Genomic DNA, 57,080 nt, shown 5'->3' with positions numbered 1-57,080 from the left:
GATCACGCTGGACAAGCCGCTCGAGTACGACCTGCCGGTCAACTCGACGTCGGATGGTTCGGCGCCGCTGAACGGTGAGGTGTTCCCGTCGAAGGTGTCGCCGATGGTCGACCTGGTCACCGGCGTCGGTATCGAGGACCTCGCCTTCACTCAGGTCATGCCCGGCCTGGACAAGGAGTCGGCCAAGCACAACTACGGCAACATGGATCCGGCCGCGGCGATGCACGGCATCGTGTTGAAGTGGGTCAACAACTCGTGGATCCGCAACGTGCACTCGGAGATGACCGGGTCGCACCCGATCGTCACCGAGGCCGCGGCGAACATCTCGGTGATTGACAACAAGCTCGAAGGCTCATGGAACAAGGGCAAGGGCGGCAACGGGTACTTCCGCGGCTCCCGCGTCTGGGATTCGGTCTACGCCGGCAACACAACCCGCGACCTGCGGCACTTCACCTTCCAGTGGTCGTCGAGCGGCAACGTCGCGATCGCGAACAGCTTCGACTCCGATCTCAACCTGCACGGTGGCTTCGAGCGGAACAACCTGTTCGAGCTGAACGAGGTCACCGTCCCGTACGAGCACAAGTCCTCGAACTGTCAGAGCAACTGTGGTGACGAGGGCGGCTCTGATCCAGACGATTCGGACTGGTATCCGATCTGGTGGGCGGCCGGGAAGAAGGCCGTCAAGTGGTCGGGGTCGTCGGGTGAGAACAACGTCTTCCACAACAACCATCTGCGCAAGCAACTCGGTGACGAGACGCAGCAGTTCACCGACTACCAGCTGTACTCGGATCGGTCGAAGCTGTACCGGTTCGGTTCCGACGGTGGCGAGTTCAAGCACCTGACCGCGGACGGTACGGCCATCGCCGACTGGGCGCACATGGAGGAGCGCGACTACACCGGGCACAACGGTGTCGACGCGGCCAAGTCCGACGGTGCCCGGTCGATCTTCTTGAAGTCCATCTCGCAAAGCGGCTACGGCGGTCCCAACCCGCAACCGCTGCGCCGTACGTGGGGCTGTTCATGCTGGGACGGCCGGGGCATGGTCAACACCCGCCTCGCCGCTGACCCGGTCAACACGGCTACTGGTTCGCTGACCGAGTACTTCACCGATCTCGCGGTAGCCGGCCCGGGACGCTCGCTCACCGGCACGAGGACCTACAACAGCCTCGACGACCATGTCGGATCGTTCGGCAAGGGCTGGACGTTCGGGTACGACGTGTCGCTGACCAAGAACGCCGACAACTCCCTCGACATCCGCAACGGGACCGGCGGCGTCACGAAGTACACGAAATCCGGCAGTGCCTACGTCACCCCCGACCCAGGCGTCACCGCGACGCTGACCGACAAGTCCGGCGGCGGCTGGGTACTGACCAACATCGCCGGCGACACGATGACGTTCGACGCGACCGGCCAGCTCATCGCCGACCGTGATCCCCAAGGCCGCGGCGTCTCGCTCGCCTATTCCGGCGGCAAGCTCGCCACGATCACCGACGACCTGACGCAGACGTTCACGATCACTTGGAACGGCCCCCTGATCAGCAAGATCACCGCCTCCACCGGCGACGTCACCGAATACGGCTACACCGGCGGACAGCTCACCTCGGTCAAGGGCATCGACGGCAAAACCACCACCTACGGCTACGACGCGACCGTCGGCCTCCTGAACAGCATCACCGACCCGACCGGCGCAGTCAGCGCACGCACCACCTATGACCCGACCACCAAGCGCGCCGTCTCCCAGATCGACGAGGCCGGCGGCACCTGGACCTTCGCTTGGGACGCAGCCAGCGAAACCGCGACCATCACAGACCCGGCCGGTGTTAAGACCCAAGACATCTACCAAGGCAACGTTTTGGTCTCCCACGTCGGCGGCGACGGACGCTCAGAAGACCTGTACTACGGGTCGAACAACCACGTCACCGCCACGACCAGCCCCGGCCAGGAACTGACCCGCAGCGAGTACGACACCCACGGCAACCTCCTCAAGCAATACCTACCGACCGGCACCACCGACGCGGCAGGCGCCTTCGAACAATGGACCTACGACGCCGGCAACCGCGTCACGTCCTACAAGGATGCCGCCGGCAACGAGACGACCTATGCCTACGACGGCAGCGGGCAACTGCTGAAGACGACCTACGCGGACGCTTCAACCACGTCGCAGACCTACACCGCGCTCGGCCAGGTCGCCACCAGCACCGACCAACTCGGCAAGGTCACCACCTTCACCTACAACGCCAAGGGCGACCCGATCAAGGTCACCAGCCCGGGCGGCGCCGTGGTCACCTCGACCTTCGACGCCAAACACCAGCGCCTGTCGCAGACCAGCCCCCTCGGGAACGTGGCCGGCGCGACTCCTGAGGTCGTCGAGGAGAACACCGAGCACTGGACGTACGACGCGTTCGGTCAGGTACTCACCCATACCGACCAGCTCGACCGGGTAACGACCAACACCTACGATGCGCTCGGCCAACTTCTCACCACCACCGACCCTGGTGGCGGGATCACGAAGTACGAATACAACGCCTCAGGCCAGGTCACCAAGACGACCGACCCCGAAGGCCGCGTGACGACGAGCGAGTACGACGACGCCGGGCGACTCATCAGCACCACCGCTCCGGGTGGTGCCAAGACCACCAATACCTACGACCCGGTTACCGGCGACCTGGCCTCGACGACCGGCCCCGAAGGCAACGTCGCAGGCGCCGATGCCGTGACTCGGGAGAAGTACACCGCGCGGTTCACCTATGACGCCGAAGGCCACCTGACGCACACGCTGGTGTCCGATCCGAACAACCTGGCCAAGAAGCTCGCCACCGTCACGACCTACGACGCCCAAGGGCGGCCGGTCAGGGTCACCAACCCGGACATGAGCACGACCAGCACCACGTACGACGTACTGGGCCGGGTTGCGGAGACGATCGACCCGACCGGTGTGAAGTCCTCGCAGACGTACGACAAGCTCGGCCGCGTCGTGACCCGCACCAACGCCGGAATCACCACGACGTTCACGTTCGACAAGGCCGGGCAGCAGACACGGGTCCAAAGCCAATCGGGCCGCGCGACTGTGACGTCGTACGACGACGACGGCCAGGTCACCTCGGTCACGGACCCATTGGGAAAGATCACCACCTACGAGTACGACGCCAACGGTCGGCAGACCAAATCGACCGACCCGCTGGGACGCTCAGCTCTCACCGCGTACGACGCTGCCGGACAGGTCGACTCTGTCACCGATCCGGCCGGCGGCAAGGTCGACTACACCTATGACGCGCTAGGCCAACTGAAGTCGGTCAAAACGCCCACAGGCGCGGTCACGGCCTACGACTACGACAAGACCGGCAACCTCACCAAGACCACCACGCCTCGCAACGGCGCCTACGTCAACACCTACGACGCGGCCGGCCGGCTCGCCACCAATGTCACGCCGACCGGGCGCGAGACCCAGATGGCCTACACGCCGTCCGGCGCACTCGCCTCGACCACCCTGCCTGCCGGATCGGTGTCCTACACCTACGACAACCTTGGCCACACGACAAAGGTCGACTACTCCGACAGCACACCGGATGTCACCTCGACCTACGACGCTGCCGGTCGCCCGAAGACCGTGACGGCAGGGGCGGCGTCAACGGCGTACAGCTACGACAAGGCAGGACGACTCACCGGTCTGACCCGAGGCTCCGCCGCCTTCGCCTACGGCCACGACGCACAAGGCAGGCTCTCCCAGCGCACGTACCCGGACGGCCGCTCACAAGCCTTCACCTACGACACCGACGGCCTGGTCGCGACCGCGACACTCAGCGGCGGCTCGATCAGCACGCCGATCGCGACCACCTACACCTACGACACCGCCGGGCACCTCAAGAAGACCGACGCAGGCGGCCTGGTCACCGACCGCACCTACGACGCCGCCGGTCAACTCACCAAGATCGAACACGGCCGCTCCGGCGCTGCCCTGATGTCCCAAACAGTCGCCTACGACGCGGCAGGCCGCCCCACCACAATCGACACCACCCGCGGGAGCACCGTCCAACGCAGCTTCTACGGCTACGACACAGCCGGACAACTCACGAACTTCTGCACGCCGTCGCCAACAGCAACTACCTGCGCCGGCGCGCCCGGCTCGCAGTACACCTACGACCCCAACGGCAACCGCAAGACCACCACCAAGATCACCCCAGGACAAGCCGATGTCGTCACCGCAACAGTCGTCGACGCCGACGACCGGATCCAAACCGAAACCACCGGCGCGACAGTCACCACCAGCACCTACGACGCCAACGGCTACCTGAAAAACCGCGGCTCCCCAACCGGCACTGAAGCCTTCACCTACCGCCTGGACGGCAACCTCGCCCAGGCAACCACCACCGCCGGCGCCGTCATCGACTACACCTACGACGAAGCCGGCAACCGTCTCACCTCCACCGCCGACGGCGCACTCCAATCCAAATGGACCTGGGACACCTCTGGCGCCCTTCCCATCCGCATCACCGAAGCCAACGGCACCGGCACGACCACCCACCAATGGACCAACGACCCCGTCAGCGGCCTCGGCGGCGCCTACATCGACACCGTCGGCACCACCCCAACCTGGCTGCTCGGCGACTACCAGGGCTCTATCACCGATACCACCAACACCGGCACAGCCCTCACCGGCTCCGCCACCTGGGACCCGTTCGGCACCGCCATCACCGCCACCACCGGCGCCATGGCCACCAACCCCCTGCGCTTCCACAACCAGTACCAAGACGCGAAGACAAGCCTCTACGACGTACGCCTCCGCGACTACGACACCGCCCAAGGCCGCTTCACCGGACCCGACCCAGCCCCGGCATCCCCACGCGACGGATACATCCAGTCCTACTCCTACGGCTACAACAACCCGCTCACCTACACCGACCCCTCCGGAGCCTGTTGGGTCTGTGGCGTGGTCGGAGCCGTCGGCGGCGCCATCATCGGCGGAATCTCAGGTGGCATCAGCGCCTACAAGAGCAGTGGTGGCGATTGGGGCGCGACGTGGGAAGGCGCAGGCAAGGGCGCAATCCAGGGCGGCCTCTCAGGAGGAGCCGCTGGCCTCTGCGCCGGTGGCGGCATCTACGCGATGGCGGCCTGCGCAGGCGCCGGGAACGCCGCCGGCGGCTACCTGAACTCCCTCATCTGGGGCGACGACTACAGCTGGAGCGACGCAGGCAAAGACTTCCTCTGGGGAGCCGGAACCACACTCGCCTTCGGGTTCGGCGCCAAGGGACTTGGAGCGCTCTTCGCCAAGACCAAAGCCGTCCAATGGGCCGAGCAGAACATCGTCCGCCACTTGCCGGCCAAACTTCGAGGCCAGTACAAGTGCGCTCTCGGTCAGAAGCCGACACCCACTGCACCAAAGGTCTGGACCTCGACCGATGCGCATGTCGGCTCAGCCGCGAACTACATCGAGAAGGCTATGCCGGGTAAGATTGTTGGTGTCAACAACATGATTAAGATGGCGAACGGAAATTCTCGCGAAGTAGACATCGATCTCGGCGATATCATCATTCAGGTCAAGCAGGGAGGCGCTCGAGGGATAGCGGCGCAGATGGTCAAGACGGCCTCAACGACTGGCCGTCGGGTGATCGGCTACGCGCCTGACATTCCGAACGGCTCGTGGGAGGATGCCGCCCGGAAAGGTATTCGGATAGCTCGAAACCTTAAGGAACTGGTGGCTATTATCAAGGAGATGGGATGAAGGGTGCGTTCTTGATGTCCGAGGACGTAGATCTGTTTGATCGAGTTAGTGAAGTCTTGCGTGACCGCGGTGCCGTCACGAGCCCGGACAAGGTCACTCAGCTAACGGATCATGAAGGCCGACTGCTGACAATTTATGGAGACCTGGATCCAGACCTTGACTGGGAATGGCGCGGAGGGAACATCGTCATGGTTGACGGCTCTGCGCCGCCTCCTTTGTCAGCCATGACGGCATGCCTTGTCGAGTGCCGTTGGGAGGATCTCTTTGCTTTGACCATGGCAACGATCGGTGTAGAACTTGCAGCGACTGCGTGGGTGCTTGATGGCGATGGCGTGCTCTGGCCCGCGCAGGAGGTTGATCCTGAAAGCGTGACTTTGTAGCAGCGATGAGGCGATGTGTACGGGGCGGACGGTCGCTAGGGCGTCGAGGGTGTAGTGGACCCTGATACCTGGCTGATCGCCGTTGCCGACGGCATCGAAGATGTCCTCGTACTGCGTCACGTGACCGCGCGGCGGCTCGGCGGCTCGGCGTGGACGGACTGGTCGTCTGTGGAGCCGTCCCCCACTCCGGGTAAGCTCGATGAGCCTGGCGCTCGCTTCACTGTGGATATGCGTATGACTGGACGGAAGGGACCGCTGTGGTCCGAACTGGCTGGATCCTTGCCAAGGGCTCCCATGTATCTCGACTCGCGACGGCCTTCGTCAGATGACTGGCCTGTTGAGGCCGCTCGACGTTGTTCGCATCCCCGCGGGGCTGCCTGAGGAGGGTGTGCCCGCTGGCTCCCGTGCCGTCATCCTCGATGTGTATGTGTCTCATTACTTTGCGTACGAGGTCGAGGTAGTTGATCGTGAAGGACGAACTTTGTTTACGGGAGCTGTCGAGCCGGAACGCATCGAGCTAGAAGTCGACTTGGACAAGAGTGACCGCTAGGCCGATGTCGTTGCTGGCGATGGTTCGGGAGGTTGTGGCGGTCGGTGCCGTTCCTGCTGATGCCGTCGACTATGGCCGGGATGGAAACCGCTGGGAAGCCGGCGATCTCACCTACCGGGCTCTGTTCTGGAAGGGCCAGGATGGCCGATTGGGCAATCACGAGCGCTCGAAGGTAGCGGATATACCGGACGCTGGGAGGTTCCGAATGCAGCCCAGGCGCGCCGGGCGGAGCGAATGTTCGACGGACTCGGAATTACCAATATCTCGGTTAAGGTCGTCCCGTGAGCACATTGATCGACATCGCGATAGAGCAGATCCTCTTCTTTGCCAACGCGTCGGACAAGGACGTTCATCCCGACGTGGCTGTCAGCCAACTCGAGTCGCTGGTTGCCGAATTGGTCGAGCTACCGGCAACGGAGCTGGCCTCGGTCCGCGCCAGCGTCCAAGAGCGACTGATGGAAGCGACCGGACCAGAGCGTCAGGCGCTGACAGAACTCGACTCGATGCTCGAGTAGCCCTTTTCTCTCAAATGCTCCGCAGAGCCCGAATCAGGCCGGGGGCAGCCGGATTCCGCGGCTGACGTCGACGTCGTCGTAGTGGCCTTCGAGGACGTCTAGGAATTTGATGGGGCGTTGGAGGGTGGAGGCGATGTAGACGGCTCGGACTGTGGCGAGGGCGGCTATGGCGTCGTGGACGGTGATGGCTGGTTGGTTGCTGGTGGTGATGGCGGTGAGGATGTCTTCGTACTGCGCTACGTGGCCGGATAGGCGGTCGGCGTCGAGGGGTTGGTCGTCGGGGGAGCCGTCGACGTTGAGGCGGCGGAGTTGGTCGTCTTCCAGTTCGGCGCCGCCTTCGGTGCCGTGGACGGAGACTCGGGTGCGGCCGCCGGGGAAGGCCGCGGTGGTGGCGTGGAGGGTGGCTACCGAGCCGTTCTCGAAGGTGAGGGTGGCTACGACCGTGTCCTCGACCTCGATGGCGTGGTGGGCGGCGCGGAGTGCTTGGGCCTGGATGTTGACCGGCCGGCCCATGAACCAGAGCAGCAGGTCGACGGTATGGACGCCCTGATTCATCAGGGCGCCGCCGCCGTCCTGGGCCCAGGTGCCGCGCCAGCCGGCTGAGGCGTAGTACTCGTCGCTGCGCCACCAAGCAACCGTCGCGACGGCTGAAGTGAGCTGGCCGAAGCGGCCGGCCTTGATCGCCTCGGCGACTTGCGCGCTGCCCGGGTCGAACCGGTGCTGGCTGATCACCGACGAGACGACCCCGTGGTTGGCCGCCCGGGTGGCCGCCGCGCCGAGACGGCGGGCCCGGGGGAGGTCGACGTCGAGCGGCTTCTCGATGACGACGTGCTTCTTCTCGCTCAGCGCCTGCTCGGCGAGCGCGGCGTGCGTACCGCTCGGCGTGCAGATCGCGACGAGCGAGATGTCCGAACCCGACAGGGCCGCCCCGAGATCGCCGTACACCTTCGGCTCCGGCTGTCCGGCCTCCTTCAGCCGGGCGGCCAGTGCTTCGGCGGCAGCGGTGTCGCCGTCGACCAGCGCGGTGACCGAGGCGTCCGGCCGGGCCGCGATGGTGTCGGCGTGGGTGCGGCCGATGATGCCGCAGCCCACGATGGCGACCTGGTGGTTGTTCGTCGAGTCAGACATCTGGCCCTTCCGGAGCTACGTAGCTGTGAAGTTCGCGGTCAGTACCTGGTCCGCACTCACGGTGAAGCTGTACGACGCCTCGGTCGAGACCACCACGCCATCCACGGTCCAGTTCTGGAAAACGCTATCCGACCCGGGCGTGGCTGTCACGGTCACCTGCGCGCCGATCTCGTACGTCCCCGGCTCGGACTCGTTCCCCGCGATCCGCGCCGTGCCGTTCCCAGCCACCGCGACCGAGACATGCCGCTGGACGACGTTGATCACCATCACGTTGTGCAGCGTCACAGGCCCGGTACTGGTCGCGCCGTTGTAGCGAGCCAGGTTGGTCGCCTCGACGTCGCCCTTGACGACCTTCACCGTGAAGCCGCCCTCACCGAGGTTGTCGGTGCCCAGGTTGAACGCGTCGACCTGACCGTCGTTCACGACCAGCCCGTCGTGGAAGCCGTACGCGAACACGTTGAAGAGCGTCAGGCCGAGAGCACCGTCGACGGTGACGATCTTGGCCGTCCTGCGCATGTACTTGTCGATCACCAGCTCGAAGATCTTGCCCTCGTCCATCCAGTTCGGCTGCTGGTACCCGACCCGGGTGACCGCGTTGCCGTTGGACAGCACGCCCTCGATCCGCCCGCCGGTACTGCGGCCGACGGCGATCGCATGGTCGAAGAAGGCGCCGGCGACCTTGCGGACCACGAACCCGTCGTTGCGGAAAGTCGTGAAGTCGACGCCGTTCCATGCGTTCGGGAACCCCGCGTTGATGACGTAGGTCGAGGCGCCCTTGCCGCGCACGGCGTACGGGTAGGGAGCGACTCCCTCGGCCTTGCCCGGGTTCTGCTCGGGATAGAAGACCCGCAGCCCGCGTACGCCGGATTTCTTGCCGTCCAGCGTCAAGAGAGCGGTTGCTGTGTCCGGAGCGGCCGTGGCCCGTCCCTCGAAGGCATGCAGGACCGTACCTCCGCTGTTCCCGCCCTGATCGCGGTTCGGGACAGCGGATGCGCCGCGCAGCTCGACCTTCGCGGGGATGGTGAGATGCGTGCTGATCCGGTACCAGCCGGCCGGGAGGTACACGATCCCGCCGCCCGCTCGACCGGCCTTGTCCAGCGTCTTCTGTACTGCGCTTGTCGCGTCCGCAGCCGGGAGGTAGCCGACCCCATGCGGTGCATCAGCGACATACAGGACATCCTCAGCCGGACTGGGCAACGGCCGTTGCGTATACGTTGGAGCAACTCCGGTCATCCGGTGCACGGTGCCTGCGACGGTTCCGTTGAGCGTGGTACCGGTGACCTTCACATAGCCGCGGGAGTCGTTCTGGATGGCCTGCTCGCCCTCCATCCGGCCACCGGCCAGGGTGAGACCCCACCGGTCGTCCATCACGTCCACCTTGAGCGCCGTCCCCGTGCGCTGGACATCGGGCTGCAGGAAGCTCCCGGTGAACTGCGCCCGCTGCCCGGCGACGACGTGGATCCCGACCTTGTAGTCGGAGAGCGTGATCTTGTGGAACTGGTCCCACTCGAGATCGCCGAGCACCAGACCGGTCCCGTTGGCCCGGGTCCACGCGTCGAGCGTGGTGCGCGCGGGCGGGTTGAATGAGCGCGCCGCCGCCCAGTACGAGTTGCTGAAGGTCACGTTCTCCCAGGTACCGACGTCGGCACCGTTGTAGGCACGGGCGCCCTCGAAGAGAGCGGTTCCCCGGACGTTGCGGATCGTCGTCGACTCGTGCACCTGGCCGGAGCTCGGCGCGTTGCCGTGGTCGTTGGGGAAGGTGCTGATCCCGATCCCGCGGTACGAGTTGAGCATCGTCACGTCGGAGACGGTCGACATCATGTAGTTCTCGTTGCCGATCCAGGCGCCGCCGGGGATCTCGAAGGTGTAGCCGTACGGGACCGGCGTCGTGGCGCTCTGGCGCGGGTAGTACGTCGTCACGCCGATCACGCCGGCCGAGCCGCCGATCCGGAACAACGCCGGGCCATCGTTGCCCGAGGCAAGGTCGGCGATGACGGTGGTGCCGTAGTCGCCGTGGTGGTTGCCCGGCTTGTCCGGATCGCGGCGGTCGCCACGGAGCGTGCAGAACGCGTGCACCTCGACGGTGTCGGTCACCCGGTACTTGCCCGCAGGCAGCCAGACAGTGCCGCCGCCCGCGTCGACGCAGGCGTAGATCGCGTTCTGGATCGCCTTCGTCGAGTCCTTGACGCCGGTACGGTCCGCGCCGAACTCAAGAGCGTCGAAGTCGGCGACGACCACGTCCTCGGTCGGGTTCTCGGTGTCGACCAGCTTGGGCTTGGGCACCACGACCGGCGACTCGCGCAGTTGCAGTTCCTTCACCGTGTAGTTGTTGGCACCAGTCAGGGCGACCCGGACATACCGAGCCGTCACGGTCGCGAAGCGGGTCTTGCTGAACTGGTTGGCACCGGGCGAACCAGTCCGGCCGACAGTCGTGAACGTAGAGCCGTCGTCCGACACCTGCACGGTGTAGTCGGGTGAGGAGACCGGACCCCACTCGACCCGGACGTCGTTGACCGCACGCTTCTGCCCCAGATCCAGCTGCAACCAGGAGTCCCCGGGACCGCTGGTCCAGGTGCTTTCGTGGTTGCCGTCGTTGGCGTTCCCCGGATCGGCGCCGCTGCTGGCGCTCGCGGTACCCAAGGATGCGAAGTTGGTGTCGACGATCGACGCGTTGAAGGCGTTGAGCTTCGCCTGCAGAGTCTGCAGCGCCGCCTTCACCTGTACGTCGGTGACGCCGGGCGTCGTCGCGACCGTCCGGGCGTCGTTGATCGCCTGCAGGAAGCTCGCGCGGCTGCCGACCGGGAACTGGCCGTCGCGCGACCCTTCCCGCGCCGCCTTCTGCACCCGGGCCGCCTCGTCGATCAGGTCGTTCAGCCCTTCGGTGACGTCGAGGACCGTGGCCACCTTCGCCACTCGCACCGCCGCGACCTTGAGGTCGACCGCACCGTCACCGATGTGGATCCGGAAGTCCGACCCGTTCGACCGGTTCGTCATCACGGCGTCGGTCAGCGCGAACGTGTAGGTCTTCCACGTCTTGGTGTTGCCGTAGCTGACGACCGGCGAGTTCTTGAACATCTCCGGGATCGTCGTGCCGGGGGAGTCGTAGTGCAGCCCGAACTGGCCGTTGCCCTCGTCGAAGTAGTCGATGCTGATCAGCACGAGGTTGCGGTTGTCGTAGAGGTACGTGTCGGACACGTTCATGTAGAAGAAGTTCATCCCCGGCGAAGGGGCCGTCCGGTCGGTCTGCCAGTACGACCGGCCGTCCTGGACGCCGGTGATCAAGTTCTCCCCACGGTCACCAGGCCGTGGGGAGATGCCGCTCTGGGCCGGCGACGCACCGAGGTCGACCGAGGCTCCCGCAGTACTGATCCGCAGGCCCGCGACGGTGATGTCCTCGCTGCCCTGCAACCGCAGGTCGCCACCACCGAGTCGGCTGGCGAACTCGATGTCGTTCAGCGCGAAGGTGCCGGTCTGCCAGGTGCCGGTGTTCTTCAGCTGGACGTCGTCGGCGTGCGCCGCGGGGTCGGCGGCCGCGTCGTACTGGAGCTGCAAGGTGCCCGTGCCGCTGTCGAGGTAGGTCACGGTGACCACGACGTCGTCGGTGTTCAGCTCGCTCACGTAGTCGCCGTCGACATCGAACGTGAAGTAGCTGGTGCCGGCGGCCTGGTTGGTACGCCAGAACGTGCGGCCTTGCTCCGTACCGGTCCGCAGACCGGCCGGATCCGCGCCGGCGGAAGGCTTCACGCCCAGCGTCGTGGGAGTCGCGCCCAGGTCGGCGCCGACACCGCTCGGGTACATGGTTGCCGCGTGTGCGGGGGGCGCGACAAGCGCTCCGCCCAGCAAGAGAGCGGGCAACAGACCCGCTAGCAGGCGTCTCGAAGACATGACAGGAACCTCCAGGTGGCGGGCCCAGGAGTAAGGGTGCGTGTAAGTTAAACCATGCGTGTTACTTATTCAAGAGTCCGTGACTCAGGTCGGCTGGATAGGCTTTTTCCGTGCCCAACGAAAGCTTCCCCGAGATCCAGCAGTGGCTGTCCGGTACTGCGCGCCCGCTGACGAGCCTGGTGCCGGGGTCTCCCGTCGAGGATCTGGCCCCATTGGGCGAGGCGCTGGGCGACGTGAGGGTGCTCGGCCTGGGGGAGGCCACCCACGGAACGCGCGAGTTCTTCCAACTGAAGCACCGCCTCTTCGAGTACCTGGTCACCGAGCTCGGATACTCCGTGCTGGCGATGGAGGCGAGCGAATCGGCCGCGCCGGCCGTCGATGCGTATGTGCGCGACGGGGTCGGCGATGCGGCGACTGTGGTGGCCGGGCTCGGTTTCTGGACCTGGCAGACCGAAGAGGTCGTGGCGCTGGTCGAGTGGATGCGCACCTACAACTCCGGGCGGCCGGCGGCTGAGCAGGTTCGCTTCGCGGGAATCGATCCGCAGCGGTGCTCAGCGTCCGTGGCGGCGGTACGGGAGTTTCTGGCCTCGTCGGTACCTGACCGGTTGGCGGCGTTCGACGAGGGCTTCGGGTATCTGGCCGAGGCACAGCCGGGGTCGGTGCCGGACAAGGACCAGGTGGTCGTGCGGGAGGCTCAGCAACTTATTCCGTTCCTTGAGGCCAAGGGCGCTGACGCCGACGTACTGAACCATGCGCGGATCCTCGAGCGGGCCGGCGATCTGGTGAGCCGGGCGAAGGAGCACAAGGATCCTGCGGAGACGCTGTTCGCCGTCCGCGACGCCTACATGGCCGAGGCGATCGGGCGGCTGGCCGACGAGGATCCGGAGCGGCGGATCGCGGTCTGGGCGCACAACGGTCATCTCGCGGCCAGCCGGCAATCGACTGAGCTGCGGCCGATGGGACAGCATTTGCGGGAGCGGTTCGGGGCGCAGTACTACGCATTGGCCTTGCTCTTCGGCTCCGGTGCGTTTCGCGCCCGCCGGCTGCGGCCCGGTCCGTGGCCGGGCCCGATGGACGGTCCGGTCGTTGCCAACAGCATCGATCGGGGTGGCTTCAACGCACTCGAAGGTCAGCTGGCGGCGGCGAGTCCGGGCGATCACTGGCTGAACCTGCGCGGCTCCGAGGACGCGCCGGAGCCGGTGAAGCGGTGGCTGGCCGAGCCGCAGATGTTCCGCAGCTTCGGCGCATACGTGCAGCGCTGGACGTACCGGATGCAGTTCACGCCGACGCTGCTGACCCGCGAGTACGACGGCCTGATCTACGTCGCGACCTCGACTCCGTCTGTCCCATTGCCCGAGACCGTGCCAGCGCAGTGACGAGGCAGGCATGGACCGTTCAAGGTGAGGACTCCGGACGCGCGGACGTCAGCGCGCTCATCCGCGACTACTTCGCCGAACTGACCATCAGGTACTTTCACCGGCCGACCGACGACGCCGAGATCGACCTCACCCTCGCCGAGTATCCCGCCACCGGCCTGGGTGTCTTCCTGGTACTCCGCGCCGACGGCGTCGCGGCCGGCCACCTCGGCGTCTACCCGACCGGCGAGCTCACCCGGTTCTTCGTCCATCCCGATCACCGTCGCGGCGGCGGAGGCCGAGCGCTCCTGGCCGCCGCCGAGGACTGGGCCCGCTCGCAACACCTGCGACGGCTCTTCCTCGACACCCGGCACGATCTCGTCGAGGCGCGTGCCTTCTATGCGTCCGCCGGCTTCACCGAGATCGCGCCGCCGACTGCGTCACCGGGCAAGTTCCAGGACCACTGGTTCGAGAAGGTGCTGTAGCCGGTCAGGCAGGCTCAGGCGACGCTGACGAGGGTGCGGGTGGGCTCCAGCAGCGGGAGCAGGGTGAAGAAGTGGGGGAGTGCGTCGGCCAGGCGAAGGCTGCCGGCCTCGTAGCCGGTCCAGCCGAACACCAGCTCGCCGTCGAGGACGTGCTCGGACAGCGGCTTCGCGAACGCGCTCAGGGTGACGCGGTCCGGGCCGGTCTGCGGGTGGTGGTCACCGCAGCCGCACTCGGCGGCGATCACGATCGACCTCAGCGCGTCGGGGGAGTAGTGCCGCAGCCGCAGCGTCGTACCGCGGGCGGTGAACCGCGCGATCGTTGCATCAGGCAACTGAACGAGCAGCTCGACGGGCACCGGGTGCGAGCCGGGCAGCAGTCGCAGACCGCGAGCGGCCAGGAGATCGGACAGAGCGGAGAGGTTCATCGCAGGAATCCTGTGTGGCTGGTGTCGGCGGGCGGGCCTGGGAAAAGGACAGGGCCTCGCGCGCCTCAGACGGCGCGCGTCAGCGACAACAACAGCAACAACACAGCGGGATTCGCATGCGGAGACTATGACAGACGCCACCTGGCCCTGCCAAACAACGCCCGCCATCTGAGACACCTGCCCACGTACGGTCTACCTGGGCGGCGTTCCGCAGTACCGGCTTCTACCTCAACTGAACGAACTGTGGCGCCGGCTCCCTGAACGGGATCGGCGCCACAGTTAGGTCGTACGGCTCAGTCAGCCTTCTTGCCGAACATGATCTCGTCCCAGCTCGGCACACTGGCCCGCTTCGACCCGCGCTTGGCCGGCTTCTTCTTCTCCTCAGCCGCAGGCGCAACCTCACCAGCCGGTTCGGCGGCCACAGCCGGCTGTTCGGCAACGGGCTCCGGCTGCCGCCGGGGATCCGCAGGCTTCGGAGCTGCAGGACGAGGCTCGGCCGGACGGGGATCGGACGGACGCGGATCGGCCGGCTTCGGCCGTACGTCGGCAGGCCGCGGGTCTGCGGGGCGAGCGGGCTCCTGCCGCGGCTGCTCCGGTCGCCGTGCCTCCTGCTCGCGTGGTGCGGGCTGGAACTGCTCGGGGCGACGGGGCTCCGGGGGTGGGGTGCGGCGTTCGGTGAAGCGGTTTTCGGGGGCGGCGGCTCGTTCTTCGGGTGGGGCTAGTGGCGGGGCCTCGACCGGGAGCTGGGCTGGGCGTTCTACTGCGCGGACGGCGGGGCGCAGGGTTGGTGGGGGCTCGATCGGTACGTCGATCAGGGTCGGCTCTTCGTCCGGGCTCGGCACGGAGTGCACCCGTCGTGGGCCGCGCTCGACATCGCGGGCGGTTCCGTACTCCGGGTCGCGCCCGAACCCACGCCCGGTGTCTCGGTTCGCGTCGCGATCCGCCTGCGCCGCGCGACCACGTGGCAGGCTGATCGTGTCCTCGAAGCCGGCCTCGTAGCTGTCCGCACCGTGATCTGGCGCCAGACTCAGGTCGAAGTCGGCCACCGCGGTGAGCCTGCGCTCCGACGTTGGCTGCGGCGCGATCACCTGCACCTGCTCACCGACCAGCCAGCGCGCCTCGTCGTCGTCTGGGACCGCAAAGCGCCCCGGAGCGTCGTAGGCGAACATGGCGACCTTCTCGTCGTGCTCTTCCACGAAGTAGGAGACCCGGACAGCCCAGCGGCCGTCGTCGCGGCGCCAGGCATCCCACTCGGCCGCAGCCGGGTCGACGCCACGGATCCGCAGCCGCTCGGTCACCCAGGCGCCGAGGTTGCGGGTCGGAGCGTCGCCACCACCACGACGGCGGACGGACGCGCGCTGGGCAAGGCTGGCGACGTGGTCGCGCTCGGCCAGTACAGGACCGGCGAACGCCATCACCCGCTCCATCGGCATCTGCGCGACGGCAGCCACCGCCTCGGGACTCTCGCCGGCCCGGATCCGGGCCTGGATGTCTCGTGGGCGGAGCGCGCTCTCCATTTGAATCTCCAGCTGGCCGAGTCGGGCACGGTCGCCGCGCAGGGCCGCACGCAACCGGTCGTCGACCGGGACGGCGAACTCCTCACCCGTCTCTGCCAGCGCCAGGATGAGCTGTTTGCCATCCTGGCTCAGACCGACGAGCCTCGCCTCGCGCATTGCCTATGTTCTCCTGTGCGGTTCTGAACAGTCTCTCCCGATACCTGCGCCTCGACCAAGACCGGCGCGCCGTGCCCGCCGATCAGTGTGGAGGTTGCGTCACAAATCCCCATTCTGCCTGCTCAGAAGGGTCCTTGTCGTCACATCAGTCACACTAGTCACAACCGCCAGTGATCACGACATCGCGGTGACGCAAACCGGTCGGTTCTCCGATCACCTGAGCGGGTAGGCGGCCCGTACGGCGAGCGCGCGCAGCAAATCGTCGTGGTGATCGCCGACAGCCCGCCGGATCCCGGCCGGAACGTCCTCGTCGGCGGCCAGTCCGGCCGCCAGAGCGGCGACCCGCTCGTCGATCGCATAGATCGGGAACGCCAGCAGCGCGGTCCGCGCGACCACCCACCCCGAGCGCAGCTTCTCGGTGCCCGCGATCTCCGCGAAGTACCGGTCCACGTACGGCGCCGTGAGCTCGACCTGGGAGTGGTGCCAGAACCCCTCGCACGCGGCGTACAGCTCGTAGTTTGCGATGTCGGCGTCGGTGCTGATCTGCGCCCAGGCCCGTTCCTTGGCCTCGGCCGTCGGCAGCGCGGCGCGGCACCGGGTGGCGTGCACGAGACCTTCCGACGACGCGTCCCGAGCCAGCTCCGCGTCGATCCCGGCATCGTCGACAGCACCGAGCGTCGCCAGTTGCAGAGTGATCACCCAGCGCAGGTCGGCATCGACTGCGAGCCCCTCCGGTACGCCGTCGCCCGCGAGCCACCCGGTCAGCAGCTCGACATCATCGGTCGCCGCGACCAGACGCCGAGCGACAGCGAGTTGCAGGCTGCTCCCCGCCGGTACGGACTGAAGACGGTCAGCCAGTACGGCGGTCAGCCGCGCGCGATACGGCTCGACCGGGAGGTACCGGCCCAGTACCGCGGTCGCCCAGCCCGCCATCGTGCTGAAGGCGATGTCGTTGGTCTCGGTCGGCAGCGCGGCGAGGACCACGTCGAAGCCGAGCCGTGGGTCGAGCTCGGCGTCGGCGATCGAGTCGCGCAGGCTGTTCAGGATGACCGCGCGAGTCACCCCGTCCTCGATCTTCGGCATCACCGCGGGCAGCTTGCCCAGGCTCTGCGCGTCGAACCGGATCTTGGCCCAGGTGTCGTCGGCCGCGTCCGGGACGACGACCGCGATCGACGGGTCCAGCGCGACCTCGACCTCGTCGGCGTCGAGCAGGACCGGGACGGACAGGCCGTGGCCGGACTCGTCGTACCCGCCGATGGTCAGCTGATGCGGACGGTCGGCCGGGTGAGCGGCCGGCGCCTTGCGGTGGAGCTTGATGCCGGTGGCGGTGCGCTCGGCGGTGATCGTGTCCATGCCCGGCGTACGGAGCCAGTTCTGTGCCCAGGCATCGAGGCCGACCGCGCCGGCCTCGGTCCACTTGGCGACCAGGTCGGCGAAGGTCGCGTTGCCGAACTCGTTGGCGTTGATGTGGGCCTTCACGCCGTTCAGGAACACCTCGTCGCCGAGGTAGGCGTTGAGCTGCTTCAGCACCGCCGCGCCCTTGGCGTAGGAGATGCCGTCGAAGTCGTCGAGCGAGGCGAGGGCGTCCTTGACCGCATCGGCGGCGACCGGGTGGCTCGACGCCCGCTGGTCGGCCTGCAGTCCCCACCACTTGCGCATGAACCCGAAGTCGATCCAGTTGTCCGTGTACCGCGTCGCGGCGGTCGACACCCGGTGGGCCATGTACTCCGCGAACGACTCGTTCAGCCACAGGTCGTTCCACCACCGCATCGTCACCGTGTCACCGAACCACTGGTGCGCCATCTCATGGACGACGGTCCGGGCCCGGTTGCTGCGCTCGCCCTCGGTCACCGCGGACCGGAACACCATCTGGTCGCGAAACGTCACGCAGCCCGGGTTCTCCATCGCGCCGGCGTTGAACTCGGGCACGAAGGCCTGGTGGTACTCGCCGAACGGATAGCGGTACCCGAACAGCCGGTGGAACTCGTCGAAGGCCTGCCCGGTCACCTCGAACAGGTCCTCGGCCTCCCGGTCGAGCGCCTCGGCCAGCGACTGCCGCGAGACCAGCCCGAGCGGGATGCCGTCGTGCTCACCGAGGATCTGGTGGTACGGCCCGGCCACCAGCGTCACGAAGTACGTCGAGAGCGGCTTCGTCTCCGCCAGCTCCCAGCGCCCCGGCGACACCTGGGTCGCGGCCCCGTTGCCGAGCACGATCCAGTCGGCCGGCGTGGTCACGGTCATCCGGTACGGCGCCTTGAGGTCGGGCTGGTCGAAACACGCGAAGAACCGGGGCGCGGCGTCCAGGAACGACATCGCGTAGAGATAGGTCAGCCCGTCGGCCGCGTCGACACTGCGGTGCAGGCCCTCGCCGTCGTTGGAGTAGAGCATCCTCGCCACCACGACGAGCTCGTTCTCCGCGCGCAACCCGGTCAGGCCGAGCCGGCCGTCGGTCAGTCCGGCCACGTCGACCGGCGTCCCGTTCAGCGTGACCGAGACCAGCTCGTCAGGTTTGACGTCGAGCCAGCTGGCCTGCTCGGCGGCAGAGAAGACGATCCTGGTGGTCGATCCGAACGTCCGCTCGCCCTGGGTGAGGTCGAGGTCGACGTCGTACGAATGAACGGAGAGCGCGGCAGCCCGGGTACGGGCGCCGGCGACGGTGAGGCTCGGCATGCCGTGCACTCTATGCGGTGATCCCAGCGTCCGGCAGTCGCCTCGATACAGTTCACTCATGACCGAGATGGAGTATCGCCAGCTGGGTGACTCCGGCCTCACCGTGAGTGTGGTCGGCCTGGGTTGCAACAACTTCGGCGGCCGGATCGACGCGGGCCAGGCCGAGGCTGTCGTCGGGGCCGCGCTGGATGCGGGGATCACCCTGTTCGACACCGCCGACGTGTACCGCGGCGAGCAGGGGTCGAGCGAGGAGATCCTCGGCAAGGCGCTCGGCGCCCGCCGCGACGACGTGGTGATCGCCACCAAGTTCGGCGGCGACATGAAGGGCGAGAACGGGCCCGACTGGGGGGTCCGCGGTTCCCGCCGGTACATCCGCAAGGCGGTCGAGTCGAGCCTGCGCCGGCTGGGCACCGACTGGATCGACCTCTACCAGTTGCACGTGCCGGACGAGGTCACGCCGATCGAGGAGACGCTCACGGCACTGTCCGAGCTGGTTGCCGAGGGCAAGGTTCGCTATCTGGGCAGCTCGCAGTTCGCCGGCTGGCAGGTGGTCGACGCCGACTGGGCCGCCCGGACGAACGGCTCGCAGCACTTCATCAGCGCGCAGAACCGGTACAACCTGCTCGAGCGTGAGGTCGAGGACGAGCTGATCCCGGCCTGCGAGCACCTCGGCATCGGCGTACTGCCGTTCTTCCCGCTCGCGTCCGGACTGTTGACGGGCAAGTACAAGCGTGGTGCGGAGCCGCCGGCCGGCACCCGCCTGGCCAAGCAGCCCGAGCGGCTGGCGCGCGCCGACTTCGACAAGATCGAGGCGCTCGAGACGTTCGCGGCCGAGCGCGATCTCACCTTGCTGGACGTCGCCATCGGCGGGCTCGCGGCGCAGCCGACCGTCGCGTCGGTGATCGCCGGCGCCACCCGGCCCGAGCAGATCGAGCAGAACGTCGCGGCCGGCCTGTGGGAGCCGACCTTCGAGGACCTCGCAACCCTGGACGAGCTGACCTGATGCTCATCCTGCTGCCACCGTCCGAGGGCAAGTCCGGCCGCTCGCGCGGCAACGCGGTCGATCTGCCCTCGCTGTCGTTCCCCGAGCTCAACGACGTCCGGGAGACCGTGCTGGAGTCGCTGGCCAAGGTGAGTTCGACCGAGGACGCGTACGGCGTACTGAACGTCGGCGCTTCGCTGGCGAACGAGGTCGAGCGGAACACCCGGTGGCGTTCCGAGCCGTCGGTGCCGGTGTCCGAGCTGTACTCGGGAGTCCTGTACGACGCGCTGGGCTACTCGACGCTGTCGCCTGGCACCAAGCGGCGGGCCAACACGCGGCTGCTGGTGATGTCGGCGGCGTGGGGTGCGTTGCGGATGGCGGACCGCGTACCGGCGTACCGGCTGTCGATGGGTACGACGCTGCCAGGGCTCGGGCCGCTGGCGTCGGTGTGGCGGGATCCGCTGGCCGCGACGCTCGAGGCGGTCGCCGGGAACTCGGTGATCGTCGACTGTCGTTCGTCGACGTACGCCGCCGCATGGAAGCCGTCCGGTGAGCAGGCGGCCAAGTGGGTGTCGGTGTCCGTCGTGCGGGAGCGCGGGGGAGTCCGCTCGGTCGTCTCGCACAACGCGAAGCACACGCGAGGGCTGGTCGCTCGCCATCTGCTGGAGTCGGGCAAGGACCCCGGTACGCCGAAGGCCTTGCACAAACTCATCTCCGACCGCTGGAACGCCGAGCTCGACCGGACCGGTCCGGCGTGGACCCTGACCGTGGTGGAGCACGACTAACGGTCATCAGGCATTAACCGCTGAGTAGTTTTCCCTGGAGCACCGGCGGGGAAGGGTTGAGGCATGCGTCGCCTACTTGCATGCTCGATCAGTGTTGTCGCTGCGACGACAGCCTGGATCGTCGGTACCCAACCAGCACTGGCCTATCCGCCGACCCCACCGTCCGCCAGCACTGCGCAGACCCAGCTGAACTCGCTGACTGTGAAGGCCGAAGGCTCCACCACCGGTTACAGCCGGGACCTGTTCCCGCATTGGCACACGGTCTCGGGGACCTGCGACACCCGCGACACCGTCCTCAAGCGCGACGGCACCGGCGTCACCGTCGACAGCAACTGCGAGCCGACCGCCGGCAAGTGGTACAGCGTGTACGACGCCGTCTACCTCACCGACGACTCGGCCGTCGACATCGACCACATCGTGCCGCTGGCCGAGGCGTGGAAGTCCGGCGCGAACACCTGGACCACCGCCAGGCGCGAGGAGTTCGCCAACAACCTGTCGATCGCGCAACTGATCGCGGTGTCGGCGTCGAGCAACCGCTCGAAGGGTGACAAGGACCCGGCGTCGTGGCAGCCCACCAACGCGTCGGTGCACTGCATCTACGCCCGCGAGTGGATCTGGGTGAAGTACACCTACGGCCTGTCGCTGCAGTCGGCCGAGAAGACCGCTCTGCAGCAGATGCTCTCGGCCTGCTGATTAATCGGCTACTCCCGGTCTACCCTGTTTGACCACAGCGTGACAGACCTGGGAGGCAGCATGAGTGACAGCGCCAGTGCACCCACCGTGACCGAGGACCGTCCCGAACTGAAACGCGTGATGGGCCCTGGACTGCTCCTGCTGTTCGTGGTCGGTGACATCCTCGGCACCGGCGTCTACGCGTTGACCGGCAAGGTGGCGGGCGAGGTCGGCGGTGCCGTCTGGCTGCCGTTCCTGTGCGCGTTCGTCGTCGCGATGCTGACCGCGACCAGCTACCTCGAACTCGTCACGAAATACCCGAAGGCCGGTGGCGCCGCGGTCTACACGCACAAGGCTTTCGGCATCCACTTCCTCACCTTCCTGCTCACCTTCGCGGTGATGTGCTCGGGGCTGACCTCGGCCTCGAGCGCGTCGAAGGCGTTCTCGGAGAACTTCTTCAAGGCCGTCAAGATCGACTCCTCGTACGGCTCGATCCTGATGATCACCGCGCTGTCGTTCATGGCGCTGATCGCGCTGGTCAACCTGCGCGGCGTCGGCGAGAGCGTCAAGGCGAACGTGGTGCTGACGCTGGTCGAGCTGTCCGGTCTGCTGATCGTGATCGGGATCGGCGCGTGGGCGCTGGCCAACGGAGACGGCGACACTTCGCGGCTGACCGACTTCAACACGCCGTCCGGTGAGTCGCCGTTCAGCGCGGTCACGGCAGCGACGGCGCTGGCGTTCTTCGCGATGGTCGGCTTCGAGGACTCGGTCAACATGGCCGAGGAGACCAAGGACCCGGTCAGGATCTTCCCCAAGATCATGCTGATCGGGCTCAGCATCACCGGCGTGATCTACGTTCTGGTCGCGATCTCGGCGGTCGCGCTGGTCTCTCCCGACGAGCTGAACAAGGGCGCCACCCCGTTGCTGAAGGTGATCCAGGCCGGCGCTCCGGGGTTCCCGCTCCAGATCTTCGCCTGGATCACGATGTTCGCGGTGGCGAACTCGGCGCTGATCAACATGCTGATGGCCAGCCGCCTGCTCTACGGCATGTCCCACGAGAAGGTCCTGCCCGGCCCGCTCGGCCGGGTCCTGCACAAGCGCCGCACGCCGTGGGTGGCGATCCTGTTCACCACCCTGCTCGCGTTCTTCCTGATCGGGTACGCCGATCTGGCCGCGCTCGGCGGCACCACCGCGTTCCTCCTGCTGTGCGTGTTCGCGGTCGTCAACGTCGCCGTCCTGGTACTGCGACGCGACCGCGTCGAGCACCGGCACTTCCACGCGCCGACGGCGTTGCCGGTGCTCGGCTTCATCCTGTGCGTCTACCTGGCCAGCCCGCTGTCGGGCCGCGCGAAGGACGACTACAAGATCGCCGGGTACCTGATGGTCGTCGGCGTCGGGCTGTGGGCGATCACCTGGCTGCTGAACAAGTACGTGTTCAAGCGCAAGTCAGACTTTGATCCGAGCCACCTCGACCCGAGCGGTCCGGTGAATTAGAGGTAGCAGCGCGGCGAGGACGACCGTGCCGAGCGCCGCGAGTCCGAGCGCGACCGCGAGCCAGCCGAGCGCTTCGTACCCGGCGCCGGCATCGATGGCCAGCCCGCCGATCCACGGGCCGATCGTGATGCCGACGTTGAACGACGAGAAGTTGACCGCCGTCGCCAGCGTCGGCGCGTCACCGGCCAGGCTGAACACCCGCGCGTTGAGCGCCGGGTTCACCGCGAACCCGAAGCCGCCGAGCAGGAAGATCGACGCGATCGCGAGCTGCGGAGTGCCCGCCCAGAGCGCGAGCGTCGCCGACATCGCGCACAGCCCGGTGATCCCGACCGCCAGGGTCCGGAAGGGCAGCGCATCGGAGTACCGGCCGCCGATCGTGATGCCGATCAGCGAGCCCACGCCGTACAGGGCGAGCACGGCCGGTACGGCGCTCGGGTGCAGGCCGGCCGTGTCGGTGAGCAGGGGAGCGAGGTAGCTGAAGACCACCAGGATCGCGGCGGTGACGAGCGCGGTCGTGGCGTAGGACAGCCACAGGCGGGGGTTTACCATCGCGCGCAGCTCGGTCGAGATCCGTGGGGTCCGGCTGGGGTCGGGGCGGCCGAGCGGGATGGTCGCCAGGATGCCGGCCATCGCGCAGACCGACATGATCGCGACGGTCCAGAACGCGGCCCGCCAGCCGAAGTGCTGACCGATGATCGTGCCGGCCGGCAGCCCGACGATGGTGGCGATCGTGAGGCCGCCGGTGACGACGCTCATCGCCCGGGCGCGAGACGTCACCGGCACGAGGCCGACGGCGGTCACGGCGGCGACGGCCCAGAACCCGGCGTACACGAAAGCACCGATCACGCGGGTGACCAGCAGGAACTCGTAGTTCGGGGTGAGCGCGCCGGCGACGTGGCTCAGCGCGAAGAGCGCGAGGAAGACCAGCAGCGCCGTACGCCGCGACCAGCGCAGCGTGACGACCGCGAGGACCGGGGCGCCGATCAGCATGCCGACCGCGAACGCCGAGATCAGCAGGCCCGCGTCCGGGATGGACACGCCGAGGTCGGCCGCCAGCTCCGGCAGCAGCCCGGCCAGCATCAGCTCGGACGTGCCCTGGGCGAAGATGGCCAGGCCCAGGATGTAGACGGCGATCGGCATCGCGGGGTGTTCCCTCCGGATTCTGGGTCGTACAGGGGCGGCTCAGAAACGGTCACCTCTGTCGCCCGTGGTGACGGCGAGTATCGGGACCGTGTCAACCAGTGTGACCGAGCGACTCCGATCACGCAGCGCCACGCCCAGACCCCGGACAGTTGTTGCAGCTTCCTGCAACCGGTACGCCCCGGCGTGTCGATGAATTCGCGGCGCGCGCCACGGCGTTCGGGTTTGGCCGGATCGGGCAGAGTTGGGACATGAGCTACCCGACCCCAGCGCGACGCACCCGCGGCGTCGTCGACGGCGCCAAGATCAGCAGTGGGCTCAAGCTGCTGGTCCTGCTCGTCGGGCTGATGTGGCTGAGTGAGACCGTCGACACCGCCCTCAACGGCCGGCTCGATCAGTACGGGATCATCGCCCGCGACCCCGACGGACTGTTCGGCATCCTCACCGCGCCGTTCCTGCACCTCGGGTTCGGGCATCTGATCTCCAACACGCTGCCGCTCGTCACCCTCGGCGCGCTGATCGCGATCAGTGGCGCCAAGCGGCTGTTCTCGGTGACGGCGATCGTGACGACGCTCAGCGGGTTCGGCACCTGGCTGATCTCGCCACCGCACACGATCACGATCGGCGCGAGCGGTCTGGTCTTCGGGTACGCCGCGTATCTGATCGCCCGTGGCATCTTCAACCGGCGGCTCGGCCAGGTCGCGGTCGGCGTGATCGTCATCGTCGTCTGGGGCAGCGCGCTGCTCAGCAGCCTGCTCCCGCAGGACGGCATCTCCTGGCAGGGCCATCTCTGCGGCGGCCTGGCCGGCATCTTCGCCGCCTGGGTCCTGTCCGACGACCGCCCGAAGGCCGTCACCGCAGCCCAGCGCCCGGTCATCTGACACCTCGCGAGCTGGCTTGACTCCCCGCGCGGTGCCGGGATTGGATGCGCCGGTGAGCCTCCGGATCGAGCACGTCACCGACGGGCCAGCGCTGGCCGACTGGCAGTTCGTGCACAACGAGATCATCCCGACGGACCCGCTGTCGCTCGACGTCATCCGGGGGCGGGCGCAGCGCCGACGCCTGACGGTCGCGTACGACGGCGACGTACCGGTCGGCTGCGCGACCGTGCGCCCGCCCGAGGACGAGACGCCGGCCGCCACGCTGATTGTCCGGGTACTGCCGGCCCACCGCAGGCAAGGCTTCGGCGAGCAGCTCTACCTGGCGGAGTTGCCGCACGCCCAGGCGCTCGCCGACTCGGTGGAGACGGTCGTGCTCGAGTCGAACCAGGACGGCCTGCGCTTCGCCCTCGCGCACGGCTTCGTCGAGACCGAGCGCTACCTGCTGCCCGGCGACACGATCCCCTTCATCACGCTGCGCTCAGCCGATTGTTGAGAGGTCGGTGTTGGCGCCGCAGATGACGGCTACGACTCGTTCTCCGGTGGCCGGCTGGTAGGCGCCGGTCTGCAGGGCCGCGTAGGTGACGGCGGCGCCGTGTTCGACGGCGAGCTGGTACTCGCGCCACAGTTCGTTGCGAGCGGCAACGATGGAGTCTTCGGTGACCAGGACCGACTTGACGTTGTTCGCCTGGACGGCTTCGAAGGCCAGGGCGCCGAAGCGGCGGGCACCGAGGGAATCGGCCGCCACGCCACCTACCTGTACGTCGACCAGCTCGCCCGCGGCCAGCGTTTTGTTGAGCGTGGGAGCGAGCTCCGGTTCGATACCGATGACCTGGGCGCGGTCTCCGAGGGCGGTTGCGATGCCACCGATCAAGCCGCCGCCACCGACAGCGACCAGCACGGTGTCGAAGTCGAGGTCCTCGAGCAGCTCCAGCCCGATCGTCCCCTGACCGGCCACGACCTCCGGCTGGTCATACGCGTGCAGCAGCAGCGCGCCCGACTTGCCGGCTTCGGCGACGGCGGCTTCGTAGGCCTCGGCATACTCGTTCCCGACCTGCACGACATCCGCGTCCAGGGTCCGCAGCCGCGCGACCTTGGCCGCCGGCGCCGTGGTGGGGACGAAGATGCGGGCCGGTACGCCGAGCTCGCGAGCGGCGTACGCGCCGGCCAGACCCGCGTTGCCACCCGAGGCGGTGACGATGCCCTGGCCGGTGAGCGCGCCTTGCTCCTTCGCGACGAGCAACCGATTGAACGCGCCGCGTGGCTTGAAGGAGCCGACGTGCTGGAGGAGTTCCAGCTTGAAGGTCAGCGTCGGGGACACCCGCAGTACCGGAGTACGGCGGAGGTGGCCGGCGATCCGGTAGGCGGCGAGCTGGATGTCGGCAGGGGTCACGGTCATGTGTCCCACCCTGCCACGCCGATCAGGACTACCGTGGTTCGAGCTTCACTCATGAGTTGGAGGGCGATCCGATGGGTGCGTACGAGGACAGCTACCGCCGCAGCCTGGCGGACCCGGAGTCGTTCTGGCTGGAGGCGGCTCGTGCGATCAGCTGGACCAAGCAACCCTCCCGAGCGCTCGACGACTCGGCGGCACCGATCTACCGCTGGTTCCCCGATGGCGAGCTCAACACGTCGTACAACGCGCTCGATCGCCATGTCGAGGCCGGGCTCGGCGACCGGACCGCTCTGATCTACGACTCACCCGTCACGGGCATCACCCGCAGCTACTCGTACGCCGAACTGCGCGACGAGGTCGCCCTCTTCGCCGGCGCCCTGCGCAGGCTCGGCGTCGAAGCCGGAGATCGCGTGATCGTGTATCTCCCGATGATCCCGGAAGCCGTGATCACGATGCTCGCCTGCGCCCGGCTCGGCGCGATCCACTCGGTGGTGTTCGGCGGGTTCGCCCCGAAGGAGCTCGCGGCCCGGATCGACGACGCGACGCCGAAGGTGATCGTCGCCGCCTCCTGCGGGATCGAGCCGGCCCGGGTGGTCGAGTACAAGCCGATCATCGACGCGGCGCTGGAGCTCTCGACCCATCAGCCCGATCGGACCGTGCTGCTGCAACGCGAGATCGCCCCCGGGAAACTCGGAGAGCGCGATCTCTCCTGGGAGGACGCCGTTTCTGGTGCGACTCCAGCCGATCCGGTGCCAGTGGCAGCGACCGACCCGCTGTACGTGCTCTACACGTCCGGTACGACCGGGAAGCCGAAGGGCGTCGTCCGCGACAACGGCGGGCATGCCGTCGCGCTCGCCTGGACGATGGGTGCCGTCTACGACATCAAGCCCGGCGACGTCTGGTGGACCGCCTCCGACGTCGGCTGGGTCGTCGGGCATTCGTACATCGTCTACGCGCCGCTGCTCATCGGCGCCACGACCGTGCTCTACGAGGGCAAGCCAGTCGGTACTCCGGACGCGGGTGCCTTCTGGCGGGTGATCTCCGACCACGGCGTGAAGGCCCTCTTCACGGCGCCGACCGCGTTGCGGGCGATCAAGAAGGTCGATCCCGAGGCGGCTGAGCTTGCGAAGTACCGGCTGGAGGCGTTCAGCACGCTGTTCCTGGCCGGCGAGCGGCTCGATCCGGAGACATACCACTGGGCTCACGACAAGCTCGGCGTACCAGTCGTCGATCACTGGTGGCAGACCGAGACCGGCTGGCCGATTGTCGCGAACCCGCGCGGACTCGAGCCGCTGCCGGTGAAGCCGGGGTCGGCGACCGTGCCGCTGCCCGGCTGGGACGTTCAGGTGCTCGATGCCGACGGCACCCAGTTGCCTCCGGGGGAGGAGGGGGCGATCGCCATCAAGCTGCCGCTGCCGCCGGGCGCGTTGCCGACGCTGTGGGGTGACGACCAGCGCTACATCGACAACTACCTGAGCCGGTTCGACGGGTACTACCTCACCGGCGACTCCGGGTACGTCGATGCCGACGGCTACGTCTTCGTGATGGGCCGGACCGACGACGTGATCAACGTGGCCGGGCACCGCCTTTCGACCGGGAGCATGGAGGCGGTCCTCGCGGCGCACCCCGCGGTGGCCGAGTGCGCGGTGATCGGTGTGCACGATGCGTTGAAGGGGCAACTGCCGCGCGGGCTGGTCGTCTTGAAGGCGGGCGCGACCATCTCGCCGGCTGTTCTGCAGGAGGAACTGGTGGCCGCCGTACGCCGGGACATCGGTCCGGTGGCGGCGTTCCGCGACGTGTCCGTGGTCGACGCGCTGCCGAAGACGCGCTCGGGCAAGATCCTGCGCAAGACGATGCGCGGGATCGCCGACGGCCGCGACGAACCGGTCCCGTCGACCATCGAGGACGCGAGCGTGCTCGATGCCCTCCGCCCGATCCTCCGGCACTAGCCTCAACTAGTCTCGGGGTATGCGAGTAGTCATAGCTGGGGGACATGGACAGATCGCGCTGCGGCTGACGAAGCTGCTCGCGGCGGACGGGCACTCGGTCGTCGGGCTGGTGCGCAACCCGGCGCACGAGGCCGACATCGCGGCGGCCGGCGGCGAGGCGGCGGTACTGGACCTCGAGTCGGCCGATGTCGAGTCGGTGGCGAAGGTGTTGGCCGGCGCGGACGTCGCGATCTTCTCGGCCGGCGCCGGTCCGGGCAGCGGCAACGACCGCAAGGACACCGTCGACCGTGGCGCGGCCCGGCTGCTCGCGGACGCGGCTGAGCAGGCCGGCGTACGGCGTCACCTCCAGGTCAGCTCGATGGGCGCGGACAGGTACGAGCAAATGGACCCGGCCGACTCCTTCACCATCTATCTGAAGGCCAAGAAGGCGGCCGAGGACGACCTGCGCGCCCGCGACGGACTGGACTGGACCGTCCTGCGCCCGGGTTCGCTGACCAACGACCCCGGTACCGGCCTGGTGCTGCTCGCGGACCAGACCGGTCGCGGCAGGATCACCCGCGACGACGTCGCGCTCGTCCTGGCCGGCCTGTGCGACACCCCGGCCTCGATCGGCCGGACCCTGGAACTGATCGGCGGCGACACCCCGGTCGCCGAGGCACTGGCCACTCTCTGACGTTGCTACCAGCAACAGATTGCGATCGACATGGCTGACGACAACCACCGGTCCGTGCACTTCGAGCGCACGGCCAACAGCAAGTACGAGGTCCGCAACGTCCGTGGCGGCAGCATGTCGGTCGGCTCCGGCGCCGACACCGACTTCACCCCGGTAGAGCTGCTGCTCGCGGCGATCGGCACCTGCTCGGCGATCGACGTCGACATCGTGACGAGCCGCCGCGCCGAGCCGACCGAGTTCCGCGCGACGGTCAGCGGCGACAAGGTCCGCGACACCGAACAAGGCAACCGCCTCGAGAACCTCGCGGTCGAGTTCACCATCACCTTCCCCGAAGGCGAGGACGGCGACCAGGCCCGCGAGGCGCTGCCCCGTGCAGTCAAGATGTCCCACGACCGCCTCTGCACGGTCAGTCGCACAGTCGAACTGGGCACCCCGGTCACCACGACGCTGTTCGACCAACCCGCCTCATAGCTCCGGGGCGCTGTAATCCCTCGGGCACGGCCTCTTGGCTGGCTAGCCTGAGGGCGTGCAACTCGGTGTGAACGTCCCCAACTTCGGCCCCGGTACCGACCCAGGCCGGCTCCGTGACTGGGCCCAGACGGTCGAGGGGCTCGGCTACGACCGGCTGCTGGTCTCCGATCACGTCGCGATCACCCCCGACGTGGCCTCGCAGTACCCGGCGCCCTTCTACGAGCCCTTCACCACGCTGAGCTGGTTAGCGGGATTCACCACGATCGGCCTCGGGACGACGGTACTGATCGCGCCGTACCGGCACCCGCTGCTGGTCGCCCGGATGGCGGCCAACCTCAACGCGCTGAGTGGCGGGCGGTTCGTACTCGGGCTCGGCGTGGGATGGGCGCGGCAGGAGTTCGAGGCGCTCGGCGTCGACTTCACGCGTCGCGGCAAGCTGACCGACGAGCTGATCCGGGACGTCCGCGCCGCCTGGTCGGACGACTCCGACTACCGCGCCGGTGACATCCCGATCTGGGTCGGTGGCAGCAGCGACGCCGGCCTGCGTCGCGCAGTACGGCTCGGAGATGCCTGGCATCCGTTGCGCCGCAGCGTTGACTGGATGCGCACCGGGCTCGATCGGCTGAAGGAGTTGGCTGGCGAGGAAGGCCTGCCGGTACCGGACTTCGCGCCCCGGATCGTACTTCGGTTGACCACGCAGCCGTTGCCGGAGGCCGAGCGAGTGGCGGGGGAGGGATCGCTCGACCAGGTGCTGGGCGATCTCCAGCAGCTCCGGCAGCTCGGGGCGACGACCGTAGTACTGGACCCGTTCGGCGGCGACCCCGCCGAGACCGAGCGGCCGCAGAACGCCTGGAAGGACCTCGCGACCGTCGCGGCGTCCAAGGAGCGAGTGGAGCGACAGTGACCTCAGCAGAAGACTTCCTGCGCCGTGCGATCGGCCTGGCCACGACGGCCCGGGAGTCCGGCAACCCGCCGTTCGGCTCGCTGCTGGTCGGTCCCGACGGGACGGTGATCGCCGAGGAACACAACACCAGCATCACCGACAACGACATCAGCGCCCACCCGGAGCTCAAGCTGGCCAAGTGGGCCGCACGGGAGCTGGATGCCGACGCGGCCGCCGCCACCACGATGTACACGAGCTGCCAACCCTGCGGCATGTGCACCGGTGCCATCGAGCGCTCAGGGCTCGGCCGCGTCGTCTATGCGCTGTCCGGTGAGCAGCTCAACGGACTCAAGCCCGGCGGTGGCTTCGCTGCGGTGCCACAGGAGGGCCCAGCCTTGTACGACGAGGCGCGGGTGCCCGTGGACGGTTACTACAACTGACCTGGCTCTGCCCAGCCCGGCCGGCCGGGCAGAGCGCAGTACTAGTTAGGCGTCAGGCAGAGCGTGTACTTCGCGTTCCGGTCGGTGTACGACACGGTCGAGTCCTGGAACTTGGCGCACTGGTCGCCGTCCACGGTGTTGTCGAGCCTGCCGATCACCTTGTAGTCAGCGTCGCTCGACGAGCAGTCGACGACCTTCACGTTGGGCTTGTCCGCGGTGCCCTTGTTGTAGACGCAGGAGCCGATCGTTGCCTCGGGGTCCTTGTTCAGGTTGGCGACGACGATCAGCCCGATCAGCGCGATCGGGATCAGCAGACCGAGCACGGCCGGGCGGTTGAACAGCGGCTTGCCCGGGTCCATCGGGCGGCCGGGCGGGTTCGGGGCCGGCTCGGGCAGGTTCTTGAACTTCGAGGAGGTGCCGAGGTTCATCAGCATCGTGATCGGGTTGATGATCATCGACCCGACACCCCACCAGCCCTGCCACATGCTCTTCGCGGTCATGTCACGGGTCGCCGCGGTGCCACACGTCTTGCAGAACGGCCCCTGCAGCTTCAGGAACCGCATCATCACCAGGAACCCCTGATGCCCTCGCACAGTCGCCTCAACAGCCGGCGCCCCACCACAGAACCGGCACTGCAGCGGCTGACCCGGCTGCCCCTGAGCGAACTGCTGCCCCTGCGGGTATTGCCCCGGCTGACCCGGTTGCTGCGGCGCGTAGTTCTGCTGCGCGTACGGCTGCTGCCCGTACTGCGGCTGCGGCCCACCCGGCCCCGGCTGCCCGTAGTGGGGCTGCGGTGGCGGGTACTGGGGCTGTCCCGGGGGTGGGCCGTACTGCGGGAATTGCTGAGGGTGCTGGCCCGGTTGCTGCGGGTGCGGAGGGTACGGCGGGCCGGGCGGCGGGGTAGTGGTCACAAAGTTTCCTGTTAACTCGATTCGGGAAAAACCGACACCGCACCCTACTCACCGGCCCGGCTCACCAGCACCCTCCGGTATGAAACGGTGACCTGGTGACCGAGTCAGCCGCAGCCTTCGAAAAGCCCGCCAACCTCACCATCGGCCCGCTCGAACCGGCTGACCGCAAGACCTGGGAGGAGCTCTTCGCCGGCTACAACGAGTTCTACGGACGGACCATGCCGGCCGAATTCTTCGACCATTCCTGGGCCGAATTCACCACCGGCACCCGAATGCATGCGCTGGCCGCCCGAATCGATGGCGAGCTGGTCGGGATCGTCCATTTCCTCACCCACGCGAGCACCACGTCGGCCGATTCCTGTTACCTGCAAGACCTTTTCACCGCCCCGGCAGCGCGCGGACGTGGCGTCGGCCGCGCGCTGATCGCCGCCGTCACCGACTGGGCCCGCACCCAGAACTGCGGCCGCGTCTACTGGTCGACCCACGAATCCAATACGACCGCCCGCCGCCTCTACGACCAGGTCGCCGAGAACCGCGGCTTCATCATCTACTCGGTCCCGCTGTAACGAGCCGCCAGCTCCTTGCCGAGCCGGGCCAGCTCGGCCTGGACGGACGGCGGATCCAGTACCTCGACCATCGCGCCCCAGCCGGCCAGATGCTGGGCGATCATCAGGGGACTGGGCGCGGTCAGCCGGAGCTTGATCCTCCCGTCACCGACCGGCCCGACGACCTCGACATGCCGGCCGTGCCGATCCTGCATCACCCACAGGTAGCGCTCCTCGATCAGCAACGTCGCAGCCAGCAACGACCGCTGCTGCTCCATCTCCTCCACCACCCGGCTCCACGCCTCGGACAGATCGAAGTCGTCCGGCCGCTCAGCCGGTACGCCGGTGAGCTCCGCCTCCGTGATCCGCTCGACCCGGAAGGTGCGCTGGCCCTTCTCTGTCCCGGCGATCAGGTACCAGATGTCGTCCTTGTCGATCAGCCCGAGTGGATCGACCAGCCGTTCCGACTCGGCCCGGCCGCGGCCGACGTACCGGAGTCTGACCTTGACCCGCCGGACGACGGCATCTTGCAACCGGCGGACCAACTCGGGCCGTTCCTTGACGTGTTCACCCCAGCGCGCCGGGTCGATCACGACGGACTCGGCGGCGGCTTGGGCATCCGCGCGGAACGTATCGGGCAGCGCCCGCACCAACTTCCGCAGCGCGGCCTTCGCCTCCGGCGCAACCGACGCCGCGGGGCCGACGAGTAGGAACAGCGCCTGCGCCTCGGTCGCGTTGAGCCCGGTGAGATCGGTCCGTGCGCCACCCAGCAACGACCATCCACCGTTGCGCCCAGGCTGTGGATAAACCGGGATCCCGGCCGTCGACAACGCCTCCAGATCCCGCCGCGCCGTCGCCACCGAGATCTCCAGCTCCTCGGCCAGCTCGGCCGCGGTCACCCGGCCGCGCGCCTGCATCAGCAACAGAGTCGCCACCAACCGATCAGCCCGCATGCACCGATCCTGTCAAACAAACTGCTCACCCGGTGACTACTTTGGCTGAGTTTTGTCGGCGGCCGTTCCTAGCATGGGCACCAACAGTCGGCGAGTGGGTGGAAGGGGACCGCGATGACGACGCTGGAGGGCCGGACGGAGTCCGCGCTGATCGTGATCGACGTGCAGAACAGCGTGATGGAGGGTGCCCACGACCGGGACGCCGTGGTCGCGAACATCGCCACCCTGGTCGACAAGGCGCGCGCCGGCGACGTACCGGTGGTCTGGGTGCAGCACTCCAGCGAGCACATGCCGATCGACAGCGACGGCTGGCAGTACGTCCCCGAGCTGAAGCTGGGGGAGTCGGAGCCTGTCGTCCACAAGCGCTACCCGGACTCGTTCGAGGACACCGATCTCGAGTCCATCCTCGCCGACCGCAAGATCGGCCGCCTGGTCGTCACCGGCGCCCAGACCGACGAGTGCATCCGCTCGACCCTGCACGGCGCGATCGTCCGCGGCTACGACACCCTCCTGGTCAGCGACGCCCACACCACCGAGGACCTCTCGGAGTGGGGCGCCCCGACTCCCGACAAGGTCATCGCCCATACCAACCTCTACTGGGAAAACCACCAAGCCCCGGGCCGCACGGCCGGCATCGCCACGACCGCGGAGGTAGGCCTTGGAGATTCACCTTCACACTGACGCGTCAGACCTGGCCCACGAGATCTGGCCGATCTACCAAGAGGTTTTCGGCGATTTCGACACCTTCGACCACTGGCGCACCGACCTGTACGACCGGCACGCCACCCGCGACGGCTACCGACTCGTCACCGCGGTCGACGGGCCGGGTGTCGTCGGGTTCGGTTGGGGATATACGGGTCAGCGAGGGCAGTACTGGAGTGACCTGGTCTGCGAAGCGCTGCCGGCTGCCATCACCGATGAATGGGTCGGCGGACACTTCGAGTTCGTCGAGCTTGCGGTCCTGCCTGCCTACCGCGGCAGAGGGGTCGGCCGCGCGCTGCACGACAAGCTGCTCGAATCCGTCACCAGCCGCTGCCTGCTCAGCACCACCGACTCTCCTGACGACCCGGCGGTCCGGCTCTATCTGTCCGCGGGGTGGTGGAAACTCGGGGTGCTTCGGCCTGGAGTTCAGGTGATGGGCAGACTTGCGGCATGACTTTGGATCAGCGGCAGCGGGAGCTTCTGGCGGAGTGGTTGCCACGGGCCGAGGTGGTGAAGGACCTCAGCTGGGGACTCGTCGGCACGACCGTGCTGGAGCTGATGCACGAGGGCGAGCAGTACGTCGTCAAGGCGGGCGACGACGCCGACGGCAACATCGCCCATGAACTGGAGGCGCATCGGGCCTGGCTGAAACCGTGGACCGCCCACCGCCGCGCACCGGAACTCGTCCACGGCGACGAGCGAGCCAAGCTGCTCCTCACCCGCTACCTACCGGGGCAACTGGTCGAGGGCACCGACCACGAACGCGATCCAGAGACCTACCGCCAAGCCGGCGAACTACTGGCCCAGCTCCACGGCCAATCCGCCGTCGCCGATGACTTCGAGGCGGGGGAGAACGAGAAGGCGCTCTTCTGGCTCGCCCAGCCGCACCGGATCGCGCCCGACATCGTCGACCAGCTCCGCAAGCTCATCGACACCTGGCCGACACCGACCACCGAGCTGGTCCCGACGCACGGCGACTGGCAACCACGCAACTGGCTGATCGACGACGGCACGGTCAGCGTGATCGACTTCGGCCGGGCCCGCCTCCGCCCGGCGTACACGGACTTCGGCCGCCTGGCGGCCCAGCAGTTCCGCACCGACCCGGCCTTGGAGACCGCCTTCCTGAGCGGCTACGGCACGGACCCCCGAGACCCCGGTACCTGGCACCGCCAACGCGTCCGCGAAGCCATCGGCACCACCGCCTGGGCCCACCAGGTCGGCGCCGACGACTTCGAACAACAAGGCCTCCGCATGATCACCGAAGTCCTCGCCGGCTGAAGGGTGGGAGGCAGGGGAGGTGTTCTCATCTAATTGTGTTGCTCGGTGACGGGCGGAGCACCTAGCGTCGCGAGTATGACCTCCCAGCTGGTGGCGCTCGAGTTCGATGCGAATGATCCGGTCCGGCTCGCCCGGTTCTGGGCCGGTGTGCTGGGCCGCGAGGTGGCCGAGGACGGTGTCACGTTGCTGGCCGGTGGGGACACCGAGTTCCAGATCCGGTTCCAGCCGACCGACGAGGCGAAGACCGAGCCGAACCAGATGCATTTCGATCTGACCAGTCAATCGCTCGAGGGCCAGCAGCAGAAGGTGGCGAAGGCGCTGGAGCTGGGTGGCCGGCACATCGACATCGGCCAGACGCCCGACGACGGCCACGTCGTACTCGCCGATCCCGAAGGCAACGAGTTCTGCGTGATCGAGCCGGGTAACAACTTCCTGGCCGACACCGGAGTGATCGGCGCGCTGTCCTCCGACGGCAGCCAGACGGTCGGGTACTTCTGGAGTGAGGCGCTGGGCTGGCCGCTGGTCTGGGACCAGGACGAGGAGACGGCGATCCAGTCGTCCCAGGGCGGCTCGAAGATCAGCTGGGGCGGCCCGCCGGTACGACCGAAGACCGCCAAGAACCGGCTACGCCTCGACATCGCCCCACCCGCCGGCAGCGATCAGAAGACCGAGGTCGACCGCCTGATCTCCCTCGGCGCCAAACGCAGCGAAACCGACCCTGGGGAAGACGGCTCGATCCCGATGACCGACCCCGACGGCAACGAGTTCACGGTCCTCGCACCCCAGTGATCCACTCAGGTAGCCCGGTCAATCAACCTCGCCCGAGCTGGTCCCGGCGGCGGATCAGGTAGGCGGTTTCGGCTGTGTTGCCTGCTAGTTCGATGGCTTTGTCGTAGGCGGCCCGCGACTCCTGACTCCGCCCCAACCGCCGCAAGAAGTCGGCGCGAGTCGCGTGGTACGCGTGATAACCCGCCAACCTGTCCTCGAGACGATCGACGGCCGCCAGCGCGACCTCCGGACCGTCGAGCTCAGCGACGGCGATCGCCCGGTTGAGCGCGACGATCGCCGACGAGTCGAGGCGTACAAGCTGGTCATACAGCGCAACCACCTGCGACCAATCGGTATCACCGACCGCGCGAGCCGACGTGTGCACGGCATTGATTGCCGCAAGGATCTGATAGCGACCCGGAGCAACCCCAGCAGCCAGCCGCTCGCGCACCAGCCGATGCCCCTCATCGATCATCGCCACGTCCCAGGCCCCACGATCCTGCTCAACGAGCGTCACCAGTTCACCGGTCGCGGACACCCGAGCGGCACTACGCGCCTCGGTCAGCAGCATCAGCGCCAACAGCCCGGCGACCTCACCGTCGTCCGGCATCAGCGCCCGGATCAACCGGGTGAGCCGGATCGCCTCGGCGGTCAGCTCGTGACGTACAGGATCGGTCTCGGAACCAGTCGCCAGATACCCCTCGTTGAAAACCAGGAACAGCACGGCGAGTACGCCAGACACCCGTGCCGGCAGATCCTCCGCAGACGGCACCCGGTAGGGGATCCGGGCCGCCTTGATCTTCGCCTTCGCGCGGGTGATCCGCTGACCCATCGCCGTCTCCTGCACCAGGAACGCCCGGGCGATCTCGGGCACAGTCAGCCCGCCGACCATCCGCAGCGTCAGCGCCATCCGGGTCTCCATCGCGAGCGCCGGGTGGCAGCAGGTGAAGATCAGCCGGAGCCGCTCGTCGTCGATCGCGCCAAGGGACTCGGGTGGTTCGTCGTCGGCCAACATCTGAGCCTCCTTGTGCTTGTCGTCGCGCTTGCTCTCCCGGCGGATCCGGTCGATCGCCTTGCGGTTGGCGGTGGTGGTCAGCCAGGCGCCGGGATTCGGCGGTACGCCGTCGGCCGGCCACTTCTCGACGGCAACCGCGAACGCCTCGGCAGCCGCTTCCTCGGCGATGTCGAGATCACCGAACCGTCTGGTCAGGGAGGCGACCACCCGCGCCCACTCCTCGTGGTGGACCCGGGTGATCGCCGCCTCGACCTCGCTCACAGGAACGGCCGCACCTCGACGCGACGGTTGCAGGCCTTCGACCCCTCGGCGGCGAGCTTGAGCGCCTCGTCGAGATCGGCCGCCTCCATCACCCAGAAGCCGGCAAGGAACTCCTTCGACTCCACGAACGGCCCGTCGGTGAACACCGGCTCGGCCCCGCGGTTGTCGATCACGGTGGCCGCGCTGGGCGCCGCGAGCCCACCGGCGAAGACCCAGTTGCCGTCGGCGATGATCCGATCGTTGAACACATCGATGGCCGCGCGCTCCTCGGGCGTACCGGCGTGCGTGGCCTCGTCCGCGATCACAGAAACCAGATACTGCATCTCAACTCATCTCCTGTGGTTCCAGGCGTCCCTGCCGGGCAGCCACTCACCCCTGCAACGAACTCCTGGAGCCCCATCCGACACAGGCTCAGAACTTTCTCCGACGAATCCTTCCAGAAAGAAGGGGCGGGCTCATCGGGTCAGTGCTGCGACGGCGCGGGCTGCCAGTCGTTCGGCGTACTCGATGCTTCCCGGCTGCAGCCATCCTTCGTTGAGGGTTGGCGTGGATCCGTTGTTCACCGCCACCTGGTAGTCGAGGCAGGCCAGCCAGAGTGCTCGCATGTTCAGGATGCGGGGGAGTCGCTCCAACTCGTCGTCGCTGAGCCGAACGTGCTGCCGGTAGCCACGCACGACTGCGTCGATGTTGTCCGGGTTGCCTTCGGCTGTGGTCCTCAGGAGCCAGGCGAGCGCGGGTAGTCGCGGACCGCGCCCGGAGCCGGCCCAACCTACGATCGTGAGCGCGCCGGGGACGCCGACGGCGGCCCAGAGGTGGTAGTTACTGTGGGTGATCGCCTCGGGCAGTCCTTCGGCGTCGTCAGCGTTCTCGACCTGATCGCGCAGCCAGTCGAACTTCTCGCGGCCGGCGGGGGAGACCTTGTCCTCGACGCTGGCCAGGAAGCTCATCGCCGCGGCCAGATCTTGTTTCGGTCTGCCTACATAGAAGCCGCCGTCGGCTTCCTCCGCACCGCCGTCTCTGGCGACCGCGCCGTCGGCCTGGGGGAGTGCATGCAATCGCCCGAGCAGGCTACCCAGTTCATATGCGACCTCGGCGGGATCGTCGTCCTCGGCGCCCGGGCGTCCGCCGTCGACGAACCGGGTGACGATCACCCCGCTGTCGTCGAACGTCGACACAGGCTCATCGTGCGCGATCCGTTCGGCGGGGAAGTCGTGCGCAGCCAGAAACCGCAGGATCTCCGCGTCGCCCTCAACCCGAGCGAGCTGATCTGCCGGCGACGAGAACACCCGGGCGATCCACGGGGGACCGTCCTCCCGACGGACGACCAACGTCGACGGATAGTGACCCGGCCACGAACCACGCGGCCGGGTGGCAGGATCGTCGTCGATCGGCGCCAGCGAGCTGATCCGAATCCCGTACCGAGCCTCGAGATGGATCTTGAGGTCGACGCTCCCGAACGGCCGATTCCGCGCGAACGGCGATCGGTTGATCTGCTCCAGATCGGCAAGTGCCTGGGTATACCGCTGTCCGGTCGCGCGGGCCCGATCCCGGACGGCGCGCTTGAAACTGCCTTGCTTGGTCATGACAAGCCTCCTCGACATGTCTTCGCCCCCCAGCGACGCGACACTCGATCCAGGCCTGGACACCAACACTTGGCCTTGAGGGCGGATTCCCCTTCGCCTTCTCGAGGACTTCGCTGGGGGAGGTCCACAGAGGCTGGGCGTCGGCCGACGCCAGAACCTCATCTTAGGAGAGGGCCCGGATCCGTACTAGTTGACATAATGTCAGTTATCGGACATTCGGGGAGAAGGCTCAGGAGAGCGGTCACGAGCTGTTTTCGAGCTGATTCTTGCCTCGACGCCGGACGACGAGTTCTGTCAGCGGCTCTCAGAGCGCCGTGGCGGCAGAGTCGCTGTGGTTGCCGCGGCCGTGTCGTCTCCAGGAGGCTCGGATCCGGCCCGGGGCGTCAGAATGGCTGTCGACCATCGCCGCTGATGCATTTATCCCCCGAAGACGGCCCGGCGGCCGACCCCGGTTGTTTCATGCATAATCACCATTATGCAGCAGGTTTCAGCCAAACTTGTTGCCTGATGCAAGGAATCTGAGCAGGGGAGTAAGGCACCGATCGCAAACTGTCGGTGGCGGTCGGTAGAACTCCCCCATGAAGGTTCTCGCAGCTCAGTCGGCGTTCTTCGCTGCCCGGCGTCCTCGCAAGGACTCCCCCCACACAACCGACGCCTACCGCCGCGACCTGGCCGGCATCACCACGCTGCTCTGCACCCACCTCGATGTCGAGCTCGAGCAACTCGAGGTCGACGACCTCACCGCCCATGCTCTGCGCGCCGCCTTCGGCGCGTTCGCCGACAGCCACGCCAAGAGTTCCGTACTCCGCGCCTGGTCCACCTGGAACCAGTTCCTCACCTTCTGCGTGTCCGACAGCCTCCTGGCCGGCAACCCGATGGGAGCAGTGGCCAGACCCAAAACCCCTCCCCTCTCCCCCAAGCCTCTCCGCGGCGAGGACACCCCCGAAGTCCTCCTGCGTTCGGTCGCCGACGGCGCCCGCCAATCGCGCGACCCGTGGCCGGAGCGTGACGTCCTGGTCATCGCGCTCGGTCTCGTCGCCGGTCTGAGATCCGGTGAGATGCGCACTCTGACAGCGGATTCGCTGGCCGGCCGCCCTGGCGAGATGCGCCTGCACGTCCACGGCAAAGGCAGCCGTGACCGTTCCATCCCGGTCCAGCCGATCATGGCCAAGATCATCGAGACCTATGTCGATTCGTGCGTACAACGCTTTCCCCGCAAGCGGTTCGGCCGCTCGACCAAGCTGCTGCTGGACCGTACCGGCGAGCCGATCGGACGTGGCGGCCTCGAGTACCTGGTGAAGTCCTGTTACCGCTGGGCCGGTCTGCACGATCGGGTACCGGCGGGCGCCAATCTCCACGCGCTGCGCCACACGTTCGCCACCAGGCTCGCCGAGGACGGCGCCACCGCGACCGAGATCATGAGGCTGCTCGGCCATGCCAGTCTGGCCACCAGCCAGAACTACATCGAAGCGACCGGCCGGGAGCAACGGGCCGCCGCAGCGAGCAACCGCACCTACCGTTCCCTCGACCAAGTGATCAGTCCACCACCAGAATGTGAGGCGTGACCGGGATCAGAGAAGACTTCCTCTCCGTTGGTGCATCCGCCGCACGGCTTCTGCGCGAGCCCGCGGTCAGCGAGGCATGGTCGAAACCGAGCGCTCTGGAGGAGTTCAGCGTGGGCGGCCTTGCGGGCCACCTCGCGTACCAGGTGCTGGCGATCCCCGAGATCGTCGCCGCACCCGTCCCCACCGAGCCGACGATCTCGGTGCTCGACCACTACGCCCGGGTCGAGTGGATCGACGCCGGCCTGGACGACGAGATCAGCCTCCGGATCAGGTCCGGTGGCGACCTCGTCGCGGCGGACGGTCCCGTAGTACTGGCGGATCGGCTGGATGCGGCGCTCGATCAACTCACCGCGGGGCTGCCGGAGATCGCCGACCGCCCGGTCCGGATCTCGTTGTGGGGGCCGTGGTCGCTGATGCTCGACGACATGTTGCTGACCAGGTTGATGGAGCTGGCCGTGCACTCCGACGATCTGGCCGTCAGTGTGGGGTTGCCGACGCCCGAGCTGCCGCCGCGCGCGGTGGAGACGGTGCTGGGTCTGCTGACGCGACTCTCCGTCCGGCGGCACGGCGCGAGCGCGGTACTGCGTACGCTGTCTCGGGCGGAGCGGGCGCCGGGGACGATCACCGCCTTCTGACCCGCGCCGTCCATCAGTGCCGTGAGGAGCTCCGATGTACCGAAGGCTTGTCATCAAGTTGTCCGGCCAGGCGATCGCGGGATCGGCCGAGTTCGGCTTCAGCAGCGACAGCCTGACGCATCTGGCCCGTGAGGTGATCGCCGCGCACGAGACCGGCGTCCAGGTGGCCGTGGTCGTCGGCGGCGGGAACGTGTTCCGTGGCAACCGGGCCGAGGACTGGGGTATCGACCGGGTCGAGGCCGACAACATCGGCATGCTCGGCACCGTCATCAACGCGGTGCTGCTGCGCGGCCGGCTGTCGGCGCTCGGCGCGAAGAACGTCCGGCTGATGACCGCGATCCCGATCAACAACCTGGCCGAGCCGTACATCCGGCTGCGCGCGCTGCGCCATCTGGAGAAGGGCGGCATCGTGTTGCTGGCGTGCGGAAACGGTCAGCCGTTCCACACCACCGACTATCCGTCGGTCCAGCGCGCGATCGAGCTGGGCGCCGACGCGCTGCTGGTCGCGAAGAACGGCACCGACGGTGTCTACGACGCGGATCCGAACAAGGTCGCCACCGCTCGCCGCTTCGACCGCCTCAGCTACCAGGAGGTCATCGACAAGGGGCTGGGCGTGATGGACCAGAGCGCCTTCATCCTCGCGCGCGACCATGCACTCCCCCTGCACGTCTTCGACATCGACCACGACGGCGCCGCCGCGGCCATCAGCTCCGGCGCCCACATCGGCACCCTCATCGACTGAGCTCAGACTTCAACCTGGGTTGACAATGGGAGGTCTGATACCGACGAGCCGACGCGGACGGTGAAGGTGCCGGGCTCGGTGGTCCAGACGTTGTCCCAGTGCTCGAAGGCATGGGTGTGCAGCGGGACGGTGATCTCGCTGGACTCGCCTGCTTTCAGGCGTACGACTGCGAAGCCGGCCAGCCAGCGGATGGGGCGATCCACAGTGCTTTCGGGGCGTTCGGCGTACACCTGGATCACGTGTTTGCCGGCTCGCCTGCCGGTGTTGTGGACGGTCACCGTGGCAGCGGTCGCGGAGGCATGGAGGTCGGACAGCGACCAGGTGGTGTAGCCGAGGCCGTGCCCGAACTCGAAGGCCGGTTCGGTCCCGGCGCGGAGCCAAGCGCGGTATCCGAGGTGGATGCCTTCGTCGTACCGGACGACGCCGTCCTGTGGGGTGACGTCGATGACCGGTACGTCGGCCTCTTCGCGTGGCCATGTCGTGGGGAGCCTGCCACCTGGCTCGACGATGCCAAGCAGGACGTCGGCCAGTGCGTTGCCGTACTCCTGGCCGCCGAAGTAGGTGACCATGAGCGCAGCAACTTCGTCACGCCAGGGCAGCAGGACAGGCGAGCCCGCGTTGACGACCACGACTGTCCGGGGATTCGCTGCGATCACGGCTCGTACCAGCTCGTCCTGACGGCCGGGTAGCGCGAGAGTCGTCCGGTCATGGCCCTCGGACTCGACCTTGGAGTTGGTACCGACCACCACGACCGCCACGTCCGCGGCCCGGGCGGCCGCGACGGCCTCGTCGATCAGCGCCTGCGGGTTCGAGCGGTCGGGCTCGACGCCGACGGTGATGCTCAGGGCGTTGCCGAGACCGCCGTCCGATCTCGCCAGCTCCAGTTCCACGCGGACGTCGACCGGCTGGCCGGCGATCACGTCGAGCGGGGTGGAGATGGATGGCGGTGACAGCAGGGCGGCGCCGAGGTCCGTGCCGACCGGTACGGAGACGTCGTCAAGGAGAAGCTTGCCGTCGGCATAGATGCGGCCGCGACCGACGGAGGCGAACCCGAGCAGCACCGCCCCGGACTCCCCTGGCGTGTACGTCGTACGGAACTCGAAGACCGACGTGTCGCCGACCGGCGCGTCTCCACCGAGATAGACGAGCGCGCTCGAGAGACGGTCCTCGGCGAACAGCTCGGAGCCGTCCTCGGCCAGGAAGCGGACCCGGGCGCCCGGCCGGCCGGTCTCCGGATTGGTCATCGTCGACAGCGGCAACTCTGCGACACCTTCTTGGACCACGGCGCCGATCGAGTACGTGACCTCGGTATCAGGAAGCGCCGCACGTAGTCCGTCGAGCGGTGAGACCACGGACGCCGGGATGACGGTCGCGCTACCGCCGCCCTGGGTCCGTGCGTCCCGGGCGTTGTGTCCGATGACGGCGATCCGGTGGAGTGTGGTCGCGTTCCAGGGCAGCTCATCGGCGTTGCGCAGCAGGACCGATCCTTCGGCCGCCGCCGAGCGGGCGAAGGCGATGGTGTCGACCTGCGGAACCTCAGCCGGTTTCTCGAACCCTTCGAGGGCACCGACCCGGGCCGCCAGCGCGAGCAGCCGCAGCACCTTCCGGTCGATGGCGTCCTCCTGGACCTCACCCGACCGGACGGCCTCGACCAAGGCGTCTCCCCAGGCTCCGATCGGACCCGGCATCGCCAGGTCCTGCGAGTGTTTCGCGCTTTCGACGCTGCGTACGGCGGTCCAATCGCTGACGACGACGCCGTCGAAGCCCCACTCGCTGTTCAGCGGAGTCTCGAGCAGCTCGTTCTCCGACGCGGTCGCGCCGTTGATCGAGTTGTAGGCGCTCATCACCAGCCAGGCCTTCGATTCGGTGACAGCCTTCTCGAAGGCGAGCAGGTACACCTCGTGCAGCGCGCGCTCGCTGACCACGACGTCGGCGGTGAAGCGGTCGGTCTCGAAGTCGTTGGCGACATAATGCTTCGGGGTGGCGCCGACGCCGAGCTCCTGCACGCCGGCCACGTAGGCGGCGGCGAGTTCGGCGGTCAGTACAGGATCCTCGCTGAACGCCTCGAAGTGACGGCCGCCGAGGGGCGATCGGTGCAGGTTGATCGTCGGGCCGAGGACGATGTCCACGCCTTTGCGCCGGGCTTCGAGTCCGGAGGCCACGCCGTACCGGTGGGCGACGGCCAGATCCCACGACGACGAGAGCGCGGTCGCGGACGGGAGGTTGAGCGATGGATCCCGCTCGTCCCAGACCGGCCCGCGAACACCGCTCGGCCCGTCGGACAGCACCATCGACCGCAGCCCGATACCGGGCAGCGGATGGGTCGACCAGAAGTCCTGCCCGGTGAGCAACCGAACCTTCTCCTCGAGCGTCAGTCGACCGAGAAGATCTGCGAATTCAGCGGGTGTCAGGCTCATGCCTGCCACTGTAGGCGCGCGAGGAAATCCTGACCGCCGCGCTCGAGGCGGACACGGCGCGTCTGGGTGACGAGTCCGATGCGGTCGGCAAGCTCGGCGCCATCGTGCGGCACAACGCCGACGTTCCGGGGCTCGTCCAGTTGTACTCGACGTTCTCGGCGGAGGCCGGCGATCCGCAGCATGGGGCGCACGAGTACTTCGTGGAGCGTTATCAACTGCTGCGCGAGGCGCTGGCCGAAGGCGTGCGGGACCGGCAGACGCACGGAACGATCAGCCCCGCGGCAGATCCGGAGAAGATCGCCACCCTCCTGATCGCCTTGTCCGACGGGCTGCAGATCCAGTCCCAGTTCCAGCTACCGGACGAGCCGGCAGACCTCCTGGACCACCTGATCGAGCTGCTGCGCCCCACGTCTCGCACCTGACAGCCGAAGCCCGCCTTCAGATCTCGAGCACAGGCAGATCCGCTTCGATCGCTTCGAGGTGCGCGGCATACCAGTCTCCCCCGGCGGCGTGCTCCCAGAGCATGGCCATCACACCCCAGATGGTCCGATAGAACGCCAGCGTCCAGTCCAGCTCGGCGCTGCGTTCGATCCCGTACCCTCGCAGCAGAGCGTCCGTCGCAGCCTCCCCCGCCCGCGAGAACCGCCCGAGATCGAACAGCGGATCCCCGAAGGCGACGTCGCCCCAGTCGATGAACCCGGTGAAATGGTTGCCCTCAGCAAAGATATGCCGAGGATGCAGATCGCCGTGCAGGAGCCGCGGCGCCACCGGCGTGAGCCGATCCGCGAACCTCAGCCCACGCAACCGGCGTACCAGTTCGTCGTGGACGATTCCCGCCAGTACTTCGAGATTGTCCAGCGGCCGCACAAGCACCGAGAGCCAGTCGTCCCGCAACCCTTCCTGCAGGAAGCCGTATCCCTCGCCAGCCACCTCATGAAGTCGCCGCAACTGCCCGCCGGCCTGCTCCAGAACGGCCGGCTCAGCCGATGCCGACCCCTTCAAGGCACGCTCGATCAGGTATCCGGGTCCGCTCTCGACAATCTCAGGTGCCAGTACTCCGGCCTGTCGCGCGCGCTCGCAGGCCCAGACCTCCGCCGACATCGCGGCAGCCGCGCCCGACTTGTAGTAGAGCGTCTCCCCCGCATCCGTCCGCAGCCGAAAACTCTCGTTGCCGATAAAACCCTGGACGGGTTCGATGGAGGCGAAGCGCGTGGGATCGAGCACCCGGCCCACCGTAGACGACCCGCGTGTGCGCCGAAAACCGATTGCTGCCGGGGAGCGGTCTCTGGTGTACTCCGGGTTGCAGCACCTCAGCCAAGTAGTTCTCACCAAGGAGCGCACGGAATGCGACCTGACTTCATGTTCACCCAGAAAGGTCACACCTTCTCTTCAAGGGACATGAAGCTGCGTGCTAACTCTGAACTTGGGAATTCTGGCGCATGTCGACGCCGGTAAGACCAGCCTGACCGAGCGGCTCCTCTACGCCGCCGGGGTGATCGACGAGGTCGGCAGCGTCGATGACGGCAGTACCCAGACCGACTCGCTCGCGCTGGAACGCCAGCGCGGGATCACGATCAAGTCCGCGGTCGTCTCGTTCGCGCTCGACGACGTCACGGTCAACCTGATCGACACTCCCGGCCACCCGGACTTCATCGCCGAGGTGGAGCGGGCGCTCAGCGTGCTCGACGGCGCCGTACTCGTCATCTCCGCCGTCGAGGGCGTCCAGGCGCAGACCCGCGTCCTGATGCGCACGCTCCACCGGCTCCGGATCCCGACGCTGATCTTCGTCAACAAGCTCGACCGGCGAGGAGCTCAGCAGACCGAGTTGCTGAAGAGCATCGCGGATCGCCTGTCGGCCGGCGTCATCGCGATGGGTGAGGCGACGAGTCTCGGCAGCCCCGGCGCAGGCTTCACGCCGTACCGGCGCGACGACTCCGGCTTCTTGCAAACGTTGATCGAGGTACTTGCCGTCCATGACGATCAACTGTTGACGACATATGTAGAGAACGAAGCTGCCCTCTCGTACGACGTACTGTGGGCCAAGCTGGCAGATCAGACGCAGCGGGCGCTCGTGCATCCGGTGTACTTCGGATCCGCGATCACCGGCGCCGGCACCGACGAGCTGATCGCGGCGATCCGCGAACTGCTGCCGGCGGCCGAAGGCGACGTCGACGGACCCGTGTCGGGGTCGGTCTTCAAGGTCGAGCGTGGCCGGGCCGGGGAGAAGATCGCGTTCGTGCGGATGTTCTCCGGCGCGATCCGGACCCGGGACCGCCTGCGGTTCCGCGGCGACCGGGAGTCGAAGGTGACGTCGATCAGTGTGTTCGACGGCGGTTCCGTGCTGACCCGGCCGGAGGTGACCGCCGGGCAGATCGGCAAACTGTGGGGGCTCGGCGAGATCCAGATCGGTGACGTGATCGGAGTCGGGGCGAGCAGCTCAGAGAGCGCTTACTTCGCTCCCCCGACGCTGGAGACCGTCATCGCGCCGGTCCGGCCATCGGACAAGGGCAACCTGCAGGTCGCGCTCTCTCAGCTCGCCGAGCAGGACCCGCTGATCAACCTGCGCCAGGACGACCTCCGCCAGGAGACCTTCGTATCGCTGTACGGCGAGGTGCAGAAGGAGGTCATCCAGACGACGCTGGCCGGCGAGTTCGGGATCGACGTCACCTTCCGCGAGACGACGACGATCTGCATCGAACGGCTGGCCGGGGTCGGGACCGCGGTGGAGTTCAACAAGCAGGACCCGAACCCGTTCCTGGCGACCGTCGGCCTGCGGGTCGAGCCGGCGCCGGTCGGCGAAGGCGTCAGCTTCCGTCTCGAGGTCGAGCTCGGCTCGATGCCGTACGCGTTCATCAAGGCGGTCGAGGAGACCGTGTACGAGACGCTGCAGCAGGGAATCCACGGCTGGCAGATTCCGGACGCGCGGGTGGTGATGACGCATTCGGGCTACTCGGCGCGGCAGAGTCACGCGCATGCCGTCTTCGACAAGAGCATGTCGAGCACGGCCGGCGACTTCCGCAATCTCACGCCGCTCGTCTTGATGACGGCGCTGCGGGAAGCCGGTACGACGGTGTACGAGCCGATGCACCACTTCCAGCTGGAGATCCCGACCGACACGACTCGCGGCGTACTGGCCGCGCTGACACGGCTCCGGGCGATCCCGCAGGTACCGGCGCTTGGCACTGAAACCTCTGTCCTGGAAGGAGAAATCCCAGCGGCTGCCGTCTACCAGCTAGAGCAGCAACTGCCCGGCCTGTCCCGTGGTGAAGGCGTGCTCGAATCATCGTTCGAGCGCTATCAGCCCGTCACGGGCCCGATCCCCGACCGGCCGCGCACCGACAACGACCCGCTCAACCGCCGGGACTACCTGCTCCACGTCCTCCGGCGAGTGTGATCAGCAGTCAGCGGCTGAGGTAGGACTCCAGGGCGTCTGCCGCGCCGGCCGCACCGCCCGCGGCGTGGATGTGCTCGGCCATCGCGGCGAGGTTGGCGCGGATGCCGGCGTCGGCGGTGATCTCGTCGACGATTGCCCGCAAGAGATCCGCGGTGACGTCGTTCGGGAGGCGGCGGCCGAGGCCCAGCTCGGTGACCCGGTCGGCGTTGGCGGACTGCTCGGCGGTCTGCGGGTAGGTTGCCAAGGGCACCTGGTTGAGCAGGGACTCCATCACCGAGTTCATCCCGGCGTGGGAGAGGAACACATCCGCGTGCTCCAGGACGACCGGCTGGGGGAAGTACGGGCGGACATCGAAGTTCGGTGGGATCTCGCCGAGATCGGCCGGTGAGACCTCGTTGCCGATCGCCATCGCGACGTTCCAGCCGGTACCACCGAAGGCCTTCGCGCAGGTGGTGAAGAAGTCGGGACGGTCGTTGACCGCGGTACCGAGCGAGATGAAGAGCAGCGGCGAGCCGGGTGACATCCAGTCCGAGACGGCGGTGCGCGCGCCGATCGCCGGGCCGGCGAAGTGGAAGCGCTCGTCGAAGGTCTCTCCCGACAGCTGGAACTCGCGCGGGATGAAGACGAGGTTCAGCGGCGCGATCGCCCCCGCCGTGGCGACCGTCTCGAGCGGTACGCCGAAGTCCTTCGCGTACTGCGCCCGCGCGGCCAGGAACTGCTGGAACTTCGGGTGCGTGGGGTCGAAGTCGGCCGGTACCAGCGCCTGGGTGAGGTTGAAGTGCTCGTTGCCGGCGAAGTTGGCGACCGTGGCTGCCTCGAGCAGCCGGAGCTTGGCCGCGAGCGCCGGGCCGATGAACGTCATCATGTCGTAGACGAACAGATCCGGCCGGTCGCCGACCAGCCACTTCTCGACCGCCGGCGTCACCCGCCGCGCACTGGCCACGAAGCCGGTCAGCATCCTGGCCAGATCCTCGGTCGTCTGCCCGGTCCGGGCGACCTTGATCGCCTTCGGCTCCCAGTCCAGCTGGACGAACTCGGCCCCGGCCGCGCGGACCGCGTCGCCGAACGCGGGCCCGGTCGCATAGGTCACCCGATGCCCTCGCCGGACAAGCTCGGCAACCAGCGGAAGAGTCGGATTGATGTGCCCCGCGGCCGGGATGGTCAGGAACGCGATGTGCTCAGCCATTAGATCCACATCGTCCCCACCCGACGCCCCGCCCTCCAACCCATTTACCCGATCAGGCAAACCCGACGGATCAAAGGTCCACGGCCAGGGTCACCGATTTCGGTGCGAAGCCGCGGCTCTCGTACAAGCGCAGGGCCGCCGTGTTTTTCGCGTATGCGGTGACGTGCAGGCGCGCGGCCCCGCGCTCCTTGGCCCACTCGGCGAACGCGTCCACCAAATGTCCGCCGACACCTTGTCCCCGCAGGTCGGCGCGGACGTACATGCTCACCAGTTCGGCCTTGCTTCCGACCCACATGTCCGACGCCTCGGCGAACATCCCGACCAGATGACCGGCGACCTCGCCATCGTTCGCAGCAACGAGTACCAGCGCTTGCGGATCGGTCAGCAGGTCAGCGCACCATTGTGCGCCGTGGGTGGCCGGCCAGTCTGCGTTGCGGAGGGCGTCGCGGGTTGCGGCGTCCTCCGCGAAGAGGGCAGCGCTGGAGGCGACGACGCCGGGTAGGTCGTCGGTGGTGGCCGGCCTGATCTCCATCGGTTTACTCCTTCGTGCCGATGACTGTGGTGGCGTAGAGCTCCTCGGACGTGGTGATGCGGGGCGTGAGGCCGGCCTCGGTGAGGATGGCGGCGGCAACCGGGGCTTGGGCTTCGGTTGTTTCTGTGAGCATGCTGCCTCCCGGGGCCAGCCAGTGGGAGGCTTCGGCTGCTACCTCGCGGAGGATGGTCAGGCCGTCGGTGCCGCCGTCGAGGGTGGTGTGGGGTTCGTGGAGGCGGGCTTCGGCCGGGAGGAAGGCGATCTCGTCGGTGGGGACGTAGGGGACGTTCGAGAGCAGGACGTCGATGTGGCCGCGCAGCGCGGGTGGCAGGGCGGCGTACAGGTTGCCTTGGGTGACTTGGCCGCCGATGGGCTCGACATTGCGGCGGGCGCAGGCGACGGCGATGGGGTCGAGGTCGGCGGCGTACAGGGTGATGTCGGGTCGGCCCGCGTGGACGGCGACACCGAGGGCGCCTGAGCCGCAGCACAGGTCTACGACGATCGAGCCGGGGCGGGTGAGCAGGAGCGCCTCTGCGACCAGGTGTTCGGTGCGGCGGCGTGGGACGAAGACGCCGGGGTCCAGCAGGATGCGCAGGCCGCAGAAGTCCGCGTAGCCGACGATGTGTTCGATCGGCAGCCCGGCGACGCGTTGCTCGACCATGTGGGTGAGTTCGGCGTCGTCGCGGGCTGCCGCGATCAGCAGGTCCGCCTCGTCCTCGGCGAAGACGCAGCCGGCGGCGCGAAGGGTGCGGACGATCGTTGAAGTAGTGATGCGGTCAGGTTACTGGAACGCGTTCACGCCGGTGAGTTCGGCGGACAGCGTCCACAGCCGCGCGGCCGAGGCGGGATCGACGGCATACGGCCGTACTCCGGGCGCATCGTCGGTCGACAGCTCCGCGATCTCGCAGTCCTCGCAGAAGACGCCGCCCTGGCCGTCGAGCTGCGGCGAGGTGGCCGCCCACACCGAGGTCGAGGCGCCCCCTTCGGGAGTCTTGAACAGATCCGGTCGCGCCGGGTTGCCCTCTTCGTCGATCCACCCGAACCCGACCATCTCCTCACGCTGCAGATGCCGCTGCAGCGGCGTCAGGATCCCACCCGGGTGCACCGCGAACGCCCGTACGCCGGAATCCTTGCCCAAGGCATCGAGCTGCACCGCGAACAGCGAGTTGGCCGTCTTCGCCTGCCCGTACGCCGCCCACTTCTCGTACCCCCGGGTGAACTGCGGGTCGTCCCACCGGATGTCCGACCGCCGGTGCCCCGACGACGACAGCGCGACGACTCGCGCCCCGCCGTCAGCGGCCAGCGCCGGCCACAACCGGTTGGTCAACGCGTAGTGCCCGAGGTGGTTGGTGGCGAACTGCGACTCCCAGCCCGGCCCGACCCGCGTCTCCGGGTTGGCCATCACCGCCGCGTTGTTGATCTGGATGTCGATCGGCCGCCCGGAGGCGAGAAAGTCCGAGGCGAAGCTCTCGACACTGGCCAGGTCGGCCAGATCCAGTTCACCGACCTCCACGCCGGCGACGTCAGAGAGCGCTTCCCGAGCTGCGTCCGGGCGCCGGGCCGGTACGACGACCTGGGCGCCCGCCTTCGCCAGCGCGCGGGTGGTCTCGATCCCGATGCCGGAGTAGCCGCCGGTGACGAGCGCGAGCTTGCCGGTCAGGTCGATGCCCGCGAGGACCTCGTCCGCCTTGGTGCCATGGCCGAAGCCCGAGCCGATCTTGTGTTGTGGAGTGCTCATACCCATCACACTAGGAACTAGAGCTCACTCTAGGTCAAGCTCGATGGTCAGGCAGCCAGGTGTGGATTCGCCTTCAACGACTCGGCGAGGCGCTGGAGCGCCGGGTTCGGGCTGTCCGGACTCCACGCCGCATGCAGCGTCACCGAGTGCGCGTCCGCCGCGTCGAGCTCCCGGTACCGCACACCGGCAACGCCCATCGCCATGATCGACCGCGGGATCAGCGCACACCCCAGCCCGGCCCGGACCAGCGCGAGCATCGTCGGCACCTGCGAGGCGAGCTGGCTGACGGCGTACCGGTTCATCCCGATCATCGCGGCGCAGATGTCATGCAGGTACTGCGACCCTTCGGGGCTGTAGCCGATGTAGTCGTCCGTCACGTCGGCCAGCGAGACAGCGCTCTCTCCGTCAGCCAGCTTGTGATCAGCCGGTACCGCGAGCACGAGATCCTCCGAGTGCACCAGCACCGAGTCGAACTGCGCCGGGATCGGCGGCCGGACGATGCCGAGATCGATCTCCAGGTTCGCGAGCGCCTCGAACTGATCCGGGCTCACCAGCTCGGTCAGCTCCGCCGTCACCGCCGGCGTCCGCTTGCTCACCATCGTCAGGAAGTCGGCCAGTACGGCGTACGCCCCGATCGCCGTGAACGCGATCCGCAGTGTCCCGGTCTGCCCATCTGCCGCTCGCCGTGCCGCGTCGGGAGCGACCTCCAGCAACGCCAGCACTCGCCGCGAATGCTCGAGGAAGACCTGTCCGGCGGCGGTGAGCCGCACTCCCCTGCCGGTCCGGTCGAACAGGCTGACGCCCAAAGAGCGCTCCAGCCCCTGGATCTGCCGGGTCAGCGGCGGCTGGGTCAGGTTGAGCCGCTGGGCGGCGCGGCCGAAATGCTGTTCCTCGGCGACCGCGACGAAACCGCGCAACTGCTGGAGGGAGAGATCCATGCTGATGCCCTCACGGTATCGGTCGATGCGGAAATGGGCTTGGACGAGCATAACGGAAAGCCCTTACCTTCGGGTCAACAGTTCAGACCCGAGGAGTCAGCTTGTCCAAGCTTGCCGTGGTGATGACGCCCGACCGGGCCGACGACGTGTGCAGCCCGCAGACTCGGGAGCTGCTGAACCAGCGGTTCGACGTCCGCTGGGCCGGTCCCGACCTGAGCCCCGAGGTGGTCGCCGAACTCGCTGCCGGGAGCGACGTGCTCCTGACGAGCTGGGGTACGCCGCACCTGGAAAAGGCGCTGTGGGCGGACGGCAACGGCCCGAAGGTGGTCGCGCACGCGGCCGGTTCGGTCAAGAAGCTCGTCGACCCGGCGATCCTCGACGAAGGCGTCGCCGTCTTCTCGGCCGGCACCCGGATCGCGTGGTCGGTCGGCGAGTACTGCCTCGCGTCGATGCTCACACTGGCGCGCAGGCTTCCGCAGTTCGACCAGGCGCTCCGCGCCGGCGGCTGGAAACAACCGCAACTGAGGGGTGGCGAGCTGGCCGGCCAGCAGGTCGGCATTCTCGGCGCCAGCTCGACGGCCCGCGCGCTGATCACGCTGCTCAAGCCGTTCGGTTGCGACATCGCCGTCTACGACCCGTACCTGACAACGGAACGCGCGCAGCAACTCGGCGTGCGGGTGGTTGAGCTGGACGAGGCGTTGCGGTCCCGGTTCGTCTCCATCCATGTGCCGGACGTGCCGGAGACCCGTGGACTGGTGACGCGGAAGCTGATCGAGCAGTTGCCGGACGGCGCGATCGTCGTCAACTCCTCGCGGGGACCGGCCGTCGACCAGTCGGCATTGCTGGAGCACTGCCTGGACGGCCGGCTGTTCGCGGCGCTGGATGTCTACGATCCGGAGCCGCCGAAATTCGAGCCCGACGTACTGGCCGCGCCGAACCTGCTGCTCACGCCACACATCGCGGGCGACACCGTCGAAGGTCACCTCGCACTGGCAGGCTATGTCGTCCAGGACGTTCTCAAGTGGCTCGACGGCGGCGTCCGTGGTCCCAGCTTCGTCGATCCAGCGGTCTGGGCGATCGCGGCATGAGCAGGATCAGATCCGTCGAGGTCTTCCCGGTCGCGGTGCCGTTCGCGCGGCAGTTCGTGCTCGGCAGCGGTGCGGTCGGCTCCCCGGACAAGGCGCCGGACCAGTCGGCGGCGGTGCTCTTCGTGAAGCTCACGACCGAGGACGGGGTGGTCGGTTGGGGCGAGCAGAGAGCGCTTCCGAGCTGGAGTTACGAGACGGCGGAGACGATCGCGGTGGTGATCAAGCGTCATCTCGAGCCGATTCTGCTGGAGCTGACGCCGTTCGACGTCGAGTTGTTCCACCAGCGGGTGACGAAGCGGTTGAGTCCCGCGGTCTCGAACGGCTTTCCGTTCGCCCGGGCAGCGGTCGACATCGCGATGCATGATGCCGCGGGGAAGCTGGCCGGCGTACCGGTGCATGCGTTGCTCGGGGGGAAGCTGCACGACGAGATTCCGTTGTGCTCGGCGATCGGTGTCGGGGCGCCGGACGCCGTGCGGGAGCATGCTGAGCAGTCCTCGGACTATTCGGCGTACAAGGTGAAGATCGGCGGGGACCTGGACTCCGACGCGGCCGCGATCGAGACGGTCGCGGAGGTGGCCGGCGCCAAGCCGCTGTGGCTGGACGCCAACCAGTCGTACCGGCCGAGCGCGCTCAAGCAGCTGCTCGACCGGACCAGCCAGGTCCGGACGATTCATTGCGTCGAGCAACCAGTACCGAGCACCGACACGCTCGCGATGCACCGGCTGCGTGAACTGATCGACCTGCCGATCGCGATCGACGAGGGCAGCTTCACCGCGCAGGACCTGGCCCGAGCGGTCCGGCTCGACGCCGCTGACCTGGTCGTCGTGAAGATCTGCAAAGCCGGTGGCCTGCGCAATGCCCTGAAGACCGCTCAGGTCGCGCTCTCCAACGGGATCGAGATCCTCGCCAGCGGCCTGACCGACTGCGGCATCGGCTTCGCGGCCGGCCTGCATCTGTTCAGCCAGCTCGAACTGGCACTGCCCGCGGAGCTGAACGGGCCCGAGCTGCTCTCGGACCTGTACGTCGAGGGGCTCACCATCACCAAGGCCGTCGCGACGGTCCCCACCGCGCCCGGTCTGGGCGTCCAGATCGACGAGGACCGCATCCGCGCCGAGTCGATCACCCTGCTCTTCACCTAGAGGAGTAACCCTTATGTCCCCTGAGCTGTCCCGCCGCAGCTTCCTCAAGTACACCGGTGCCGCGGTAGCCGCCTCCGGAGCACTCACAGCCTGTTCGTCAACGCCCAAAAACGCTGCCACCTGGTCGATGTGGTCGAGCAGTCCCGCCGAACGCAAGGTGTGGCAAGACTTCAGCAAGTACGTCGAGCAGCAACTGAAGCTCGAATCGATCCCGACCCTCACCCCGTCCGGCGGCTACCCGACCAAGCTCGACCTCCAACTCGTCAGCGGCACTGCCAGCCTGGTGACCGCGCTGAACGGCACGCTGATCCCGACCTACGCCTCCCGTGGCGCCCATCAGCCACTCGACGACCTGATCGCCGCCGACCCGGACTTCACGACCGACGACTTCTACCCGCTGAGCCGGAAGATCTCCTCCTTCAACGGCAAGACCTACGCGATCGGCTTCGACGTCGCGCCCACGGTCATGTACTACAACAAGTCGCTCCTGACCAAGGCCGGGATCGAGCTGCCGTCGAGGACCGAGCCGATGAGCTGGGAGACCTTCCGCGAACTGGCCAAGGAGCTGACGAAGCCACCGGACCAGTACGGCTTCACCTGCGCGCCGGCGATCGACGACCTGGTGTCGTGGATCTACTGCGCCGGCGGCAACGTGATGAACGACGACCAGTCGGTCAGCACCCTGAACCGGCCGGAGGCGATGCAGGCGATCCAGTTCGTGATCGATCTGTTCGTCAAGGACCAGGTGACACCGCCGATCAGCAACCTGGTCACCGAGAGCTCACTGTCCAACTTCATGGAAGGCAACGTCGCCTTCATGCAGAACGGCCCGTGGCAGGTGGTCAACGTCCGCAAGGCGAAATTCGACTGGGACGTCATCCCGTTTCCGGCCGGTCCGGTCGGAAGTACGCCGAGAGTGTCCGGCTCGTCGTTCGCGATCCCCTCCGGTGTCAAAGGCAAGGATCTCGAGCTGGCCTGGCGACTGCTCAAGACCCTGACCAGCACCGGAGCCCTCGACATCTACGCGAAGGCCGGCCGCAACAACCCGGCCCGGCTGTCTGCGGGCAGCGCGTTCAAGCCGCCGCCCGACAACCTCGGAGTCGTGCAGGACATCCTGGCCGGCAAGGTGGCCGGTGGGCACGCGTTCGACGTGACGACCAACTGGAACCAGGTCAAGCAGCTGCTCGGTCAGGACCTGCCGCGGACGTTCCTCGGCCAGGTGTCCGTGCCTGACGCCATCAACGGGCTGACACCTCGGCTCGACGTACTGATGAAGCAGCACCAGGACAACATCCGCCAAGCCGAAGCCCGGAAGGGGTGATCCCGGATGGCTGTCGACACCCTGCCCGGGCAAGCGGCGACGAGCGCCAAGCCTCCGCCGACCGGACCGACGCCACGCTGGCGGAACAAGGAGACCCTGGCCGCCTGGCTGTTCATCCTGCCCAGCCTGATCGGCTTCCTGATCTTCACCGCCGGCCCGGTGGTCGCGGCGGGCGTGATCTCGCTGCTGAACTGGAACCTGTTCAGCAGCCCGACCTTCGCCGGTCTGAAGAACTTCTCCCGGCTCGGCCCTGATCCGACCTTCTGGTCGGCGCTCGGCAACACGGCGTACTTCACCTTGGTGAGCGTTCCGCTGACGATCCTGGTGAGTCTCGGGCTGGCCTTGCTGCTCAATCAAGGGCTGCGCCGGATCGCCGTCTTCCGGTCGCTGCTGCTGTTGCCGTACGCAACGATCACCGTAGCCGTCGCGTTCGTCTGGATCTGGCTCTACATCCCGCACGGCGGCCTGGTGAACACCGTGCTCGGCTGGTTCGGCATCGACGGACCGGCGTGGCTGATCAGCGACAACTGGGCGATGCCCGCGCTGATTGCGATGAGTGTCTGGAAGAGCTTCGGGTTCGGCATGGTCGTCTTCCTGGCCGGACTGCAGGCGATCCCGCAGCAGCTCTACGAGGCGGCCAAGGTGGACGGCAGCTCGACCTGGCAGAGCTTCCGCAGCGTCACCCTGCCGATGCTGTCGCCGGCGCTGTTCTTCGTCGTCGTGACCTCGATCATCGGCTCGTTCCAGGTCTTCGACCAGGCGCTGATCATGACCAACGGCGGGCCGGGATCGCGCACCACGACGCTCGTCATGTACATCTACCGGACCGGCTTCGAGAACTACGACCAGGGGTACGCCGCGGCGCAGTCGCTGGTCCTGTTCGGGTTCATCGTCGTCATCACCGCGGCCCAGTTCGTGCTGCAGCGGAGGCTCGTCCACTATGACAACTAACGTCCTGACCCCGCTGCTGAAGAACCCGGTGGCCACTCGCAAGCTGGTCGTCTTCGCGTGCTACCTGGTGACCGCGCTGACGCTGGTACCGGTCGTGATGATGGTGCTCGTCGCGTTCCAGTCGGATGCGGAGTCGATGGCCGCGCAACCGTCCTTCTGGCCGAGCAGCTGGCATCCCGAGAACCTGAAGCGTGCCTTCGAGCTCGTCCCGCTCGGCCGGTACCTGCTCAACACGATCATCTTCGCGGCCGGTACGACGCTGCTGGAGACCGTCACGGCCGCGCTGGCGGCGTACGCGTTCGCCCGGCTGAACTTCCCCGGCCGGAACTGGCTGTTCGGCATCTATCTGGCGACGCTGATGATCCCGTCGCAGGTCACGCTGATCCCGCAGTTCATCCTGGTCGCGAAGCTGCACGGCATCGACACCTGGCCGGGGATGATCCTGCCGCACGCGTTCACCGCGCTCGGCGTCTTCCTGCTGCGGCAGTTCTTCCTGGGCATCCCGCGCGACTACGAGGAGGCGGCCCGGCTGGACGGCGCCAACCGGTGGCAGGCGTTCACCCGGGTGATCGTGCCGCTGGCGGTGCCGGCGATCGCGACGCTCGCGGTGTTCAAATTCATTGGTCAGTGGAACAACCTTCTGTGGCCGCTTGTCATCTCCAACAGCGACTCGACCCGTACCGCGGCCGTCGGTCTGCAGGTCTTTCAGGACACCAACGGCACCCAGTGGAACCTGCTGTTGATGGCGGCCACCATCACCACGGTCCCGTTGATCGTGCTCTTCTTCCTCACCCAACGCTGGTTCGTCAGAGGCATCACCATGAGCGGGCTCGGAGGCCGCTGAAAACATGACCTACACCTGGTCCGTCT

52 protein-coding genes (2 of these 52 only partly in view) are annotated in these 57,080 nt (G+C 67.6%); 33 read left to right on the top strand and 19 right to left on the bottom strand.

Annotated elements, in window-relative coordinates; translation table 11 throughout:
* The 4 genes from ACIA12_RS06795 to ACIA12_RS06780 all read left to right on the top strand — a co-directional run.
* Positions 1-5,719 carry the 3' portion of an RHS repeat-associated core domain-containing protein gene (locus ACIA12_RS06795; protein ID WP_396365853.1) on the top strand. It extends 1,730 nt beyond the left edge of the window, so the window shows 5,719 of its 7,449 coding nt (coding positions 1,731-7,449); its start codon lies off the left edge, out of view; the stop codon is at positions 5,717-5,719.
* Entirely contained in the window at positions 5,716-6,099 is a 384-nt protein-coding gene (locus ACIA12_RS06790) for a hypothetical protein (protein WP_396365852.1), read from the top strand. The genes ACIA12_RS06795 and ACIA12_RS06790 overlap by 4 nt, the downstream gene beginning before the upstream one ends.
* Before the next feature lie 325 nt (positions 6,100-6,424).
* Positions 6,425-6,649 carry a DUF4926 domain-containing protein gene (locus ACIA12_RS06785; protein ID WP_396365850.1) on the top strand — a complete coding sequence of 75 codons (225 nt, stop codon included), beginning with the start codon at positions 6,425-6,427 and terminating at the stop codon, positions 6,647-6,649.
* A gap of 281 nt (positions 6,650-6,930) precedes the next feature.
* Positions 6,931-7,164: a hypothetical protein gene (locus tag ACIA12_RS06780; RefSeq protein WP_396365849.1), complete on the top strand. Its 234-nt coding sequence runs from the start codon at positions 6,931-6,933 to the stop codon at positions 7,162-7,164.
* Between the two features lie 33 nt (positions 7,165-7,197).
* On the opposite strand, the gene ACIA12_RS06775 is transcribed toward ACIA12_RS06780, so the two are convergent.
* Together ACIA12_RS06775 and ACIA12_RS06770 are read right to left on the bottom strand one after the other, a co-directional pair.
* On the bottom strand, positions 7,198-8,292 hold the full coding sequence (locus ACIA12_RS06775) for a Gfo/Idh/MocA family protein (RefSeq protein ID WP_396365848.1): 1,095 nt from the start codon (positions 8,290-8,292) through the stop codon (positions 7,198-7,200).
* Between the two features lie 15 nt (positions 8,293-8,307).
* Complete coding sequence (locus ACIA12_RS06770) at positions 8,308-12,177, bottom strand: glycosyl hydrolase family 28-related protein (protein ID WP_396365847.1); 3,870 nt, start codon at positions 12,175-12,177, stop codon at positions 8,308-8,310.
* A 110-nt stretch (positions 12,178-12,287) separates the two neighbouring features.
* Between ACIA12_RS06770 and ACIA12_RS06765 the strand changes: the two genes are divergently transcribed.
* Together ACIA12_RS06765 and ACIA12_RS06760 are read left to right on the top strand one after the other, a co-directional pair.
* Positions 12,288-13,553 (top strand): erythromycin esterase family protein, encoded by a 1,266-nt coding sequence (locus ACIA12_RS06765; RefSeq protein ID WP_396365845.1) that lies wholly within the window; start codon positions 12,288-12,290, stop codon positions 13,551-13,553.
* Positions 13,550-14,017, top strand: a complete 468-nt coding sequence (locus ACIA12_RS06760) for a GNAT family N-acetyltransferase (protein ID WP_396365843.1) — start codon at positions 13,550-13,552, stop codon at positions 14,015-14,017. The genes ACIA12_RS06765 and ACIA12_RS06760 overlap by 4 nt, the downstream gene beginning before the upstream one ends.
* A gap of 14 nt (positions 14,018-14,031) precedes the next feature.
* On the opposite strand, the gene ACIA12_RS06755 is transcribed toward ACIA12_RS06760, so the two are convergent.
* The 3 genes from ACIA12_RS06755 to pepN form a co-directional block, all read right to left on the bottom strand.
* Entirely contained in the window at positions 14,032-14,442 is a 411-nt protein-coding gene (locus ACIA12_RS06755) for a hypothetical protein (protein ID WP_363821099.1), read from the bottom strand.
* Positions 14,443-14,735: 293 nt separating this feature from the next.
* A complete protein-coding gene (sepH, locus tag ACIA12_RS06750) occupies positions 14,736-16,115 on the bottom strand; it encodes a septation protein SepH (RefSeq protein WP_396365842.1) in 1,380 nt (459 codons plus the stop codon).
* Positions 16,116-16,328: 213 nt separating this feature from the next.
* A complete protein-coding gene (gene pepN / locus ACIA12_RS06745; RefSeq protein WP_396365840.1) occupies positions 16,329-18,785 on the bottom strand; it encodes an aminopeptidase N in 2,457 nt (818 codons plus the stop codon).
* A gap of 58 nt (positions 18,786-18,843) precedes the next feature.
* On the opposite strand from pepN, the gene ACIA12_RS06740 reads away from it, so the two are divergent.
* From ACIA12_RS06740 to ACIA12_RS06725, 4 genes are all read left to right on the top strand, one after another.
* Positions 18,844-19,788, top strand: coding sequence for an aldo/keto reductase (locus ACIA12_RS06740; protein WP_396365838.1), 945 nt, complete (start codon positions 18,844-18,846; stop codon positions 19,786-19,788).
* Entirely contained in the window at positions 19,788-20,552 is a 765-nt protein-coding gene (locus tag ACIA12_RS06735) for a YaaA family protein (RefSeq protein ID WP_396365837.1), read from the top strand. The genes ACIA12_RS06740 and ACIA12_RS06735 overlap by 1 nt, the downstream gene beginning before the upstream one ends.
* Positions 20,553-20,615: 63 nt before the next feature.
* On the top strand, positions 20,616-21,245 hold the full coding sequence (locus tag ACIA12_RS06730; RefSeq protein WP_396365835.1) for an HNH endonuclease family protein: 630 nt from the start codon (positions 20,616-20,618) through the stop codon (positions 21,243-21,245).
* A gap of 60 nt (positions 21,246-21,305) precedes the next feature.
* Complete coding sequence (locus ACIA12_RS06725; RefSeq protein ID WP_396365834.1) at positions 21,306-22,718, top strand: APC family permease; 1,413 nt, start codon at positions 21,306-21,308, stop codon at positions 22,716-22,718.
* Here ACIA12_RS06725 and ACIA12_RS06720 read toward each other — a convergent pair.
* Positions 22,671-23,858: a Cmx/CmrA family chloramphenicol efflux MFS transporter gene (locus tag ACIA12_RS06720; protein ID WP_396365832.1), complete on the bottom strand. Its 1,188-nt coding sequence runs from the start codon at positions 23,856-23,858 to the stop codon at positions 22,671-22,673. The genes ACIA12_RS06725 and ACIA12_RS06720 overlap by 48 nt on opposite strands.
* A gap of 251 nt (positions 23,859-24,109) precedes the next feature.
* Here ACIA12_RS06720 and ACIA12_RS06715 point away from each other — a divergent pair, with 251 nt between their 5' ends.
* Positions 24,110-24,739 carry a rhomboid family intramembrane serine protease gene (locus ACIA12_RS06715; RefSeq protein WP_396365831.1) on the top strand — a complete coding sequence of 210 codons (630 nt, stop codon included), beginning with the start codon at positions 24,110-24,112 and terminating at the stop codon, positions 24,737-24,739.
* Between the two features lie 52 nt (positions 24,740-24,791).
* Complete coding sequence (locus ACIA12_RS06710) at positions 24,792-25,232, top strand: GNAT family N-acetyltransferase (protein WP_396365830.1); 441 nt, start codon at positions 24,792-24,794, stop codon at positions 25,230-25,232.
* Here ACIA12_RS06710 and ACIA12_RS06705 read toward each other — a convergent pair.
* Positions 25,218-26,135 (bottom strand): threonine/serine dehydratase, encoded by a 918-nt coding sequence (locus ACIA12_RS06705; protein ID WP_396365829.1) that lies wholly within the window; start codon positions 26,133-26,135, stop codon positions 25,218-25,220. The two genes, ACIA12_RS06710 and ACIA12_RS06705, sit on opposite strands and share 15 nt — an antisense overlap.
* Before the next feature lie 71 nt (positions 26,136-26,206).
* Between ACIA12_RS06705 and ACIA12_RS06700 the strand changes: the two genes are divergently transcribed.
* The 5 genes from ACIA12_RS06700 to ACIA12_RS06680 are packed head-to-tail and all read left to right on the top strand — an operon-like array spanning position 26,207 to position 30,548.
* Positions 26,207-28,081: a propionyl-CoA synthetase gene (locus ACIA12_RS06700; RefSeq protein WP_396365827.1), complete on the top strand. Its 1,875-nt coding sequence runs from the start codon at positions 26,207-26,209 to the stop codon at positions 28,079-28,081.
* Positions 28,082-28,100: 19 nt separating this feature from the next.
* Entirely contained in the window at positions 28,101-28,754 is a 654-nt protein-coding gene (locus ACIA12_RS06695; RefSeq protein ID WP_396365825.1) for an SDR family oxidoreductase, read from the top strand.
* Between the two features lie 30 nt (positions 28,755-28,784).
* Positions 28,785-29,225, top strand: a complete 441-nt coding sequence (locus ACIA12_RS06690) for an OsmC family protein (RefSeq protein ID WP_396365823.1) — start codon at positions 28,785-28,787, stop codon at positions 29,223-29,225.
* A 55-nt stretch (positions 29,226-29,280) separates the two neighbouring features.
* A complete protein-coding gene (locus ACIA12_RS06685) occupies positions 29,281-30,129 on the top strand; it encodes an LLM class flavin-dependent oxidoreductase (RefSeq protein ID WP_396365822.1) in 849 nt (282 codons plus the stop codon).
* On the top strand, positions 30,126-30,548 hold the full coding sequence (locus tag ACIA12_RS06680; protein ID WP_396365821.1) for a nucleoside deaminase: 423 nt from the start codon (positions 30,126-30,128) through the stop codon (positions 30,546-30,548). The genes ACIA12_RS06685 and ACIA12_RS06680 overlap by 4 nt, the downstream gene beginning before the upstream one ends.
* Positions 30,549-30,589: 41 nt before the next feature.
* On the opposite strand, the gene ACIA12_RS06675 is transcribed toward ACIA12_RS06680, so the two are convergent.
* Positions 30,590-31,459 (bottom strand): toxin-antitoxin system, toxin component, encoded by an 870-nt coding sequence (locus ACIA12_RS06675; protein WP_396365819.1) that lies wholly within the window; start codon positions 31,457-31,459, stop codon positions 30,590-30,592.
* Positions 31,460-31,554: 95 nt separating this feature from the next.
* Here ACIA12_RS06675 and ACIA12_RS06670 point away from each other — a divergent pair, with 95 nt between their 5' ends.
* Complete coding sequence (locus ACIA12_RS06670; RefSeq protein WP_396365817.1) at positions 31,555-32,025, top strand: GNAT family N-acetyltransferase; 471 nt, start codon at positions 31,555-31,557, stop codon at positions 32,023-32,025.
* Here the strand turns inward: ACIA12_RS06670 and ACIA12_RS06665 are convergent.
* Positions 32,007-32,957, bottom strand: a complete 951-nt coding sequence (locus ACIA12_RS06665) for a helix-turn-helix transcriptional regulator (protein ID WP_396365815.1) — start codon at positions 32,955-32,957, stop codon at positions 32,007-32,009. The genes ACIA12_RS06670 and ACIA12_RS06665 overlap by 19 nt on opposite strands.
* Positions 32,958-33,071: 114 nt before the next feature.
* On the opposite strand from ACIA12_RS06665, the gene ACIA12_RS06660 reads away from it, so the two are divergent.
* From ACIA12_RS06660 to ACIA12_RS06645, 4 genes are all read left to right on the top strand, one after another.
* Positions 33,072-33,638 carry an isochorismatase family protein gene (locus ACIA12_RS06660; protein ID WP_396365814.1) on the top strand — a complete coding sequence of 189 codons (567 nt, stop codon included), beginning with the start codon at positions 33,072-33,074 and terminating at the stop codon, positions 33,636-33,638.
* Entirely contained in the window at positions 33,616-34,113 is a 498-nt protein-coding gene (locus ACIA12_RS06655; protein WP_396365812.1) for a GNAT family N-acetyltransferase, read from the top strand. Before ACIA12_RS06660 ends, ACIA12_RS06655 begins: the two co-directional genes overlap by 23 nt.
* Complete coding sequence (locus ACIA12_RS06650) at positions 34,110-34,937, top strand: phosphotransferase (protein ID WP_396365810.1); 828 nt, start codon at positions 34,110-34,112, stop codon at positions 34,935-34,937. Before ACIA12_RS06655 ends, ACIA12_RS06650 begins: the two co-directional genes overlap by 4 nt.
* Positions 34,938-35,012: 75 nt before the next feature.
* Positions 35,013-35,726, top strand: a complete 714-nt coding sequence (locus tag ACIA12_RS06645) for a VOC family protein (RefSeq protein ID WP_396365809.1) — start codon at positions 35,013-35,015, stop codon at positions 35,724-35,726.
* A gap of 22 nt (positions 35,727-35,748) precedes the next feature.
* On the opposite strand, the gene ACIA12_RS06640 is transcribed toward ACIA12_RS06645, so the two are convergent.
* From ACIA12_RS06640 to ACIA12_RS06630, 3 genes are all read right to left on the bottom strand, one after another.
* Positions 35,749-36,981, bottom strand: coding sequence for an RNA polymerase sigma factor (locus ACIA12_RS06640; protein ID WP_396365807.1), 1,233 nt, complete (start codon positions 36,979-36,981; stop codon positions 35,749-35,751).
* On the bottom strand, positions 36,978-37,304 hold the full coding sequence (locus ACIA12_RS06635; protein ID WP_396365805.1) for a YciI family protein: 327 nt from the start codon (positions 37,302-37,304) through the stop codon (positions 36,978-36,980). Before ACIA12_RS06635 ends, ACIA12_RS06640 begins: the two co-directional genes overlap by 4 nt.
* A 132-nt stretch (positions 37,305-37,436) precedes the next feature.
* Complete coding sequence (locus tag ACIA12_RS06630) at positions 37,437-38,564, bottom strand: phosphotransferase enzyme family protein (RefSeq protein ID WP_396365803.1); 1,128 nt, start codon at positions 38,562-38,564, stop codon at positions 37,437-37,439.
* Positions 38,565-39,142: 578 nt separating this feature from the next.
* Between ACIA12_RS06630 and ACIA12_RS06625 the strand changes: the two genes are divergently transcribed.
* The 3 genes from ACIA12_RS06625 to pyrH are packed head-to-tail and all read left to right on the top strand — an operon-like array spanning position 39,143 to position 41,506.
* Positions 39,143-40,129, top strand: a complete 987-nt coding sequence (locus ACIA12_RS06625) for a tyrosine-type recombinase/integrase (RefSeq protein WP_396365802.1) — start codon at positions 39,143-39,145, stop codon at positions 40,127-40,129.
* Positions 40,126-40,764: a maleylpyruvate isomerase N-terminal domain-containing protein gene (locus ACIA12_RS06620; RefSeq protein WP_396365801.1), complete on the top strand. Its 639-nt coding sequence runs from the start codon at positions 40,126-40,128 to the stop codon at positions 40,762-40,764. Before ACIA12_RS06625 ends, ACIA12_RS06620 begins: the two co-directional genes overlap by 4 nt.
* A gap of 34 nt (positions 40,765-40,798) precedes the next feature.
* Positions 40,799-41,506 (top strand): UMP kinase, encoded by a 708-nt coding sequence (gene pyrH / locus ACIA12_RS06615; RefSeq protein WP_396365800.1) that lies wholly within the window; start codon positions 40,799-40,801, stop codon positions 41,504-41,506.
* A 2-nt stretch (positions 41,507-41,508) separates the two neighbouring features.
* Here pyrH and ACIA12_RS06610 read toward each other — a convergent pair whose 3' ends face one another.
* A complete protein-coding gene (locus ACIA12_RS06610; protein WP_396365798.1) occupies positions 41,509-43,923 on the bottom strand; it encodes a glycoside hydrolase family 3 protein in 2,415 nt (804 codons plus the stop codon).
* A gap of 104 nt (positions 43,924-44,027) precedes the next feature.
* Between ACIA12_RS06610 and ACIA12_RS06605 the strand changes: the two genes are divergently transcribed.
* Positions 44,028-44,345 (top strand): TetR family transcriptional regulator C-terminal domain-containing protein, encoded by a 318-nt coding sequence (locus tag ACIA12_RS06605; protein WP_396365797.1) that lies wholly within the window; start codon positions 44,028-44,030, stop codon positions 44,343-44,345.
* A gap of 16 nt (positions 44,346-44,361) precedes the next feature.
* Here the strand turns inward: ACIA12_RS06605 and ACIA12_RS06600 are convergent, their stop codons facing one another.
* A complete protein-coding gene (locus ACIA12_RS06600) occupies positions 44,362-45,147 on the bottom strand; it encodes an aminoglycoside phosphotransferase family protein (RefSeq protein WP_396365795.1) in 786 nt (261 codons plus the stop codon).
* A 199-nt stretch (positions 45,148-45,346) separates the two neighbouring features.
* Here ACIA12_RS06600 and ACIA12_RS06595 point away from each other — a divergent pair, with 199 nt between their 5' ends.
* The gene (locus ACIA12_RS06595; protein ID WP_396365794.1) at positions 45,347-47,317 is read left to right on the top strand and encodes a GTP-binding protein; all 1,971 of its coding nucleotides are present in this window, start codon (positions 45,347-45,349) and stop codon (positions 47,315-47,317) included.
* A 7-nt stretch (positions 47,318-47,324) separates the two neighbouring features.
* Here the strand turns inward: ACIA12_RS06595 and ACIA12_RS06590 are convergent, their stop codons facing one another.
* From ACIA12_RS06590 to ACIA12_RS06570, 5 genes are all read right to left on the bottom strand, one after another.
* Positions 47,325-48,503 carry a macrolide family glycosyltransferase gene (locus tag ACIA12_RS06590; RefSeq protein ID WP_396365792.1) on the bottom strand — a complete coding sequence of 393 codons (1,179 nt, stop codon included), beginning with the start codon at positions 48,501-48,503 and terminating at the stop codon, positions 47,325-47,327.
* Positions 48,504-48,573: 70 nt separating this feature from the next.
* A complete protein-coding gene (locus ACIA12_RS06585; RefSeq protein WP_396365791.1) occupies positions 48,574-49,035 on the bottom strand; it encodes a GNAT family N-acetyltransferase in 462 nt (153 codons plus the stop codon).
* Positions 49,036-49,039: 4 nt separating this feature from the next.
* Positions 49,040-49,792 carry a putative protein N(5)-glutamine methyltransferase gene (locus tag ACIA12_RS06580; RefSeq protein WP_396366034.1) on the bottom strand — a complete coding sequence of 251 codons (753 nt, stop codon included), beginning with the start codon at positions 49,790-49,792 and terminating at the stop codon, positions 49,040-49,042.
* Positions 49,793-49,816: 24 nt separating this feature from the next.
* On the bottom strand, positions 49,817-50,773 hold the full coding sequence (locus tag ACIA12_RS06575; RefSeq protein ID WP_396365789.1) for an SDR family NAD(P)-dependent oxidoreductase: 957 nt from the start codon (positions 50,771-50,773) through the stop codon (positions 49,817-49,819).
* Positions 50,774-50,820: 47 nt separating this feature from the next.
* Complete coding sequence (locus tag ACIA12_RS06570; RefSeq protein ID WP_396365787.1) at positions 50,821-51,711, bottom strand: LysR family transcriptional regulator; 891 nt, start codon at positions 51,709-51,711, stop codon at positions 50,821-50,823.
* Between the two features lie 101 nt (positions 51,712-51,812).
* Between ACIA12_RS06570 and ACIA12_RS06565 the strand changes: the two genes are divergently transcribed.
* The 6 genes in view from ACIA12_RS06565 to ACIA12_RS06540 are tightly spaced (at most 13 nt apart) and all read left to right on the top strand, a layout consistent with a single transcriptional unit that may run on beyond the window.
* Entirely contained in the window at positions 51,813-52,799 is a 987-nt protein-coding gene (locus ACIA12_RS06565; protein ID WP_396365786.1) for a hydroxyacid dehydrogenase, read from the top strand.
* A complete protein-coding gene (locus tag ACIA12_RS06560) occupies positions 52,796-53,938 on the top strand; it encodes a mandelate racemase/muconate lactonizing enzyme family protein (protein ID WP_396365785.1) in 1,143 nt (380 codons plus the stop codon). Before ACIA12_RS06565 ends, ACIA12_RS06560 begins: the two co-directional genes overlap by 4 nt.
* Before the next feature lie 13 nt (positions 53,939-53,951).
* Positions 53,952-55,259 (top strand): extracellular solute-binding protein, encoded by a 1,308-nt coding sequence (locus ACIA12_RS06555; protein WP_396365784.1) that lies wholly within the window; start codon positions 53,952-53,954, stop codon positions 55,257-55,259.
* A gap of 6 nt (positions 55,260-55,265) precedes the next feature.
* On the top strand, positions 55,266-56,210 hold the full coding sequence (locus ACIA12_RS06550; RefSeq protein ID WP_396365782.1) for a carbohydrate ABC transporter permease: 945 nt from the start codon (positions 55,266-55,268) through the stop codon (positions 56,208-56,210).
* Positions 56,200-57,054 carry a carbohydrate ABC transporter permease gene (locus ACIA12_RS06545; RefSeq protein WP_396365781.1) on the top strand — a complete coding sequence of 285 codons (855 nt, stop codon included), beginning with the start codon at positions 56,200-56,202 and terminating at the stop codon, positions 57,052-57,054. The genes ACIA12_RS06550 and ACIA12_RS06545 overlap by 11 nt, the downstream gene beginning before the upstream one ends.
* A gap of 4 nt (positions 57,055-57,058) precedes the next feature.
* Positions 57,059-57,080, top strand: the 5' end (the start) of a protein-coding gene (locus ACIA12_RS06540) for a sugar phosphate isomerase/epimerase family protein (protein ID WP_396365780.1). The gene runs 761 nt beyond the window's last position; 22 of the gene's 783 nt are visible here — the first part of the coding sequence; the start codon lies at positions 57,059-57,061; the stop codon falls past the right edge of the window.

Source organism: Kribbella sp. NPDC051620, from assembly GCF_044453825.1.
Classification (GTDB): Bacteria; Actinomycetota; Actinomycetes; order Propionibacteriales; family Kribbellaceae; genus Kribbella.
This window is presented reverse-complemented; position numbering and strand designations above follow the sequence as displayed.

Excerpts from the sequence above, each read along its gene's own strand:
- ACIA12_RS06790 (WP_396365852.1), top strand. The coding sequence starts at position 5,716 with ATGAAGGGTGCGTTCTTGATGTCCGAGGACGTAGATCTGTTTGATCGA.
- ACIA12_RS06785 (WP_396365850.1), top strand. The coding sequence starts at position 6,425 with ATGACTGGCCTGTTGAGGCCGCTCGACGTTGTTCGCATCCCCGCGGGG.
- ACIA12_RS06775 (WP_396365848.1), bottom strand. The coding sequence starts at position 8,292 with ATGTCTGACTCGACGAACAACCACCAGGTCGCCATCGTGGGCTGCGGC.
- ACIA12_RS06770 (WP_396365847.1), bottom strand. The coding sequence starts at position 12,177 with ATGTCTTCGAGACGCCTGCTAGCGGGTCTGTTGCCCGCTCTCTTGCTG.
- ACIA12_RS06755 (WP_363821099.1), bottom strand. The coding sequence starts at position 14,442 with ATGAACCTCTCCGCTCTGTCCGATCTCCTGGCCGCTCGCGGTCTGCGA.
- sepH (WP_396365842.1), bottom strand. The coding sequence starts at position 16,115 with ATGCGCGAGGCGAGGCTCGTCGGTCTGAGCCAGGATGGCAAACAGCTC.
- pepN (WP_396365840.1), bottom strand. The coding sequence starts at position 18,785 with ATGCCGAGCCTCACCGTCGCCGGCGCCCGTACCCGGGCTGCCGCGCTC.
- ACIA12_RS06740 (WP_396365838.1), top strand. The coding sequence starts at position 18,844 with ATGACCGAGATGGAGTATCGCCAGCTGGGTGACTCCGGCCTCACCGTG.
- ACIA12_RS06735 (WP_396365837.1), top strand. The coding sequence starts at position 19,788 with ATGCTCATCCTGCTGCCACCGTCCGAGGGCAAGTCCGGCCGCTCGCGC.
- ACIA12_RS06730 (WP_396365835.1), top strand. The coding sequence starts at position 20,616 with ATGCGTCGCCTACTTGCATGCTCGATCAGTGTTGTCGCTGCGACGACA.
- ACIA12_RS06725 (WP_396365834.1), top strand. The coding sequence starts at position 21,306 with ATGAGTGACAGCGCCAGTGCACCCACCGTGACCGAGGACCGTCCCGAA.
- ACIA12_RS06720 (WP_396365832.1), bottom strand. The coding sequence starts at position 23,858 with ATGCCGATCGCCGTCTACATCCTGGGCCTGGCCATCTTCGCCCAGGGC.
- ACIA12_RS06715 (WP_396365831.1), top strand. The coding sequence starts at position 24,110 with ATGAGCTACCCGACCCCAGCGCGACGCACCCGCGGCGTCGTCGACGGC.
- ACIA12_RS06705 (WP_396365829.1), bottom strand. The coding sequence starts at position 26,135 with ATGACCGTGACCCCTGCCGACATCCAGCTCGCCGCCTACCGGATCGCC.
- ACIA12_RS06700 (WP_396365827.1), top strand. The coding sequence starts at position 26,207 with ATGGGTGCGTACGAGGACAGCTACCGCCGCAGCCTGGCGGACCCGGAG.
- ACIA12_RS06695 (WP_396365825.1), top strand. The coding sequence starts at position 28,101 with ATGCGAGTAGTCATAGCTGGGGGACATGGACAGATCGCGCTGCGGCTG.
- ACIA12_RS06690 (WP_396365823.1), top strand. The coding sequence starts at position 28,785 with ATGGCTGACGACAACCACCGGTCCGTGCACTTCGAGCGCACGGCCAAC.
- ACIA12_RS06665 (WP_396365815.1), bottom strand. The coding sequence starts at position 32,957 with ATGCGGGCTGATCGGTTGGTGGCGACTCTGTTGCTGATGCAGGCGCGC.
- ACIA12_RS06660 (WP_396365814.1), top strand. The coding sequence starts at position 33,072 with ATGACGACGCTGGAGGGCCGGACGGAGTCCGCGCTGATCGTGATCGAC.
- ACIA12_RS06650 (WP_396365810.1), top strand. The coding sequence starts at position 34,110 with ATGACTTTGGATCAGCGGCAGCGGGAGCTTCTGGCGGAGTGGTTGCCA.
- ACIA12_RS06645 (WP_396365809.1), top strand. The coding sequence starts at position 35,013 with ATGACCTCCCAGCTGGTGGCGCTCGAGTTCGATGCGAATGATCCGGTC.
- ACIA12_RS06635 (WP_396365805.1), bottom strand. The coding sequence starts at position 37,304 with ATGCAGTATCTGGTTTCTGTGATCGCGGACGAGGCCACGCACGCCGGT.
- ACIA12_RS06630 (WP_396365803.1), bottom strand. The coding sequence starts at position 38,564 with ATGACCAAGCAAGGCAGTTTCAAGCGCGCCGTCCGGGATCGGGCCCGC.
- ACIA12_RS06625 (WP_396365802.1), top strand. The coding sequence starts at position 39,143 with ATGAAGGTTCTCGCAGCTCAGTCGGCGTTCTTCGCTGCCCGGCGTCCT.
- pyrH (WP_396365800.1), top strand. The coding sequence starts at position 40,799 with ATGTACCGAAGGCTTGTCATCAAGTTGTCCGGCCAGGCGATCGCGGGA.
- ACIA12_RS06610 (WP_396365798.1), bottom strand. The coding sequence starts at position 43,923 with ATGAGCCTGACACCCGCTGAATTCGCAGATCTTCTCGGTCGACTGACG.
- ACIA12_RS06590 (WP_396365792.1), bottom strand. The coding sequence starts at position 48,503 with ATGGCTGAGCACATCGCGTTCCTGACCATCCCGGCCGCGGGGCACATC.
- ACIA12_RS06585 (WP_396365791.1), bottom strand. The coding sequence starts at position 49,035 with ATGGAGATCAGGCCGGCCACCACCGACGACCTACCCGGCGTCGTCGCC.
- ACIA12_RS06575 (WP_396365789.1), bottom strand. The coding sequence starts at position 50,773 with ATGAGCACTCCACAACACAAGATCGGCTCGGGCTTCGGCCATGGCACC.
- ACIA12_RS06570 (WP_396365787.1), bottom strand. The coding sequence starts at position 51,711 with ATGGATCTCTCCCTCCAGCAGTTGCGCGGTTTCGTCGCGGTCGCCGAG.
- ACIA12_RS06560 (WP_396365785.1), top strand. The coding sequence starts at position 52,796 with ATGAGCAGGATCAGATCCGTCGAGGTCTTCCCGGTCGCGGTGCCGTTC.
- ACIA12_RS06555 (WP_396365784.1), top strand. The coding sequence starts at position 53,952 with ATGTCCCCTGAGCTGTCCCGCCGCAGCTTCCTCAAGTACACCGGTGCC.
- ACIA12_RS06550 (WP_396365782.1), top strand. The coding sequence starts at position 55,266 with ATGGCTGTCGACACCCTGCCCGGGCAAGCGGCGACGAGCGCCAAGCCT.
- ACIA12_RS06545 (WP_396365781.1), top strand. The coding sequence starts at position 56,200 with ATGACAACTAACGTCCTGACCCCGCTGCTGAAGAACCCGGTGGCCACT.